Below are 53,987 nucleotides of genomic sequence, written 5' to 3'. Positions count from 1 at the left end.
CCGGCGCAGCGACCGGCCGCGCAGGCACTGGCCCACGGGCTGGAGCTCCTGGCGCACAGCAGCCGCGAGGAGCGCATGGTCATGGCGGGCACGGCGAACCTTGCCCGGTCCAACGTGGATTTCCCGCTCAGCATCGGACCTGTCCTGGAAGCCCTGGAGGAACAGGTGGTGATGCTGCGCCTGCTGAGCGAAATGGCGCAGGACCACCGTGGCGTGGCAGTCAGCATCGGGCGTGAGAACCCGTACGACGGCCTTGCCGAAGCTTCCGTGGTGGCCACCGGCTACGGTCCGGACAGCGCAGCGAAAATAGGCGTGCTGGGTCCCACCCGCATGGACTATCCCACCACCATGGCCGCCGTCAGGGCTGTTGCCCGCTACCTATCCCGGATTCTGGGGCCCTGAGCGGGGCGCCGGTTGCCCTGGCAGCCGGTCCGCGGAAGGACACCCCCACTGCATGCAGTCAACAAGGAAGAGATACGAACTTTGAGCAGCCACTACGACGTCCTTGGAGTCTCACCGGAGGCCACCGGAGAAGAAATCAAAAAGGCCTACCGCAAGCTGGCCCGCACCCTGCACCCGGACGTCAACCCGGGCGAGGAGGCCGCTGACCGCTTCAAGGCAGTGACCCATGCGTACGAAGTCCTCTCGGACCCCCAGAAGCGGCGCGTCTACGACACCACCGGCAACGAGAACGGCACGGACAACGGGTTCGGCGGCGGCAGCTACGCCGGGCAGGGCTTCGCATTCCAGGACATCTTCGACACCTTCTTCGGTGCCGGCGGCTCCACCGGTCCGGCATCACGCGTCCGGCGCGGCCAGGACGCCCTTATCAGCGTCCGGATCGACCTCCGTGACGCCGTCTTTGGCGTCAACAAGAAACTCGAGGTGGACACGGCGGTCACCTGCCCCACCTGCGAAGGCTCCTGCTGCCAGCCCGGCACTCATCCGGAGCGCTGCGACATCTGCGGCGGCAGCGGCCAGGTCCAACGGGCAGTCCGCTCCATCCTCGGCCAGGTCATGACGGCTGCCCCCTGCGGCAGCTGCGAAGGATTCGGCACCGTCATCAAGGATCCCTGCAACGAGTGCAGCGGCCAGGGCCGCATCCGGAGCCGCCGTTCACTGACCATCAAGGTTCCTGCCGGCGTCGCCACCGGAACCCGGATCCAGCTGTCCGGGCAGGGTGAGGCGGGACCCGCCGGTGGACCTTCCGGCGACCTCTACGTGGAGATCCGGGTCAACAACGATCCCACCTATGTCCGGGACGGGGACGACCTCCACGCCACCTTGAACATTCCCATGACGGCGGCCGCCCTTGGCACCGAGGTCAGCCTGGAAACCTTCGACGGCACGCAGGAAATCGACGTCAAGCCCGGCACCCAGTCCGGTGAAATCATTACGCTTCGCGGTTTGGGCGTCACCCACCTTCGCGGGTATGGCCGCGGCGACCTCAAGGTCCACCTGCAGGTGGAGACTCCCGCCAAGCTCGATGCCGCCCAGGAAGACCTGCTGCGGCAGTTGGCCAAGCTCCGGGGTGAGCAGATCACCGACGGCAAGCTGGCTGCGAGCGGCGGCATGTTCGCCAAGCTTCGGGACCGCCTCGGTAACCTGTAGCGGTGAGCAACCCCGTCTTCTTCACCGCCGCCGGGTCCCTCGATGGAATGTCGCCGGGCGGCCGCTTCGTCCTGGAGGGGGCCGAGGCCAGGCATGCCGTCGCCGTCAAACGGCTTGAACCGGGCGAAACCGTCGATATTGTCGACGGCGCCGGCACCAGGCTGACAGGGCGGGTCGCCGCTGCTGCGCCGGCGGCCCTCGAGGTGGAGTGCGCGTCCGTAACCGTCGAACAGCGGCCGGACGTCCGGCTGGTGCTCGTCCAGGCCCTGGCAAAGGGCGACCGGGACGAGCTGGCCATCGAAACCGCCACCGAGCTGGGGGTCGACGCCGTGATCCCATGGCAGTCCGAGCGGTCCATCGTGCGGTGGAAAGGTGACCGCGCAGCGAAAGCCCACGCCAAATGGCAGTCGGTGGTAACCGCCGCCGCCAAGCAGGCACGGCGGTCCTGGGTGCCGGAGGTCCGCCCCGCCGTCGACACCGCCGCGCTTTCCGCAGCCGTCGAGGCCGCGGACCTGGCGGTCATCCTGCACGAGGACGCCGTCCGTCCGCTGCGTACCGTTCTGGAGGGTTGGCAGGCCGGCGGCGGGGGAGCGGAACCCGGCGAGGTGCTCCTGATCGTAGGACCCGAGGGCGGGATCAGTCCCCGCGAAGTTACCCGGCTCTGCGACAAAGGCGCCGTGACCGCACTGCTGGGGCACCACGTCCTGCGGTCGTCCACGGCCGGGCCGGCCGCCGTCGTGCTGGCCAGCGACATCCTGGGCCGCTGGACGGCTACCGCACCTTGAAGGCGCGGGTGTCCTCGAACTGGTCCGGACCGCCCCCGGTTCCGGCCTGCGCCACCCGCAGCTCGTAGTCACCGGCCGGCATGGTCAGGGCCAGGGTGAACACCCCCGCCTGGCCCTGCTCGGGCGAGGCTGTTGTCTCCCCGGTGAGGAAGGGCTCCGTGCTGCCGCCGGTTCCGGACCGCAGGATTTGCCAGCGGAGCTTGCCGCCGGCGGTGGTGCTTCGTCCGGTGATCTTGACGCTGCCCCCGGGTACTTCCACGTTTTCCTGCGGATCGATAATCCAGACGGGCGCCACCAGGCCCGTGCTCCGGGTCATCAGTGCGCCGAGCGGGATGTGGTCGAACGCCATGTAGTCCGTATGCCCGTCCACCAGGATTCGGACCCGGATCTGCTGCCCGGAGTCGATCAGGCCGGAGCTGGCGGCGGCTGCTGTTGCGGTGTAGACCAACTGCTGGATGGCCCGGGCGGCCATATCCGCATCGAGGTTGCTGTTGAAGGCGTCCTTGGAGACGTCCACCGTAATGACGTCTTTACCCGAAATGGACGTGGCGAGCGTGCCGGGGTTCTGCCAGGGCGTGAAGAAATCGGGGTCGAGCGGCTTGTCCGACATCATGGAGCGCAGGGCCCGCGTCACGGGATTCTCCTGGTCCGGCACGTCCCGGAATTCGCGGTACAGGAAGACGTCGCTGCCGCTGCGGCCAATCCAATACACCGGTGCCTTGTTCGAGGACTGGGTGGTTTCCAGCGGCGCACTGGTGGACGGCGCCTGTGCCGTGCCGGTGGCGATGGGATTGGTGGCCAATGTGCCGGTGGGCGCCGGCCCGGCCTCGGCGATGCAGCCTGTCATGGCCGGGACAGCTGCCAGGACTCCGGCCAGCAGGAGACCGCGCACGCGGCGCACGGCGCGGCCGGCCCTCAGGGGCGCAGCGGATTCCGGCACGTTCGTCCTGTCCTTTCCTGGCATGGAGGGCCGATCCCCGGGCGGCCTGGTCTTCCAGCTGCAGCTGGATTTCCAGCATGGCACACCCTGCAGGCCCTGCCGGCCGCCAGCCCTTGCCTGCGCCCAACTGAAACGGGAACGATATGAGGCCGATATGAAGTTGATACCTAATGACGGAACTGGGTCATTCTTCGTCCATGCGGCCGGTTCCCGTATCCGGCGCCGGCGGCTGCTGGCGTAATATGGAAAGACAATCTGAACCGACCTTGAGGGGACCACAGGCCAGCAGGCCATCACTATGACTGAATCAGCGAACGGAAAGCGCCGGTCCACCGGAGAGGGCAGCAGCGGGGAGTTCCCCCACTCCCTCCCGGGCATCCGGACTGAGGTGGTCCTTTTCGACAACTCCGATCAGATGGTCCAGTCGCTCGGCAGCCACGATGAGGCGCTGCGGTACATCGAGGAGCAGTTTCCGGACGTCAACTTCCATGTCCGCGGCAACGAGCTTTCCATCAGCGGACCCATCCAGGACGTACCCCGGATCATGCGGCTGCTCCATGAAGTCCGCGGCCTCGTGGCGCGCGGCACCATCATCAGCCCGGCGGTGCTGCAGCAGCTGGTGGCCCTGCTGCGCACCCAGTCGTTGCAGAACCCTGTGGAGGTGCTCACCCACGACATCCTCTCCAGCCGCGGCAGGACAATCCGGCCGAAAACCCTGAACCAGAAAACCTACGTTGACGCCATCGACGACAACACGGTGATTTTCGGCATCGGGCCTGCCGGCACCGGGAAGACCTATCTGGCCATGGCCAAGGCGGTCCAGGCCCTGCAGCAAAAAGAGGTCACCCGCATCATCCTGACCCGTCCGGCAGTGGAAGCCGGAGAACGCCTGGGGTTCCTGCCCGGGACGCTGAGCGACAAGATCGATCCGTACCTGCGCCCGCTCTACGACGCCCTCCACGACATGATGGACCCGGAGTCCATCCCCCGCTTGATGGCGGCCGGAACCATCGAAGTGGCGCCCCTGGCCTATATGCGCGGGCGCACCCTCAACGACGCGTTCATCATCCTTGATGAAGCGCAGAACACCACGCCCGAACAGATGAAGATGTTCCTGACACGCCTGGGCTTCGGATCCAAGATGGTGGTTACCGGAGACGTCACACAGGTGGACCTTCCGTTCGGCACCCGGTCCGGGCTCCGAATCGTGGAGGACATCCTGCAGGGCATCGAGGGCGTCAACTTCTCGGTTTTGGATGCCGCCGACGTCGTCCGCCACCGCCTGGTTGGCGACATCGTCAACGCCTACAGCATCTGGGACGACGCCGAAAGGGCCCGCGCCAAACATTCAGCAGTAAAGGAAAAACGGGGGGAACGCGCTTGAGCATCGAGGTGAACAACGAGTCCGGGGTCCAGGTGGACGAAGCGGAACTCGTTGCATTGTCCCGGTACATCTTTGAACAGCTCTATATCCATCCGCAGGCGGAACTGTCCATCCTGCTGGTGGATGAGCCTGCGATGGAAAAGCTGCACCTTGAGCTGATGGACGAGCCAGGTTCCACAGATGTCCTGTCCGTGCCGATGGATGAACTCACCCCCGGAACACCTGACCGGCCCACGCCCCAGGGCATGCTGGGCGATATTGCCTTATGCCCGCAGGTGGCAAAAGTCCAGGCCAGGAACGCAGGCCACCTGCTCCAGGATGAGATGCTGCTGCTGACAACCCACGGCATCCTGCACCTGCTGGGCTACGACCATGCAGAACCCGAGGAGAAGGCCGAAATGTTCGGGCTCCAGCGGGAACTCCTGTCCGGCTTCACCGGCAAAGAAGCACCCGCCGAGACAACCCAGTGACGCCTCTGCTCCTGGTCGCGATGGCCCTGCTTTTCCTGGGTGTCGCGGCGGTGCTGACGGCCGCCGAAGCCGCTTTCAATTTCCTTCCGCGCCATGACGCGGAGGAAGCGCTCCTTCGGAGCCGGAGCACCGCGATGCGCCGCATCCTTGCCCAGCCGGTTGCCCACATCCGTGCGCTGCGGTTCTGGCGGATCTGGTTCGAAATGGCCTCCGCTGTGGCTGTTGCCGTCCTGCTCTACAGCTTGCTGGACAACATCTGGCTTGCCGGGCTGGCGGCCACGGGCATCATGGCGCTGCTCGGATTCGTCATCGTGGGCGTTTCGCCCCGCCAGCTCGGACGGCTGCACTCCGCCGCCGTGGTCCGGTTCACGGCCCCCACGATCCGGTTCCTGACTTGGATCCTGGGCCCCATCCCTGGCTGGCTCGTGGCCCTGGGCAGCTCGGCCGCGCCCGGCGCGCCCGGCGGTGATGAGGCGTTCTTCAGCGAGCAGGAGTTCCGTGAACTGGTGGAGCGCGCCAGCGAATCGGACATGATCGAGGACACCGAAGCCGAGATGATCCAGTCGGTGTTCGACTTCGGCGACACGCTGGTGCGCGCCGTCATGGTCCCCAGGACGGACATCGTCAGCATCGAGTCCGGATCGAGCCTGCACCAGGCCATGTCCCTGTTCCTCCGATCCGGCTACTCGAGGATCCCCGTGATCGGCGAGGACACGGACCATATCCTCGGCATCATCTACCTGAAGGACGTGGCCGCCGCCGTCCATGAACTCGCCCCGGACGCGGAACCGCCCCTGGTGGACTCGCTGGCCCGCGAGGTCCGGTACGTCCCCGAGTCCAAACCCGTGAGCGACCTGCTGCGCGAACTGCAGAAGGAATCCACCCATGTCGCCATCGTCATCGACGAATACGGCGGCACCGCCGGCCTGGTCACCCTCGAGGACCTGATCGAGGAAATCGTGGGTGAAATCGTGGACGAGTACGACACGGAAAGCGCCGAAGCCGTTGAGCTTGGAGACGGTTCCTACCGGGTCAGCGCACGGATGAGCATCGATGACCTGGGCGAGCTCTTCGACATCGAGCTTGACGACGACGAAGTGGACACCGTGGGCGGCCTCCTTGCCAAGGCGCTGGGCCGCGTCCCCATCGTGGGAAGCCACGTTGAAGTCCACGGGGTTTCACTTCGGGCAGACCGGCTGGAAGGCCGGCGTAACCGCGTCAGCCACATCATTGCGGCGCCGGTGCCAAGAGTAGACACTGACTTTGAAGACCTCCTCGAAGAGGCGGACACAACCCAGCAGGGAGTTCCACGTGAGCAAGAAAAATAAGGCAGCACCGGAAGACTTCGGCGGCTTCCACGCAGGATTCTCAGTCCTGGTGGGCCGGCCCAATGCCGGAAAATCCACCCTGACGAACGCCCTGGTGGGGAAGAAAGTGGCCATCACCTCCGCGAAGCCGCAAACCACCCGCCACACCATCCGCGGCATAGTGCACCGGGACGACGCCCAGCTGATCCTGGTGGACACCCCGGGCCTGCACCGCCCGCGTACCCTCCTTGGAAAGCGCCTGAACGACCTCGTCGCGGACACCCTCGCTGAGGTTGACGCCATTGGGTTCTGCCTGCCCGCCAATGAAAAGATCGGCCCCGGCGATAAATTTATCGCCGCCCAGCTGGCGGCGGTGGGCAGCAAGCCCGTCATCGCCATCGTCACAAAGGCGGACCTGGTGGACCGCCAGGCACTGACCGAGCAGCTCCTTGCCGTGGCGGAACTCGGCCGCGAAGTCCTGGGGGAGGAGGGCTGGAAGGACATCGTGCCGGTCTCCGCCACGGACGGTTTCCAGGTGGATACTGTCGCTGATGTCCTGATCAGCCACATGCCGCCGTCGCCTCCGCTGTATCCCGATGGCGAGCTCACGGACGAACCGGAAGCGGTGATGGTCGCCGAACTCATCCGGGAAGCCGCGCTCGAGGGCGTGCGGGACGAGTTGCCCCACTCCCTGGCCGTGGTGGTCGAAGAGATCGTTCCGCGGGAGGACCGGCCTGACGACAACCCGCTCCTGGATGTGCGCGTGAACCTGTATGTGGAGCGCCCTTCGCAGAAGGCCATCATCATCGGGAAGGGCGGCAGCAGGCTTCGCGAGGTGGGCACCAACGCGCGCAAGGGGATCGAGGCCCTGCTCGGCACGCGGATCTACCTTGACCTCCACGTCAAGGTGGCCAAGGACTGGCAGCGCGATCCGAAGCAACTGGTCAAACTCGGTTTCTGATCCGGCCTGTGCCGCCGCGGCCGGGCGGACGCCCGGCGTTTTCCCAGACTGGACCACTAAGATGGGCCGGATTTTAAATTTAGAGGAAGGTTCACCACGTGGTTCGAGGCCGCGATATACGCGACAACGAAGCTGATGCGCCAGCGGGAACAGGACCGGTATCCAGGCACGCGCACGATAGCGCCTTGGGGACCGCGCGGCATCTTGGCCCATTCCGCGGCATGCCCGTCTGGCTCAAGATCGTCACCGGTGTCCTGTCAGTGGCCATCATCGGCGGCCTCGCCTTCGCCGGTTTCTGGTACCTGCGCCTCCAGAACAACATTTCCAAGGCGCCCTTGAACGCCGGTGGAGGCAACAGCGAGACGGTCAGCGCGACGGGCAGGATGCAGATCCTCATCCTGGGCTCGGACACACGGGACGGCAAGAACGCCGAGTACGGCGAAGCCGACCTTTCCGCGGGGTACGGCAAATCGGACGTCATGATGCTGATGGACATTTCGGAAGACAACAAACGCGTCAGCGTCATCAGTTTCCCGCGCGACCTGCTGGTGGACATTCCCAAGTGCAAGGACGAGAAGACCGGCCAGGAATACCCTGCCCGGAGCGGCATCATGATCAACGAGGCCATGACGGAAGCCGGCATCGGCTGCGCTGTGGACACTGTCAACAAGATCACCGGCCTGGAAGTGGACCATTTCATGATGGCCGACTTCAACGCCGTGAAGGAACTGTCCAACGCTGTGGGCGGCGTGGAAGTCTGCATCAGCGACGCCGTGTACGACCCCGACTCCCGGCTGCGGCTGCCTGCTGGCACCTCGATGGTCCAGGGCGAGCAGGCACTTGCCTTCCTGCGCACCCGGCATGCCTTTGCCGACGGCGGCGACCTGGGCCGCATCAAGGCGCAGCAAGGCTTCCTCTCGTCGCTGACCCGGAAGATCAAGGACGACGGCACCCTGTCCGATCCTGGCAAGATGCTGAAGATCGCCGACGTCGTTACCCAGAACCTGACGGTGGATGAAGGCCTGGCTTCGGTGCCCACCCTGCTGACCATCGGCAACCGGCTCAAGGACATCGATATCAGCAAGGTGGCGTTCGTCGCCGTCCCCACCACCCCGGCGGACCTTGATCCGAACAGGCTCCAGATCGCCGAACCGGCCGGCTCCCAGCTCTTCGCTGCGCTCCGCCAGGACGTGGACCTGACCGACCCCACCGCGCCTGCCACGCCACCGCCCGGCGAAAGTGCACCGCCGTCAGCCGCTCCCGCCGAAACGGTTCCGGCGCCGCCACCATACGACAAGGCGCTGCAGCCGGTGACGGTGGCCAACGGCACCGGTGTCCCCGGCCGTGCCCAGGAAATCGTGCAGGCCCTGGTCTCCGGCGGGTTCACGCAGGCCGCCCAGTTCGAAAACGCAGCCGTGGAACAATCCGTCGTCTACTACGGTTCAGACTTCGCCGCCGTTGCCGCCGACGTCGCCGCAGTGCTGGGCATCCCGGCGGGCCAGCTGGTTCACGCCCCCGGTGTCTCAGGAGTGCAGGTCTACCTCGGCACGGACTTTACCTCGGGCACCACCTACGGGTCCGGGGCGGGGGCCGCGCTGCCCGACGATATCGTCAACCAGACGGCTGGCGACGCGACATGCCAGCAGGCCAACCCGTACCTGATCGTCCAGGAGTAAATCCTCCATATAACCGAAAGCGGGGCGCCACCCACCAGGGTGGCGCCCCGCTTTCGGTGAGGGCAGCGTCCCGGGAGACCTACCAGATGCTGACCCGCTCCGTAGGCGGCATCCACATGCCGTCCTGTTCAGTGACGTCGAACGCCTCGTGGAACGCGTCCAGGTTTTTCACAATGGCGTTCGTCCGGAACTCGTTGGGGGAGTGGGGGTCCGTGGCAAGCCGGCGGACGGCCTCTTCCTGCCGGATCACCTGGCGCCAACCGGCTGCCCAGGAGGCGAAGAAGCGCTGCGGGCCGGTGAGACCGTCCAGGACTTCCGGTTCCCTGCCGTCCAAACTGATCAGGTACGCCTTGTACGCGATGGCCAGGCCTGCCAGGTCGCCGATGTTCTCGCCCAGGGTGAGCCGCCCGTTCACGTGATGCCCGGGGGCGGCCGACGGCGACAAGGCATCGTACTGGGCCACCAGCTTGGCCGTGAGCTGTTCGAAGGCCTGCCGGTCCTCGTCCGTCCACCAGTTCCGAAGGGTGCCGCCGCCGTCGAACTGCGAACCCTGGTCATCGAAGCCGTGGCCGATCTCGTGGCCGATCACTGCGCCGATGCCTCCGTAATTGACGGCGTCATCGGCGTCGGCGGTGAAGAACGGCGGCTGCAGGATCGCGGCGGGGAAAACGATCTCGTTCATCATCGGGTGGTAGTAGGCGTTGACCGTCTGCGGGGTCATCAGCCACTTGTTGCGGTCCACCGGCTTGCCCACCTCATCAAGGTGGCGGTCGACGTCGGCGTTGTGCGCCCGCTCCACGTTGCCGAGCAGGTCGGCAGGATCGATCTTCACGGCGGAATAATCGATCCATTCGTCAGGGAAGCCGATCTTTGCCCGGAAGCCTTCGAGCTTCCGCAGTGCCTCGGCCTTGGTGGCCTCACCCATCCAGCCCACCCCCGTGATGCTGTGGCGGTAGGCCTCGATCAGGTTGGCGACCAGGGCCTGCATCCGGGCCTTGTGCGTTTCCGGGAAGTGCCGGGCCACATAGATCTGGCCCACGGCCTCGCCCAGGGCAGCCTCCACCACGGCCACTCCGCGCTTCCAACGGTCCTTGTTGCGGGGCGTGCCGCTGATGGTGGTGCCGTAGAACGCGAAATTCGCGTCAACGAAAGCGGACGACAAGTAGGGTGCAGCGGCATTGATCACGCGCATGGCGAGCCATTCCTGCCACACGGACAACGGTTCGGAGTCCAGGAGCCCGGCGGCACCTTCAAAGAAGGGCGGCGTGCTCACCACGATCTCCTGCCGCTTGTCTCCGTCGATGCCCGCCGCCTCAAACCAGGTGGCAAGGTGGGGGAACAGGGCTGACGCTTCATCCGCGCTCTTCAGGTTGTAGGTCTTCTGCGGATTCCGCAGCGTGACGTTATCCCAGTGGTGTGCCGCGAGCTTCGTTTCGAGCTCCACCACCCGTCCCGCCGCGGCTTCCGCGTCTGCCACGCCGGCAAGGCCGAACATGGTCTGCACATGCGACCGGTACGCGGACACCATGGGCGCGAATTTGTCTTCACGGTAGTAGGACTCGTCCGGAAGCCCCAGGCCGCCCTGGCCGGTGTACAGCAGGACGCGGTCCGGATTTCCCGCGTCGGGGGCCGGGTAGATATAAAAGAGGCCACCCACGTCGGAGCGGAACAGCCGCCCTGCCAGTGCAATGAGGTCGGCGGCGGAGGCCGTGGCGAAGACGTCCGCGAGCCGCTGCCGGATGGGTTCCATCCCCTTGGCCTCCACCGTTTCCTCATCCATGAAGCTGCTGTAGAGGCCACCAATTTTGCGCTCGATCCCGCTGGCCGAACCGGCCTTGGCCGCCGCTTCCTCGATGATGTCCCGGACGGCTATCTCGGAACCGTCCCGCAAGGCGGTGAATGTGCCCTCGAGCGGGCGGTCGTCGGGAATTTCGGTGGCCTTCAGCCAGGCGCCGTTGACGTGCTGGTACAGGTCATCCTGCGGCCGGACCGTGTGATCTATGGTGGAAAGGTCGATCCCCGAAATGGGCACTGAAACTCCTTTGCTGCAGGCTCCATATCCGGGCTCCAGCGCCGGAGAGGTCTGCATGGTGGACTTTACGGACGGTAGTGCCCTTTCATCTTACGCACGCGTGCTACGCTCAGAATGTGCGTGCAGAGCTCCTTCTCCTTAGCTGCCGCGGCGAGGCCCCAGACGCGATCTAGCGCAAGGCCATCCCTCGCTGCGGAGTTTGTGTTGCCCGGCCACCCTTTCAATGAAGATCTCCAGAAAAGGCCCCACGTAATGCGAAACGCACAAAAGCCCTCAGGAATGCCTGCCCACCGGTACACGCCGTTCCAGGACCTGATCAAAGTCGAACTGCCGGACCGCACCTGGCCGGACAAGGTCATCACGAAGGCTCCGCGCTGGTGCGCAGTTGACCTGCGCGACGGCAACCAGGCCCTGATCGACCCCATGAGCCCGGCACGCAAGATGAAGATGTTCGACCTGCTGGTCCGCATGGGCTACAAGGAAATCGAGGTCGGTTTCCCGTCCGCCTCCCAGACCGACTTCGACTTCGTCCGCCAGCTGATCGAGGGCAACCACATCCCGGACGACGTCACCATCCAGGTCCTGACGCAGGCCCGCGAACACCTGATCGAGCGGACGTACGAGTCCCTGGTCGGCGCCAAGCAGGCAATCGTCCACCTGTACAACTCCACCTCGGTCCTGCAGCGCCGCGTGGTGTTCAACCAGGACGAAGACGGCATCCTGGACATCGCGCTGCAGGGTGCGCGGCTGTGCAAGAAGTACGAGGAAACCCTGGGTGATACCCACGTCACCTACGAGTACTCGCCGGAGTCCTTCACGGGAACAGAGCTCGAGTACGCAGTGCGCGTCTGCAACGCCGTCGCTGACGTCTTCGAAGCCTCGGCGGACCGCCAGGTCATCATCAACCTGCCCGCCACCGTGGAAATGGCCACGCCCAACGTGTACGCGGATTCCATCGAGTGGATGAGCCGCCACCTGCATCCCCGCGAGGGCATCATCCTGTCCCTGCACCCGCACAACGACCGCGGCACCGGCGTGGCCGCCGCCGAACTGGGATACATGGCCGGCGCGGACCGTATCGAGGGCTGCCTCTTCGGCAACGGCGAGCGCACCGGCAACGTGGACCTGGTCACCCTGGGCCTGAACCTGCTCGTCCAGGGCATCGACCCGATGATCGACTTCTCCGACATCGACGACATCCGCCGCACCGTGGAGTATTGCAACCAGCTGCCCGTTCCGGAACGGTCCCCTTACGGTGGCGACCTCGTTTTCACGGCGTTCTCCGGCTCCCACCAGGACGCCATCAAGAAGGGCTTCGAGGCCCTGGAACGCGATGCAGCTGCCGCTGGAAAGGACGTGGCGGATTTCACCTGGCAGGTTCCGTACCTGCCCATCGACCCCAAGGACCTGGGCCGCAGCTACGAGGCCGTCATCCGCGTGAACTCCCAGTCCGGCAAGGGCGGCGTGGCCTACCTGCTCAAGAACGAGCACAGCCTGGACCTGCCGCGCCGCGCGCAGATCGAGTTCTCCGGCGTCATCCAGCGGCGCACCGATACCGTGGGCGGCGAGGTCAGCGGAGCCCAGCTGTGGCAGATCTTCCAGGACGAATACCTGCCCTCCGGCAAGGCTGACGGGCAGTGGGGCCGCTACGCGCTCGGTGCCGTCAAGACCGAAACGGACGACGACGGCGGCATGACCCTGCACGCCTCCCTCACCATCGACGGTGTGCAGGTCAGCCGCACCGGCACCGGAAACGGTCCCATCGCAGCGCTGCTGAGCATCCTGCACGAGGATGGCGTGGACGTCCGCGTCCTGGACTACAGCGAGCACGCACTCTCCGAGGGCGGCAACGCCCTGGCCGCCGCGTATGTCGAGGCGGCAGTGGGGGACCGGGTCCTGTGGGGCGTGGGCATCGATGCCAACACCAGCATGTCCGCTTTGAAGGCTGTCATCTCCGCCGTGAACCGCGCCATCCGGGACGCACAGGCCTGACACCTGCCAGCCGTGCCGCCGGGACATCCACCCGGCGGCACAGGTGTGCCCGGTGGGATGGGAAGCCAAGAGGATGGGAAGATAAAGCGTGGCCCAACACTCTTTCGCCTCCCGCGCGTACCGGGATGACGCCGTCGTGCTCCGCACGCACAAGCTGGGCGAGGCGGACCGCATCATCACCCTCTTGACCAAGCATCACGGCCAGGTCCGTGCGGTGGCCAAGGGCGTGCGGCGCACCAGCAGCCGGTTCGGGGCGAGGCTGGAACCGTTCATGGTGGCGGATCTCCAGCTGGTCTCGGGCCGCACCCTGGACATCGTCACCCAGGCCGTGGCCAAGGGAGCGTACGGCGGGAGCATCGCGGCCGATTACGGCCGGTACACGGTTGCCGCGGCCATGACCGAGACCGCGGAGAAGCTGACGGACGTGGACGGCGAGTCCGGCACCGCCCAGTACAACCTGCTGGTCGGCGCCCTGGCCGCCCTCAGCCGGGATGAACACGCACCGGGCCTGATCCTCGATTCCTACCTGCTGCGGGCGCTGACCACCGGCGGCTGGGCGCCCAGCTTCACCGAATGTGCCCGCTGCGGACTGCCTGGGCCCCACACCGCGTTCGCGGCCCCCCTGGGTGGGATGGTCTGCAGCGGTTGCAGGCCTCCCGGCTCACCGGCGCCGGCCCCCGAAACTGTCGTCCTGCTGGCAGCGCTGCTGACGGGCGACTGGGGCACGGCGGACGCATCCCTGCCATTGCACCGCAAGGAGGCCGCGGGTTTGGTCGCGGCCTACCTGCAGTGGCATCTCGAACGAGTCCTCAAATCCCTCAAACATGTGGAGCGAAGCTGACAGTGGCCCTGGGAAAAAAGAACAACGTATCCCGCAAGCGCACCCACCCGGTGGTGGCGCCGTACCCGCATCCTTCCGGGGCCGTGGCGCCGTCCATTCCGGCGGAATTCATCCCCCGCCACGTAGCCGTCGTCATGGACGGCAACGGCCGCTGGGCGAACCAGCGCGGACTGCCGCGCATCGAGGGCCACAAAGCCGGCGAACCAGCGCTGCTGGACGTCATGGCCGGCGCCATCGAACTGGGCATCGAATACGTCAGCGTTTACGCCTTCTCCACGGAGAACTGGCGGCGATCGCCCGAGGAAGTCCGCTTCCTGATGGGATTCAACAAGGATGTGCTGCGGCGCCAGCGGAACCAGCTGGACGAGTGGGGGGTGCGGGTCCGCTGGTCCGGGCGGCGGCCCAGGCTCTGGGGATCTGTCATCCGGGAACTCGAGGAGGCCGAGGAATACACTGCGGCCAACAGCACATGCACGTTGACCATGTGTGTTAATTACGGCGGCCGCGCGGAAATCACTGATGCGGTGTCCGCCATCGCGGCCGACGTCGCCGCCGGACGGTTGAAGCCTAACGCCATCACGGAACGGACCATCCAGAAGTACCTGGACGAGCCGGACCTTCCGGACGTGGACCTCTTCCTCCGCAGTTCCGGGGAGCAGCGGTTGTCCAACTTCATGCTCTGGCAGTCCGCCTACGCCGAGTTTGTCTTCATGGATACGCTGTGGCCCGACGTCGACCGGCGCACGCTGTGGGCAGCCGTGGAAGAGTATGCCCGGCGGGACCGCCGCTACGGGGGCGCAGTCGACGCCGCCCGGCCCGTGGACGCCGTAACCCGGGACCCGGCCTGAACACTCAAGGCCCGGGACGGCTCTCCGCGGGGTAACCGCTGAGCCACGCGGCGAGGTCGCGGTAGGCCTCCTCCCGCACGGCGCGGCGGGACAGCAGGACGTCGTGGATGGCACCCGGGTAGCGGAAGACAGCCACCCGGCGCCCCAGGCCCAGGGCACGCCGGGCTGTCTCTTCGACGTCGATGACCGCATCTGCCTTCATCATCTCCGCAGACCATTCGAGCTGGATGTGGGTACGGTCGGACAGCAGGATGAGCGCAGGCGCGCGGATATCCAGGCGCCGTTCCACCGCGGCATGCCCGGCGAGCACCGCCCGGGCCCACCCGGCCCTGATGGGAAACGAGGCCATGGGCCGCCACACCGGGTCCAGGTTCCATTCCCCGTGCGCTTCCCTGCTCACGCTTTGCCAGTAGCCGGGCATGTCCGGAAGCCGGAACGGGTAGTGCGGGTTGCTTTTCGAGAGCGGATCCACCAAGTACGTTGCGAGGCTGCGGAGGAAGCTGCTGCCCTGCAGTTCAAGCCACGGGGCATTCAGGATCAGGGTACCCAGGGCTTCCGGGTTCCGGTCAGCCCACAGCGCCGCGATGAGGCCGCCCAGCGAGTGCCCCAGCAGGTGCACGGTCGGCGTGACGCCGGGCCCTACGCTCCCTGCCACATCGTCCTTGACGGCCTGGATGGCTGCCGCCAGGTCTTCGTCGTACACGGCAAGGTCGCTGGTGTACCCGGGGGTCTGCCAGGAACGCAGGCTGCGGCCGAATTTGCGCAGGTCCACGGCGTAGAAGGGGAATCCCGCGCGGCTGAGGTATTCGGCCGCTTCCGTCTGCAGGAAGTAGTCGGCCCACCCGTGCACGTAGAGGACCACGTCCATGCGGGAAGGCCTTCCGGCGGGGGAGGGCCCCGGCGCCGGGACGGGGCACCGCACGAGGGTCGCGACGACCCCGCCCTCGTCATCGGGTGCCAGCGGCAGCGTTCGCTGCTGGAACGGGGGGCCAAGGATATCCGCTGTCCACTCGCCGCTGGGTTCCCCGACGGCGTGATGTTCCGCCGTCATGGATGCGGCCCGGGCGGGACTGGCGGAAGGGGAGCGCCGCCATAGGCGGACAGCCAGCGGGCCAGCCTGGCGTAAGCGTCCGCACGCACCGCGGCAGGTGAGAGGAAGACATCGTGCAGCGCGCCGTCGATCCGCTCAATCGTCACCGTCCGGCCGAGCGTGAGGGCCCGGGCGCTGATGGTGTTGACGTCAAGGACCGCGTCCGTGCGGCGCATCTCCTCGGACCAGAACAGGCCGTTCGCGCTGCCGCGGGAGAGCAGGACCAGGATGGGCACATCGATGTTCAGCCCGCGCGCCACCTTGGCGTGCCCGGCCAGCACCGCACTGAGCCAGCCGGCGCGGACGGGGAAGGCCATCGGCGGACGGTACCGTTCATCGAGGGGCCATTCGCCTTCAGCCGCGCTGCTGATCGTGCGCCAGTAGAAGCCGCGCTCGGGCAGCCGCAGTACGGCTTCGGGCCGGATCCGGGCCACCGGTCCCACCATGCCCGAGGCTGCCCGCCGCACCAGGCTGTTGCCGTGCATTTCCAGCCAGGGGCTGTTCAGGATCAGGTGTGACACGCTGCCGGGCCGCCTGCTGGCCCACAGCACGGCCACAAGGCCGCCGGTGGAATGACCCATCAGGGTCAACGGCCCCGCCGCGCCCTCCCGGCTGATAAGGCGGATGGCCTCTTCAATCTCCGCGTCATAGTCGGCCAGGTCCGATACATAGCCGCCCGGATACTCGGGCCGCAGGCTCCGGCCATGGTTGTGCATATCCAGCGCATAGAAGTCGTAGCCCGCCGTCCACCAGAAGCGTGCCAGGTCCACATTGAAGAAGTAGTCGCTCCAGCCGTGGAGGAAGAGGACGGCGCGGCGCGGCTCCCGGGACTGGCCGGCACCGTCCCCGGCCGGGCGGAACCGGACCAGCGTCGCAGTCCGTTCAACGCCGTCGGGGCCTGCCGCAGTGAAGGCATGGGATTCGAACTCCTCACCCAGGATGTCCTGCTGCCAGCCCATGGATTCATGCTAATGCGGACCGCATCCGCTCCGTGTGATTTTGGAACAGGCAGTCGGAGGCGGAAGACTGGAAGCATGCGCGTTTACCCCACTTTCTTCAGGCTGGCCTTTTCATGGATGGACGCCGAGCGCGCCCACAAAATCGGTTTCAAGGGCATCCGGTTCGCGCATGCCTCCGGCGCCGGCAAAATCCTGCAGAAAGTGACGGCTCCGGCGCCGTCGTTGCAGACCACGGCTTTTGGCGTGACCTTCCCGTCGCCGTTCGGGCTCGCCGCCGGCTTCGACAAGGAAGGCCTTGGCATCGAGGCCCTCTCCGAGTTGGGCTTCGGCCACGTGGAAGTGGGTACCATTACCGGGCAGGCCCAGCCCGGTAACGAAAAGCCGCGGCTCTTCCGGCTGGTGAAGGACCGCGCCGTGATCAACCGGATGGGCTTCAATAACGACGGTGCCGCCGCCGTCGCCCCCCGCCTGAAGGCCGCCCGTGCTGCGCTGCAGCGCAGGCACACAGGCGTCCGTCCCGTCATCGGCGTCAACATCGGCAAGACCAAGGCCGTGGAACTTGCCGACGCCGTGGACGACTACCTGGTCAGTGCCCGCAGCCTGGCTCCTGCCGCCGACTATCTCGTGGTCAATGTCAGCTCCCCGAACACGCCCGGACTGCGGCTGCTCCAGGACGTGGAAACCCTCCGCCCGTTGCTCACCGCGGTAGGGCAGGAGGCAGACCGGGCCGCGGGGCGCCATGTGCCCCTGCTGGTGAAGATTGCCCCGGACCTGAGCGACGAGGATATCGACGACGTCGCCCGCCTGGCGCTGGACCTCAAGCTGGATGGCATCATCGCCACCAACACCACCATTGCCCGGACCGGTCTCGGCAGCCCTGCGGGCGAGGTCGAAAAATGCGGGCCCGGCGGGCTTTCGGGCGCGCCCCTGAAGAAGCGGTCGCTGGAGGTGCTGCGGCGCCTGAAGCAGGCAACGGGGGATGCGTTGACGCTCGTGGCCGTGGGCGGCGTCGAAACGGCACAGGACGTCCAGGACAGGCTTGATGCCGGAGCAACACTCGTCCAGGGCTACACGGCATTCCTCTATGAAGGACCGTTCTGGGCGGCCCGCATCAACCGCGCTTTGGCGAAAAACCGTCGGGCGTAGGGACTTCTTAAAGCAGCAAACCCCGGCGGATGATTCCGCCGGGGTTTGCTGTTGCTGCAGCTGGTGCCGTTTGCTCAGGCCGGGTACTGGCCGCGCTTGACCTGGGGCTTGGGAAGGCGCAGTTTGCGGAACTGCAGGGAGCGCATGGAGCCGTACCAGACGGTGCCGCGTTCCACCTCGCCGAATTTTTCCGTGAGCCGCTTACGGAGTTTGCGGGACAGGATGAACACGTCCAGGAATACGGCCAGGAACATGACCCAGAATCCACCCAGGACGTAGATCATCAGGTCGCTCGAAGCAGGCACCACCAGGGATACCAGGACAAAAACCAGGGCTCCGAACATCAGGTATTCGCCGAGGCTGAAGCGGGCATCCACGTAATCGCGGGCGAACCGCTTCTGCGGGCCCTTATCCCGCAGGGGGAGGAACCTCTCGTCGCCGGTGTCCAGCGCCTGGCGCATTTTCTGCCGCTGGTCCTGGATCGCCTGGCGCTCGGCGGCCTTGGACGCCTTGCGGTCCTCCGGCACCAGCGGACGCTTTCGCGCCGCTTCCTGCGCCTTGCGGGTGGGGGTTGGGGCTCCCTTGCCAACAACGCTGCCAGGCTGCGCCGCAGCGTCTGCCGCCTGCCGGTCTACTGATTCCTGCGCCGAGGGCGCTTCCTTTTTACGTCCGAACACCAGAACAGAATACCCTTGCAGGCCGGCGCAGGCCGCCCTCCCGGTCGTGGGCTCCCAGGGGCCGGGATGTGACGGGGGTAATGTTTTCGCCATGACTTCATCACCCCAGGCTGCTGCCTTTAACCCGGCCGGTCCCGTCACCCCGGGCCGGGCAGGACAAAATGTCACGGAAGAACTCCGCGCGTCAATCGATCAGGCCTTTGACCGGACCCTGGCCCGGCTCAAGGAACTCGTCGCCATCCCGGGCATTGCCTGGCCAAGCTTCGAACGGGCGCCGCTGGAACGCAGCGCGGAAGCAGTCGCGGAACTGCTCCGCGCTGCTGGCCTTGAACCGGTGCAGGTCCTCGGTTGCATGAAGGACGACGGCACTCCAGGGGGTCCGGCCGTCGTGGCCCGCCGTCCAGCCGCCGAGGGCAAGCCCACCATCCTGCTCTACGCCCACCACGACGTCCAGCCGGCCGGAGACGAAACGCTTTGGAAGACGCAGCCATTCACCGCAGAGGAGAAGGACGGGCGCCTCTACGGGCGGGGTGCGGCGGATGACAAAGCGGGCATTATGGCCCACATTGCCGCCTACACCGCCGTTTCCGAGGTCCTCGGTGAGGCGCTGGGCCTCGGCGTCACCTTCTTCTTCGAAGGGGAGGAGGAAGCCGGATCACCCACATTCCGTCAGTTCCTCGAAGCCCACCGGGACCTGCTGCGGGCTGACGTCATCGTCGTCGCCGATTCAAGCAACTGGAAGGTGGGCGTTCCCGCGCTCACCACCAGCCTGCGGGGGCTCGTGGACGGCACCGTTGAAGTGCAGGTACTGGAACACGCGGTGCATTCCGGCATGTACGGCGGTCCTGTGCTGGACGCGCCCACGCTGCTGTCCCGCCTGATCGCGACGTTCCATGATGCCGACGGCAACGTTGCCATCGACGGCCTCGTCGCCACGGACCAGGCTGCAGTGGACCTCCCCGAAGCCGACTACCGCGCCGATGCATCCGTGCTCGACGGCGTCCGGCTCGCCGGATCGGGCAGCATCGCCTCGCGCCTGTGGACGAAGCCGGCCCTGTCGATCATCGGTATCGATGCCCCGGCGGTGGCCGTCGCATCCAATACGCTGCTGCCACGGGCCCGTGCAAAATTCAGCCTTCGGCTCGCCCCCGGCCAGGATCCCGCCGCCGCCATGGACGCGGTGCGCCGCCACGTCGAAGCCAACGCGCCGTTCGGCGCCAGGATCATCTTCACGCCGGGGGAGAGCGGCAACCCCTTCCAGACCGATACCTCCTCGCCGGCCGCACAGGTGGCCATGTGGGCCCTCGGCGAGGCCTGGGGTGTCCCGGCCGTCGAAACCGGCATCGGCGGTTCGATCCCCTTCATCGCGGACCTGCTGGAGCTCTATCCGGACGCGCAGATCCTGGTGACGGGCGTGGAGGATCCGGACTCCCGCGCCCACAGCGCCAACGAATCCCTCCACCTCGGCGACTTCCGGAAAGCCATCCTGGCCGAGGCGCTGATGCTCGTGCGGCTGAACAGCCAGGGATTACGGCGCCGGGGGGACTGAAAGCGGCGCGCGGGGAACAAGAGGCGGCCTTCCTTGGTTACGTTAGGAGTTAGAGCTACAAGGCTGTCCCGCGTAGCATGTAGCTATAGCCCGTACCCCAATCCGTAGGGGCTGGCACCGCCAAGGCGGAGCCGCCAGGACCCGTCCTAAGAAGGTAGGCCAATGAGCACCGCAACCAATGAGAACAGCACCGAAACCACCAGCGCTGCCGGCGAGCTGCCGGTTCACGAGGTCAACCTGACCGACGTCGCAGCAGGCAAGGTCCGCAGTCTTCTCGAGCAGGAAGGCCGTACGGATTTGCGCCTTCGGGTTGCAGTGCAGCCCGGCGGCTGCTCAGGACTGATCTACCAGCTTTACTTTGACGAGCGGCTCCTCGACGGAGATGCCGTCCGGGACTTCGACGGCGTCGAGGTTGTCGTGGATAAGATGAGCGTCCCGTACCTCAGCGGCGCAAGCATCGACTTCGAGGACACCATTTCGAAGCAGGGCTTCACCATCGACAACCCCAATGCCGGTGGCTCCTGCGCGTGTGGAGACTCCTTCCACTAAGCCGGTTGTGTCGCCCGGTGTCGGCGCCGTGCCCCCTGCCATGAACATTGGTTGGAGGCACGGCGCCGACATGTGGGCGAAACGCCCGGGGGAGCGGTAAGCTCTACACCGAGTAGTAAAACTTTTAGTGTGCCCGGGGCGCCGATGTGCGCCCGGACAACAGCAACAAGTAGGAAGGGCCGTCTGTGAGTTCGCAGAACCGAACCGGCAGCCGACGCAAAACGATCACAACGATCACTGGCTTGGCTATTGCCGGCGCGTTGGTTTTGACCGGATGTTCGCCAGAGGTAGAGAAGGGGTGGCTGCCCACTGAACGTGGCACCACCAGCAACACCGACCGCATCATGGACCTCTGGGTCAACTCATGGATTGCCGCCCTGGTTGTGGGCATCATTACTTGGGGCCTGATCGTTTGGTGCATTGTGGCCTACCGCCGCCGCAAGGGCACCGTCGGGTTCCCGCGGCAGACCAGCTTCAACCTCCCCCTGGAAGTCTTCTACCTCACCATCCCGCTGTTCATGGTCCTGGTGTTCTTCTACTTCACCGACCGCGACCAGCAAGCCATTGACGACCGCTCCCAGCCCGCCGACGTCGTCGTTGACGTCCGCGGCAAGCAGTGGGCGTGGGACTTCAACTACAAGGCCGGTGACGTCATCGAAGAAGACGTCCACGAGGCCGGCGTCCAGGCGCACCTGACCGGCAACACCATCGACAAGGAACAGCTCCCCACCCTGTACTTGCCGGTTAACAAGTCCGTCGACCTGGAGCTGAACGCACGCGACGTCATCCACTCCTTCTGGGTTCCCGCCTTCCTGCAGAAGCGCGACATGATCCCGGGCAAGACCAACTACATCCGGTTTACCCCCACTAAAGAGGGCACCTACGACGGCAAGTGCGCCGAACTCTGCGGCGAGTACCACTCCGAAATGCTGTTCCGCGTGAAGGTGGTGTCCGAGGCCGAATTCCAGGCCCGCATGGACGACCTGAAGGCCGCGGGCAACACGGGCCTCCTCGGTGTGGAGTACGACCGCAACCCGAACCTGAACGAAATTAAGTAAGGGGAGCGACGTGGCTACGTACACTCAATCCGCACCCACCGGAGTCCTGCCGGCTCCCGTGGTTCCCAAGTCCAAGGGACGCATCGTCGTCAACTGGATCACCTCCACCGACCACAAGACCATCGGGTACATGTACCTGATCGCGTCCTTTGTGTTCTTCTGCCTGGGCGGCGTGATGGCGCTGCTCATCCGTGCCGAACTTTTCGAGCCCGGCATGCAGATCCTGCAGACCAAGGAACAGTACAACCAGCTGTTCACCATGCACGGCACCGTGATGCTCCTGATGTTCGCAACCCCGCTGTTCGCCGGGTTCGCAAACGTCATCATGCCCCTGCAGATCGGTGCACCCGACGTCGCGTTCCCGCGCCTTAACGCCCTGGCGTTCTGGTTCTTCCTCTTCGGCTCCACCATCGCCGTCTCGGGCTTCATCACCCCGCAGGGTGCCGCCTCCTTCGGCTGGTTCGCCTACGCGCCGCTCTCCAACACCACCTTCAGCCCCGGCATCGGCGGGGACCTGTGGGTCTTCGGCCTGGCGTTGTCCGGCTTCGGCACCATCCTGGGTGCGGTCAACTTCATCACCACCATCATCTGCATGCGCGCCCCCGGCATGACCATGTGGCGCATGCCGATCTTCACCTGGAACACGCTGGTCACGGCCATCCTGGTCCTCATGGCGTTCCCGCCGCTGGCAGCAGCGCTGTTCGCCCTGGGTGCGGACCGCCGCTTCGGTGCCCACATCTTCGACCCGGAGAACGGCGGCGCCGTCCTGTGGCAGCACCTCTTCTGGTTCTTCGGCCACCCCGAGGTGTACATCATCGCCCTGCCGTTCTTCGGAATCGTCTCGGAGATCTTCCCGGTCTTCAGCCGCAAACCGATCTTCGGCTACAAGGGCCTTGTCTACGCCACCATCGCCATCGCCGCCCTGTCTGTCACCGTGTGGGCTCACCACATGTACGTCACCGGTTCGGTCCTGCTGCCGTTCTTCGCGTTCATGACCATGCTGATTGCGGTGCCCACCGGGGTGAAGTTCTTCAACTGGATCGGCACCATGTGGCGCGGCTCGCTGACGTTCGAAACGCCCATGCTGTGGAGCATCGGCTTCCTCATCACGTTCCTGTTCGGCGGCCTGACCGGCATCATCCTGGCCTCCCCGCCGCTGGACTTCCACGTCTCCGACTCCTACTTCGTGGTGGCCCACTTCCACTACGTGGTGTTCGGCACCGTGGTGTTTGCGATGTTCGCCGGGTTCTACTTCTGGTGGCCCAAGTTCACGGGCAAGATGCTGAACGAGCGCCTGGGCAAGATCCACTTCTGGCTCCTCTTCCTCGGTTTCCACGGCACCTTCCTCATCCAGCACTGGCTGGGTGTTGAGGGTATGCCCCGCCGCTACGCCGACTACCTGGTGGAGGACAACTTCACCTGGATGAACCAGTTCTCCACGGTTGCCTCCTTCGTCCTGGGTGCCTCGCTCATCCCGTTCTTCTGGAACGTGTACATCACCTGGCGCAACGCCCCGAAGGTTGAAGTGGATGATCCCTGGGGCTTCGGTGCCTCGCTGGAGTGGGCCACGTCCTGCCCGCCGCCGCGGCACAACTTCACGTCGCTGCCGCGCATCCGGTCCGAGCGTCCCGCCCTGGACCTGCACCACCCGGAGCTCCGCCAGGTCCACACCGCTGAGAATCCCGCTCCTGCAGCCCAGGTTCTGGGCAACGCCGACCAGAAGGACACCGCACAGTGAAAATCGAATCCTGGATCTTTGGCGCCGGAGTCTTCTTCTTCGTCCCCGTAGCCCTGGTATACGGCTTCCTGACCAACTGGGGCGAATGGGTCGGCATCCTGGGCATCCTCCTGGTCGGCGGCCTCGCCGGCATGATCGGCGGATACCTCGGTTTCACCGGCAAGCGCGTAGGACTCCGCCCCGAGGACCGCAGCGATGCTGAGATCCACGAGGGTGCCGGCGAGCAGGGCCACTTCAGCCCCTGGAGCTGGTGGCCGCTGGTCCTCGGCCTCGCCTGCGCAGGCGGATTCCTCGGCCTGGCAGTCGGCTGGTGGATCCTCTACATCGCCGCTGGCCTCGCCGTCGTGGCGCTCATCGGCTGGGTTTACGAGTACAGCCGCGGAGACCACGCCCACTAGGCAAGCAGTCTCATAAGAACGACGTCGGGCCCCACCTCAGGTGGGGCCCGACGTCGTTTGTGTTCCAAGCCAGCGACGCGGCTAGGTAGCGGTCAGCCTCGGCGGCCGCTATGCCGCCCCCTGAGACTCCAGGAGATTGGCAAGGGCCCGAAGGACATCGCGGGCCTCCTGATGGCTTGCAGGCCCATCCAGGGCGGTGTCGCTGATGCCCAGTTCCACCTCGCAGCCGTGGTGGAAGTCAGCCGTCATGACCTGGAGCAGCGACCGGGCATCCACGCCGCTGATGCCAGCCTTGGCGATGGTGACAGGCAAGCCGGTGTCGGTGACCGCCCGGACGAACACGGCAGCGGGCCGGGCGTGCAGCCCGACAGAGGCCGTAACCACGGCCTTGTGTGTTGGCAAAGGGGACTCCTTCGTCGCGACGGCCCCATCCGTCGGTACTGATTTTTTTCCTGACCAAATATATCGGCCCATCACAGTCGCCACCCAACCAGTGCCGTGGCCGGACAGAGCTGGTCTAGACCTGACCTAAAATGGAAGGGGAAATTCGACGGCAGGGAGAGACCATGGCGGCGGGCGCTAAGGCCATCAAGGGCGAGATTGACCGCACCAGCGGAACGTCCATCTATATCCAGCTCCGGGAAATCCTGCGGGCCTACATTGCTGAGTCGTGCCCTCCCGGCAGTGCGCTCCCGTCCGAACGCGACCTCGCCGAGCGCTTTGGGCTTGCCAGGATGACCGTTCGGCAGGCAATTGACGCGCTGGTGGGCGAAGAGGTCATCGAGCGTGTGGTGGGACTGGGCACGTTCGTCCGCCGGCCCAAAGTGGACCTGCAGGTCAAACTGACCTCGTACAGCGAGGAGATGCAGCGCCGTGGCATGGTCCCGGCGGCAAAGGTGCTGAGTTTCGAACAGATCGGCGCCAGCGCGTTCCTTGCGCGAGAGCTTCAACTCGACGAGGGAACTCCGTTGGTCCGCTTCCGCCGGCTGCTCCTGGCGGACGGGGAACCCATGAGCGTGGATGAAAATTTCATTCCCGCGCACCGTGTTCCCGGACTCCTGGATGGCGAGCCTCCCACATCCCTGTACAACGTGCTCAGCGAGCAGTTCGGGCTGGTGATGGAGTGGGGCGAGGACATGATCGAGGCCACGGCCGCTTCGCCCTCCACTGCCCGGCTCCTCAATGTCGAGGTGGGGTCTCCGCTGCTGAAGATCCAGCGGCACGCGTTCGTGGCGCGGGCGATGGTGGACTACTCCGTGTCCTACTACCGGGCGGACCGGTACAAGCTCTGGGTGCCGCTGCAGCGGCCGGGGGCGCGGCGGGCCCGCAACCACTAGGGCGGGCGCTTCCCAACCCGTCACAGCCCGCAGGGGGCTGTGACGGGTTGCTGCAGCTGGGAAACAGAAGAGGCCCGGTCCATATGGACCGGGCCTCTTCTGTATGTGGAACCTAGTGGGACAGGCTCTTGGCTCCCTCGGGAGCTTCGACCGCTGCGTGGCCGTGGCCGTGTGCGGCCTCAAGCTCGGCAGGGGTTGCCGGGGCAACCCGGTCCTCGAAGAACCACTTGGAGAGGAGCGCGCGGCGCTTCTCCTTCCGGGTCACCACGCCGTGTTCATTCGGAATCGCCGGAATGACTTCCGGTGACTCGAAGCCCACCAGCTTGTAGCGCTTGTACTCATCCAGCGGTGCGTGGACCTCGATGAATTCACCGTGGGGCAGACGCACGATGCGGCCCGTCTCACGTCCGTGCAGTGCGATTTCACGGTCCTTGCGCTGGAGTGCCAGGGCAACGCGCTTGGTGACGATGAACGCAATGATCGGCCCGATGAAGAACAGTGCACGCAGCCAGTACGTGACGTCGTTCAGGGAAACACCGAAGTGGGTTGCAATGAGGTCGGATCCAGCTGCTGCCCACATCACGCAGTACCAGACGAAGCCGGCCATGCCGATCGCGGTGCGGGTGGGGGCGTTGCGGGGACGGTCAAGCACGTGGTGCTCACGGTCGTCCTTGGTGACCCAGCGTTCGATCCACGGGTACATGAACATCACGGTGAACAGGATGCCCGCGGGGACTAGGGCCGGCAGCAGGACGTTGAACGAGAAGATGAAGCCGAACCAGTTCTGCTCAACCTGCCAGTCACCGAATGTGCCCGGCATCAGGCGCAGGGCGCCGTCGACGAATCCGATGTACCAGTCAGGCTGGGTACCGGCGGAAACGGGGGAGGGATCGTAGGGTCCGTAGTTCCAGATCGGGTTGATGGTGAAGAATCCGGCCATCAAGGCCAGGACACCGAAGACGATGAAGAAGAACCCACCGGCCTTGGCGGCGTAAACCGGACCCAGGGGGTAGCCCACAACGTTGTTGTCGTTGCGGCCCGGGCCGGGGTACTGGGTGTGCTTGTGAATGACCACCATGAACAGGTGCAGCACGATCATGAGCAGGATCAGGGCCGGCACCAGCAGGATGTGCAGCATGTACAGGCGACCGATAACTGCCGTGCCCGGGAACTCGCCGCCGAACAGGAAGAACGAGATGTAGGTACCGATAACCGGAATGGACTTGATGACGCCGTCGATGATGCGCAGGCCGTTGCCGGAGAGCAGGTCATCAGGGAGCGAGTAGCCAGTGAAGCCGGCTGCCATGGCCAGGATGAGCAGCACGCCGCCAACAACCCAGTTCATTTCGCGCGGCCGGCGGAATGCGCCGGTAAAGAACACGCGGAGCATATGCACGGCGATGGAGGCCACGAAAAGCAGTGCTGCCCAGTGGTGGACCTGGCGCATGAACAAGCCGCCGCGGATATCGAAGGAGATGTTCAGCGAGGAACTGTAGGCCACCGACATCTCGACGCCCTTGAGGGGCACGTAGGAACCCTCGTAGTGCGTCTCCGCCATGGACGGATCAAAGAAGAACGTCAGGAAGGTACCCGAGAGCAGCAGGATGACGAACGAGTAGAGAGCCACCTCACCGAACATGAAGGACCAGTGGTCCGGGAAGACCTTGCGGCCGAACTCCCGAAGGATTCCAGAGCCGCCAACACGTGAGTCGACGAAGTCGGTAAACCGGCCTGTCTTGGTTTTGGCGACGAAAGCGGGCTCAGCTGTTGATGCTGCGCTCATGCATATCACGCTCCCAGTAACTTGGTCCTACGGGTTCTTTGAAGTCGCTGGTAGCGACCAGGTAGCCCTCGTCGTCAACCGCGATGGGCAGCTGGGGGAGAGGCCGGCTGGCGGGGCCGAAGATCACCTTGCACTCCTGCGTGAGGTCAAAGGTGGACTGGTGGCACGGGCACAGCAGGTGGTGCGTCTGCTGCTCGTACAGTGCAACAGGGCAGCCGACGTGGGTGCAGATCTTGGAGTAGGCAACGATGCCGTTGTAACCCCAGTCCTCGCGGCCCTCGGAGGGGTTCAGTGAGGCTGGGTCCAGACGCATGAGCAGCACAACGGCCTTGGCCTTTTCGTTGAGCTTGCCCTCGTGGAGTTCGTTCAGCCCTTCCGGAATGACATGGAATGCCGAACCGATGGTGACGTCCGCAGCCTTGATGGGGGTGCCATCGGGGTCGCGGGCGAGGCGCTTGAGCTTGCCGTCCTGCGGAGCCCACATGGTGTGGGCCAGTTTGTCGTCAGGACGCGGTCCCAGGTCGCCGAAAATTGCGACAGCGGGCCACGGAGCGAGTGCCACAGCGCCCAGCAGGGAGTTGCGGATCAGTGGGCGGCGCTTGATGCCGGTCTCCTCGACGATGTCGTCGACGATGCGGACAGCAGCCTTCCGGTCCTCTTCGTAGCGGATCGCGTGGCGTTCCTCGGAGACCTCGTGATCGGGCATCAGGGCCTTGGCCCAGTGAACGATGCCGGTGCCGATGCCGAGCATCGCGAACGCGGTGCCAAGGCCAAGCAGCATGTTCTGGAGCCGGATGGTGCCGATGGTGGATTCATCGCCACCCAGATCGATGGCGAAGTACGCCACCAGGAAGATCAGGGTTCCAACAACAGAGATGCCAAAAAGTAAGGCGACCTGCCGTTCTGCCCGCTTTGCGGCCTTCGGGTCCGTGTCAGCCAGGCGCAAACGGTGCGGAGGAAGCCCAGGGTCCTGGAACTTCTCCACCTCATTCTGACCAGCCGTAGCTACGGTGCCCGAGTGGTTCGGACTGCCGTCACTATGGTTGCCCATAATTCGCCTCATCCTTCTCTCGTCCCGGCGGTTGCCGGGTTAGTTTCTAATATCAACCTGCTGATTGCAGCAGTAATTCTTTGGCCTTGGCCGGACGTCAGGACGTACGGGAGGTCAGCCAGATGGTGAACGCGATGATCACGCCAAGGCCAGCAACCCACACAAACAGGCCTTCTGCAACCGGACCCAAGGACCCGAGTTCTGCGCCGCCGGGGGAGCCGGTGGTTTCGATCTGCTTCAGGAAGGTGATGATGTCGCGCTTGTCTTCGGGAGTGATGTTCGAGTCACTGAATACCGGCATGTTCTGCGGGCCGGTGACCATGGCCTCGTAGATGTGCTTGCCGGAAACGTCAGCCAGGGCGGGAGCAAACTTACCCCTGGTCAGCGCGCCACCTGCTGCTGCCGCGTTGTGGCACATGGCGCAGTTGACGCGGAAGAGCTCACCACCCTCTGCGGCGTTGCCGCCTTCGTCAAGCAGGTGCTCCTCAGGAACTGCCGGGCCGGCTCCCAGGGAGGCAACGTATGCTGACAACTGCTGGGTCTGCTCATCGTTGAACTGGACAGGCTTCTTGAGCGCCTGGGGGCCGTTCATCTGCATCGGCATGCGGCCGGTCCCCACCTGGAAGTCAACTGCAGCGGCCCCTACGCCCACCAGGGAGGGACCATCCTGGGTTCCACTAGCACCGAAGCCGTGGCACGTGGCGCAGTTGGCGTCAAACAGCTTGCCGCCTTCTTCGACGTCGTTCGCGCTGTAGGTGGTGGTGGAAGCCTTGGCCTCGTTGACTGTGGTGGCGACGGCGTACAGCCCACCCGTGAGGAGGAGCCCCATCAGGAGCAGCGCTATTGCTGCAAGTGGGTGACGCCGCTTTTGTGAGAGTGCCTTCACGTGGTGGTTCCTTTAGTCGTTCCTGCGCCGGCTCCGGGAGCCGCTACCTGAAATTCTGCCTCTTGTAGAAAAAGAATCAAAGCTGGCTACTTGAGTACGTAGATGACCAGGAAAAGGCCGATCCACACAACGTCCACGAAGTGCCAGTAGTAAGAGGTGACGATCGCCGACGTTGCTTCGAAGTGCCCGAACTTCTTCGCGGCAAAAGCCCGGCCCATGATGAGCAGGAAGGCGATGAGCCCGCCGATCACGTGGAGGCCGTGGAAGCCGGTGGTCATGTAGAAGGCAGAGCCATAGGCGTTGGAGGAGAGCGAGACGTGCTCGGAAACGAGCATGGCGTACTCGGTGGCCTGGCCGGCGACGAAGAACGCACCCATAAGGAACGTCAGGAGGAACCATTCGTTCATTCCCCAGCGGGAGAACTGGAATGCACCCCCGGTCCGGCGCGGCTGGAGCCGCTCAGCGGCGAAGACGCCCATCTGGCAAGTGAAGGAACTGGCCACGAGGACGATCGTGTTGGCGAGCGCGAAGGGGAAGTTGAGCTTGGCTGTCTCGTCCGCCCACATTTGCGCGCTGGTGGAGCGCAGGGTGAAGTACATGGCGAAGAGACCGGCGAAGAACATCAACTCGCTGGACAGCCACACGACGGTTCCAACGGAAACCATATTTGGGCGGTTCAGCGTGGGGTGCGCCGGGGTACTGGGGGCATGGGTCGCAGATGTCACATAGACATTATGTCTGTAAAAGTCCGTGCTGCCCAACGCAAACCGCCTTTTCGAGGGACTTTTTCTACAAAGACGCGAATTCGCTGCGAAAAGTTCCCGCGCCCGTTCACATTGGTCAGCCCGCAGCTTCCCTCGATAGCATCAGGAGGTGACTTCACAGGCTTCCGCAGCGTCCGCCAACTCGTGGCCCCGGCTCATCTCGTCCTTGATCAGCGGCAGGGACCTTACGGCGGACAACACGTCCTGGGCGATGGACACCATCATGTCCGGGGAGGCCTCTCCGGCGCAGATCGCGGGTTTCCTGGTTGCCCTCAGTGCCAAGGGTGAAACCGTCGAGGAGCTTTCGGGACTCGTGGATGCCATGCTGGCGCACGCCAACCGGGTGACGATTACCGGCGAAAAGCTGGACATCGTCGGCACCGGTGGTGACCAACTTAACACGGTTAACATTTCCACCATGGCGGCCCTGGTGGCTGCCGGTGCCGGTGCCAAGGTGGTCAAGCACGGCAACCGGGCGGCGTCGTCGACGTCGGGATCCGCGGACGTGCTGGAGGCGCTCGGGGTCCGCCTCGACCTGTCCATCGAGCAGGTGGCGCGCAATGCCGAAGAGGCAGGAATTACGTTCTGCTTCGCCCAGGTGTTCCACCCGTCCTTCCGCCACACCGCGGTGCCGAGGCGGGAGCTGGCGATTCCCACGGCGTTCAACTTCCTGGGCCCGCTCACCAACCCGGCACGGGTGCAGGCTTCCGCCGTCGGGGTTGCCCATGCCCGGATGGCGCCGCTGGTTGCGGGGGTGCTTGCCCGGCGGGGGAGCCGGGGGCTTGTGTTCCGCGGAAATGACGGACTCGACGAGCTCACCACCACCGGTCCGTCCACGGTGTGGGAAATCCGCGACGGCGCGGTGAACGAACTGACGTTTTCGCCGCAGGATCTTGGGATCAGCCTGGCGACAGTGGAGCAGCTGCGCGGCGGGGACGCGCAGGCGAATGCGGCTGTGGTGCGGGAAGTCCTGGCCGGCAAGGAAGGTCCCGCCCGTGATGCAGTGCTGCTCAATGCGGCGGCGGGGCTCGTGGCCTTCGACCGTCGCGCGGAGGGGCCGTTCCTGGACCGGATGCAAAAGGCCTACGCCAGGGCCGCAGAATCCATCGATTCCGGTGCCGCCGCTACAGTGCTTGACAAGTGGGTGGCCCTCACCAGGGCCTAGGCTCCTACTGCTCGAAGCCGAGCGAGAACGCCGCGTCCAGGTCGTGCTGCGAGTAGGCGCGGAACGCGATGTGCGTGGTGGTATGAACCACGGCAGGAACCTTTGAGAGCTTGTCGGCGATGACATCTGCCAGGTCCTCATGCTGCCGGACCCGCGCAACGGCGATCAGGTCCCATTCGCCCGTGACCGAATAGACCTCGCTGATTCCCTCAATCGCCGAGATCTCCTCCGCCGTCTCGGGAATACGGGCAGCGTCGGTCTTGATCAGAACGAATGCGGTGATCACGTTGAACCCCTCCGGATCAGTTGCGCCGCGGCAGGGCCCGGCAGGCTTGTCAGTGCTGCCAGCCTATTACATCCGCGGGCGGCGCCTGTCCGGCTGGTCCAGGGTTATTTTTTCCGGCGGCGGATGCCCGCGAGGATCAGACGGTAGCCCACGAGGAGAACGCCAAGGCTCAGCAGCGCCACAATAACGAAGGGGAGTACCACCCTCTGGCCTGTGACGGCCCGTAGCAGCATGCCGCCAACCAGGCTCCCAAGCCACACCGCCAGGCCGCTGCGCACCGACAGGGGATCCCGCCATGCCCGGGCCGCCAGCCATCCAGCTGCCGCCCCTGCCAGGAACGGCCACGCCGTCAGCAGTACGCCGGAGACCACATCTCCGCGCTGGTGCGCGTCACGGCCGATGGCGGCGAAGACCAGAATCAGCAGCAGATCCGTTACAGCGGTTCCCGCCGCCAGGCTGGCCAAGGAAGGCTTGGCTGGCTTCACATTCCGGAAACTCATGGTTTCGACCTTAGCGTCCCGTTCCCGCGCGGGGCGATCCGGATTAGGCTCAAGCCGGAAGGGAGCAAACAATGCCGGGTCGTGTCGGAACCTGCCTCTGGTTCGAGAACCAGGCGGAAGAAGCCGCAAAGTTCTACGTCAGCGTCTTCGATGATTCGAAAATCATCAACGTCTCACGTTTTGGCGAGGGAGGTCCGGGGGCAACGGGTGAGGCAATCGCCGTCGACTTTGAACTGGAAGGGCGTCCGTTCACGGCATTGAACGGGGCCCGGGGGTCCAGCTTCACCGAAGCCGTGTCCTTCGTGGTGGACTGCGAGGACCAGGTGGCCGTGGACCGGTACTGGACGGCGCTGACGGATGGCGGCTCGGAAAGCATGTGCGGCTGGCTGAAGGACCGGTACGGGGTGTCCTGGCAGGTGGTGCCGTCCGTCCTTCCATCGCTGATCGCTGGACCGGACCCAGAGGGCTCACAGCGGGCTATGCAGGCCATGCTGGGTATGCGGAAACTGGACATCGCCGAACTTCAAAAGGCCTACGCGGGCTGAAGAATGACGGTTCCCACGCGCCGCGCTTGCTGCAGGCGGTGCCGGCAGGGGAGGGGCATGGAAGTCCGGCCACCTTTGGAGGTTGTGTGAACAAGCCGCTTTGGATCTGCTGCCTGGTGGGTGCTGCAGTGGGCATTACCCTGGGGCTGGCAGTCTTCGACAGCCCGGTTGTGGGCTTCGCGGTGGGCCTGGGACTTGGGGCCATGGTGGGTGCCGGAATAGGTACCAGGCAGGAGTAGCGGCTGGCAGTTTCCGGTTTCTTTGAAGGAAGCAGCGATTCGATGCTGCTTTCCATGAAGCGCTGAGTCCGCCGGTCACCAGGCGGTCCACGAGAGCGGTGGATTAGAACTACTTGACATAATGTAGATTATCGGCGCTTTCGGGAGCCGGGCGAAAGGGGGCCTGAAGCCTCTGAGCTTCAGTCCATCCGGAGCCGTCGGTCCGAGCAATTCCGCAGGTCAGCGGCACCCACCATTGTCTTAATGTGGGGCCTCGTTAAGAATGGGTCAATGACGGTCTATGTGCGATCACTCGAAACTGCGGTCCCTAAAACCATGCTGGTCCAGTCTGAAGCCCGTGACGTATTTGCCGCCCAGCCAGGCCTCACGAGGTTGGGTTCGCGGCTGGTCAGCACCTGCTTTGACTCGGCCGCCATCGATACGCGGTTCACAGCCGTCGAGGAACTGACCAACGACTTCCGCTCAGACGACCCGCAGTTCTACGACCCATCGTCGGGCCTTCTGCTCAACCCGAGCACCAAGGTCCGTAACGAGATCTTCGCCCGTGAGGCCACCAAGCTGTTCGTGGAAGCCGCCCGGGCAGCCCTGGACTCCGCCCCTGAACTCGATTTACTTGACATAACTCACCTCGTGACCGTCTCCTGCACGGGTTTCTTCAATCCTGGCCCGGACTACAAGATCGTCCGTGAGCTTGGCCTGGATCCGGCAGTCCAGCGCTACCATCTTGGATTCATGGGCTGCTATGCCGCCTTTCCAGCACTTCGCGCTGCGAAACTCTTCTGCGAGGCTGACCCGAACGCCGTGGTCCTGGTGGTGTGCGCCGAACTGTGCTCCCTGCACGTCCGGACGTCGAACGACCCCGACACCATCATGGGTTCGGCACTGTTTGCTGACGGTGCAGCCGCCGCTGTGGTCACCGCCCGGCCGGACGCGGCGGAAAACGCACTCCTGCAAGTGGACCACTTTGAGACGGTCCTCACGCCGGTTGGCGAGGACTCCATGGCCTGGAACATCGGCGACAACGGGTTCGAGATGGTCCTCGGAAACTACGTCCCGCACATTATTGACGACCACATCGTGGCAGCACTGCAACCACTCCTGGCGCGTGAGCCTGAACTGGCAGCACTCCCCTACACGTCCATCCAGCACTGGGGAATCCATCCGGGCGGGCGGAGCATCCTGGACAAGGTCCAGTCCCGGCTCGGCCTGACGGACCCACAGCTGGTGCCCGCGCGCGAAGTCCTGCGGAACTACGGCAACATGAGCAGCGCCACTGTGCTCTTCGTCCTCAGACACATCCTTGAGCAGGACGGACAGCCACAGGACGGTGCCGGCGGCGGCCGTATCTGCTCCATGGCATTCGGGCCCGGCCTCACGGTGGAGACGGCCCTGTTCACGAAATTGCGGCAGGCACCTGCGGACGCCACCGCATTGCAGGGCGTTCGGACCGCGGAGATCCGGCAACCGCTGGAAGCGGAAGCCCCGGTGGCCTGACCGGCGTGGATTTCCTGATGCGGGAGCGCGACACCACGGCAGTGGAGCTCATGGACCTGCCTGACTGCGACCCCCGCCGGCTGGACAACACCTACCGCCAGTTCGGCGTCGTCAACCGGGTCCTCAGCGGCTGGCAGCGGCTCTACCGGCGGGAGCTCCGTCCCTTGCTGGCGGCACAACCGATCCGGCTCCTGGACATTGGCTCGGGCGGCGGCGACCTTGCCGTCCTCCTGGCACGCTGGGCCCGGCGCGACGGGCTCACCCTCACCATCACAGGAATTGATCCCGACCCCCGCGCAGCTTCCTTCGCTCAGAAGAGGCCCTCCGTGCAGGGCGTCGAATTCCGGCAGGCGCACAGTGCGGACGAGGTTGCCGGGGGCCGGACGTATGACGTGGTGATCTCCAACCATGTCCTCCACCACCTCCCGGCAGAGGAGTTCCAGGTCTTGCTGGCACACTCGGAGGTGCTCGCCGGGAAAAAGGTCCTGCACAACGACCTCCGCCGAAGCCCCGCAGCCTTCACCCTGTTCGGCGTAGCGGCCCTCCCCTTTGCCGGCTCCTACATCCGCGTGGACGGGCTGACCTCGATCCGCCGAAGCTACACTCCTGCTGAACTTTCCGCCCTCGCTCCCCCGGGCTGGACCGTGGAACGCAGCGCGGCCTTCCACCAGGTCCTCGCCTACCGCCAGGGCTGACCATGGCGGTGGATGTTGTGGTGGTGGGCGGCGGCCCGGTGGGCCTGTACCTTGCGGCGGCGCTTCTCCAGCAGGGCATCAGCGTCCGGGTGCTTGAGCGGCGGCAGTCGCGGGACCTCCACACGCGCGCCATCGGCATCCATCCGCCGGCGCTCTCTGCCCTGGATGAGGTCGATGTGGCCTCCGCCCTGGTGCGGGAAGGCGTACCGATCCGGACGGGGATGGCGGTCAGCCGGGGAAGGACGTTGGGCGTCATGGCGTTCGACGGCGTCTCGGACACCTTCCCGTTCGTGCTGGCACTGCCCCAGTTCCGGACCGAGCAACTGCTGGAGGAACGCCTCCGTGCCCTGGATAGCGACGCGCTGGTGCGGGGCGTGGAAGCCACGGCGGTGAACGACGACGGCGGCCGCGTCACGATAGAGGTCCAGCGGGCTCCGGGTACCCCGGCAGGAGCCACGTCATTCAGCGCTTCCATGGTAGTGGCTGCAGACGGCGCACGGTCCAGGTTCCGGGACCTCCTGGGCGTTCCGGTACAGAGGAAGACGTATCCGGACCACTACCTGATGGGGGATTTCGCCGATCCCGGCCGGCACGGGGACATGGCGGTCCTCTTCCTGGAGCGCGGCGGGATTGTCGAGTCGTTTCCCCTCCCGGGCGGCGTCCGGCGCTGGGTGGTGCGCCTGGGCCGGCCAGCAGGAGATGCAGGGGCGCCGCACCTTGTCAGAATGGTGGGGCAGCGCACCGGCATCCTACCCGACGCCGGCACCAACAGCATGTTCAGCGCGTTCAGCGTCCGATCCACCCTGGCGCTTCAAACAGTAGTGGGACGGACCGTGCTGCTCGGCGACGCCGCCCATGAAATCAGTCCCATCGGAGGCCAGGGCATGAATCTGGGCTGGCTCGACGCCCAGGCCCTGGTTCCGCTCCTCTGTGAAGCCGTCGCAGGAGGGCGTACCGATACCGGCTTCAAGCAGTTCGAGGCGGACCGGCGCCGGGCTGCGCTGCTGGCCCGCCGACAGTCAGAGATCAACATGCTGCTGGGGCGCCCGCTGCCGCCGCCCCTGCTGCACCTGCGGAATTCGGCCATCAGGGCCGCAGCGTCAACGTCGGCCGTGAATGCGTGGGTGGCTCGGCGGTTCACCATGCAGGAGGAACGGCTGCACCCCGGCGGCTCCGTCCAGGCTCACCGGAAGCAGCAGTCATAACTGTCCCGGCTGACGATCAAGCCGTCGCTGACTTCGAACACGGACGACGTCCTTGCCCGGATGGTTTCCCCTGCATCCCAATACCGGAGGTCCATCAGCACCGTGGCGGACCAGTCCGCTTCCACGGCTACCCGGCCCTCCTCGCAGGTGGTGCGGCGGACGGCGAACTTCTGGTCCCGCACAACTGTGGCGCTCTGGTCTGTGCCGGCCAGGACCTGAGCCATGGCATCGACAGTAGCAAGCCGCCCGCTTTCCCGGTCCCCAGTAGGCTTTCGTTATGACCCCAAGCACGCCCGGGACCGCCATGAACGACGAACAGATCCGTGAACTTGTGGAGCGTATCCTCTCGGCCGGCATGATGCCGCCCATCGTCCAGGCGGGCCATCCGGCCCTGCGCCAGCGCGCGGCCACCTACAACGGGCAGCTGCCCGCGGAGCAGCTGGCCCGGCTGATCGAGCTCATGCGCCAGGTCATGCACGAGGCGCCGGGGGTGGGGCTGGCAGCGCCCCAGCTTGGCATACCCCTTCAAATTGCGGTCCTCGAAGACCTGTACGACGTCGACCCGGAGGCGGCCGCCCTGCGCAACCGGAGCCCGCTGGAGTTCCTGGCGATCCTCAATCCCCGCTATACGCCGCAGGGCAGCGGAACCGCCGCTTTCTATGAAGGGTGCCTCTCCCTGAACGGGCTCCAGGCCGTGGTGGCCCGCCCGGACAACGTGCTCCTTGACTATGAAACGCCCGACGGCGCGGCAGCGCAGCGCCAGTTCGCCGGCTGGCAGGCCAGGATCGTGCAGCACGAAACCGACCACCTCAACGGAATCCTCTACATCGACAGGGCCCAGCTGCGGTCCTTGAGCAGCAACAGCGAATACGCGGCACACTGGGCTGCGCCCGGAATCAGCAGGGCCCGGGAGGGCCTCGGCTTTGACGACCGGCCGGCTGGCATCAGCATCAGTTGACGGTCCCGGCCGGATGGACCGGCCGCCTAAGATGGTGCAATGCCCCCTGCATCGGACCTTCCCCTGCTGTGCCCGGTCTGCGCGGCTCCGTTGACCTTTGCCGCCGCCCAGCCGCCGAAACCAGGAAGGCTCGCTTGCGCGTCACGGCACAGTTTCGATGCCGCCCGGCAGGGTTACTTCAACCTGCTGGTCGGAAAGGGCACCGCCTTCGAGGCTGATTCCGCCGCGATGGTGGATGCCCGCTTCAACTTCCTTGGCCGGGGCCACTACCGGCCGCTGGCGCAAGCCGTGGCGGCCGCCGTCGTGCCCGTCCTGTCCGACGACCGGGCAGCCGTGCTGGACTCGGGCACCGGAACAGGGCACTACCTGCGCGAGCTGCTGGACACCGCCGCCGCTCAGGGCCGGACAGTGGCTGCCGCAGGGCTGGACATTTCCAAATTCGCCCTGCGCCGCGCCGCCCGGCTCAACCCCGAAGCCGTCAACCTGGTCTGGGATATCTGGCAGCCGCTGCCGTTGGCGGCCAACTCTGTTGACGCCGTCACGGTAATCTTTGCGCCCCGCAACGCTGCCGAGTTCGCGCGTGTGCTCCGGCCCGGCGGGCGCCTGGTGGTGGTCACCCCGCGCGAGGGCCACCTTGCCGGCATCGCAGCTCTGGCAGGCATGCTCGCCATCGAGGAAGGCAAGGACGCCCGGCTGGCTGCCGCCATGGCGCGGCACTTCGAGGTGGAGGAAAGCTCCGACGTCGACATTCCGCTTGCACTCAACCACCAGGAAGCAGCGGACCTGGCATTCATGGGACCGGCAGGCCATCACACAAGCCGGGATGCCATCGCCGTCCGCCTTGACGGCAACCACGAGCCCTTCCAGGCCGAGGCGAAGTTCCGGCTGATGGTCTTCCGGCCCAGGCTGCCCGCCGGCACGTAACGACTTGGCCACTATCGCCTCTGCCGTCTGCATGACCCAGCCCACAGGCCGGGGCCCCGGACTAGGATAAGAAGACAGGTACCGAAGGGCCCGCGACGGCGCCCGGGTCCAAGGGGGCGGCAGTGTTCGAATGGTTGGGGGAAAACTGGTGGGCCCTGTGGCTCACGGCTTTCCTGGCATTTGCAGTGGTCGAGATGATCACGCTTGACCTGTTTTTCATCATGCTCGGCGGCGGTGCCCTGGCTGCCCTGGTAGCCGACTTTGCCGGTGCTGACGGCTGGCTGCAGATCGTGGTTTTCTGCGTGGTGTCCCTGCTCATGATCGCTTTCGTCCGTCCGGTGGCGCTGTCCCACTTGAAGAAGGGCCCCGCAGAGCAGCGTTCCAACGTCGACCGGCTGATCGGCGAGCAGGCAGTGGTGATGGAGGCCGTGACGTCGGACGGCGGCCTGGTAAAAATCGGCGGCGACATCTGGAGCGCGCGTTCTGAGGCCGGCGTTCTTCACGCCGGACAAAAAGTGGTGGTGGCTGCGATCGACGGCGCCACGGCTGTAGTTTCGGTGCCACCCGCCAGCGGCACGTCCTGACACAGCAATATCAATTGGGGAACAAGGGAGACGCATGGAAAACGCAGGAGGAACGGCTTTGGCCGTCGTGCTGGTAGTCCTGATCGTGTTTGTGATCATCGTCCTGGTGCGGGCGGTCCGGATCATTCCGCAGGCCCGGGCCGGCGTGGTGGAGCGGCTCGGCAAATACCAGCGCACGCTGAATCCGGGGCTGACCATCCTCATCCCCTTCGTGGACCGGCTCCTTCCGCTGCTGGACCTCCGCGAGCAGGTGGTGTCGTTCCCGCCCCAGCCGGTGATCACCGAGGACAACCTGGTGGTCTCGATCGACACGGTCGTCTACTTCCAGGTCACCGACCCCCGTGCCGCCACCTACGAAATCGCCAACTACATCCAGGCGGTGGAGCAGCTCACCACCACCACGCTCCGTAACGTGGTGGGCGGATTGAACCTCGAAGAGGCGCTCACGTCGCGTGACCAGATCAACGGCCAGCTCCGCGGCGTCCTGGACGAGGCCACCGGCCGCTGGGGGATCCGCGTCTCGCGCGTTGAACTCAAGGCGATCGATCCGCCCCACTCCATCCAGGACTCGATGGAAAAGCAGATGCGCGCCGAGCGTGACCGACGCGCAGCCATCCTGACGGCCGAGGGTACCAAGCAGTCTGCCATCCTGACGGCAGAGGGCCAGCGGCAGGCTTCCATCCTTGCCGCGGAAGGTGACGCCAAGGCCGCTATCCTTCGCGCCGACGGTGAGGCCCAGGCCATCCAGAAGGTCTTCGATGCCATCCACCGCGGCAACCCGGACCAGAAACTGCTGGCCTACCAGTACCTGCAGACCCTGCCGAAGCTCGCGGAAGGCACCTCCAACAAGCTGTGGATCATCCCAAGTGAGGTCGGCGAAGCCCTCAAGGGAATCGGGAACGCGCTGGGCGGAACCAATCCGGATCCGGGGGCAGCGGGCGGCCTTTTCGACGAAGTGGGAGCGAAGTCCACCGAACCATAAGCAGTACGGCCGACGGGAAGGGACCTGCCCTGCGCGGGTCCCTTCCCTGTTTTGGTTCCCGCGGCATGACCCACGTATAATTGGGTATTTGTCCGGCAGGAGCAGTCCGCTGGAACAACCAAGCTTCGCAATGCGTTGAATCCTATGATGCAGCGCAGAGCAAACAGTAGCCCGGTGGTGCTTCATCGCCATCGGCAGGCGCGGGGTCCTGCCCCGCGAACCGAGAAGAGGGAGAAATCATGAGCGATCGCAGCCTGCGGGGTATGCGCCTTGGTGCGCAGAGCATGGAGACCGAGTCCGGGGTTGAGCCGGCTCCGCGCCAGCGCGTCGAGTACCGTTGCGAGGACGGCGAACAGGTTTTCGTTACCTTCTCCTCCGAAGCCGAGATTCCGCCGGTATGGGTTTCCAAGACCGGCAAGGAAGCCCTTTTGGTTGACGGCGAACGCCCGGACACCAGCAACGACAAGGCTGTCCGGACCCACTGGGACATGCTGCTGGAACGCCGTTCCCTGCCCGAGCTTGAGCAGATCCTTGAGGACCGCTTGACCATCCTCCGTGAACGCCGTGGAGAACGCCGCTCCGCTTAGGACCATCAAAAAGGGGGCCGTTCCCGCACTGCTGTGCGGGAACTGCCCCTTTTTTGTTGCCGTACGGCGCGCGGCCTACGGCTGGGCTGAAGCCTTTTTCCGGGTGAGCGCGTTCCACCGGGCAGCGAGCCCCCACTTGGTCACGTTGACCATGGCCTCGAGAACGATATTGCCGCTCATCTTCGATGCGCCGAGTTCACGCTCCACAAAGGTGATGGGACGTTCCTCGATGCGCAGGCCCATCCGGGACACCCGCCAGGCCAGGTCCACCTGGAAGCCGTAGCCCACGGAGTCCACCTGGTCCAGGTTAAGTTTCTCCAGGGTGGTCCGGCGGAACGCACGGTAACCGCCGGTCACATCCTTGATCTTCAGGCCCAGCATGAGGCGCGCATACGTGCTGCCCACGCGGGAAATCGCCTGGCGGTACAGCGGCCAGTTCACCACGCGTCCGCCGGGCACCCAGCGCGAACCCATGGCCAGGTCCGCGCCGTGATCGATGGCTTCCAGGAGCTGGGGCAGCTGCTCCGGCTGGTGGGAGCCGTCCGCGTCCATTTCCACGAGCACGTCGTAGCCGGCATCCAGGCCCCACTTAAAACCCGCGATGTATGCGGCGCCCAGGCCCTCCTTGCCCTTCCGGTGCAGGACATGGACCTGGGAGTCTTCGGCAGCGATAGCGTCCGCAAGCTGGCCGGTGCCGTCAGGGCTGTTGTCATCCACCACCAGGACGTCCGACGCCGGAACAGCCGAGCGGAGCCGCTGAAGGGTTTTGGGCAGCGATTCCAGTTCGTTGTAGGTGGGAATGATCGTTAGGACGCGCACAAAGGGCCTTTCCTGGGAGGAGCGGTCGGTGTGCACCTGGCGGCCTGGCTAGCCGCCGGCAGGCGCAGCTACCCATTATAGGGCTGTGGGGTGCAGGCTCAGGAACGCAGTGCCTGGCTGGAGAACAATTCGACGCCGTCCCGCACCGTCTGCAGGCATACCGGGTCGTTGCCGGTATCCAGGGCGGGAAGCAGAGGAGTCCGGGCGCGGGGGTCGGTGCTCCAGGACTGGACGCGCCCGTCGGCCACCTGGACCATCAGCTCCTCCACCTCCCAGACGGCGAAACTGGCGGGGGCACCCGGCACGAGCTGGCCCGCCATGGGGTTGTGATATCTGGCCGCCCGCCAGCCGGCACGGGTGTGCCCCAGGAACGCGGCGCGGGCAGAAATCCGCTCCTCGGGGTTGTGGTGCTCCAGGCACGCCCGGACACTGGACCACGGCCGCAGCGGGGTCACCGGACTGTCGCTGCCGAAGCAGACAGGGACGCCGGCAGCGTACAGGGTGGCGAAGGGATTCATGGCAGCACTCCGCTCCCCCAGGCGCTGCTGGTACAGCCCCCCGGCACCGCCCCAAGCGGCATCGAACGCGGGCTGGGCGCTGACTGTCACCGAGTAGCGGGACAGCTTTTCGGTTGCAGCGGCGTCGACCATCTCAACGTGCTCGAAGCGGTGGCCCGCCGCCCGTACGCGCTGCTCCCCCACCTGCCCCGCGGCGAGGTCCAGGGCGGACAGTGCAATGTCCAGGCCGGCGTCCCCGATGATGTGGAAGCCGCCCGGGACGCCCAGCAGGGAACAGGCGGCGAGATGCGCTGCGGCCTCATCCACACCCAGGTAAAGCGAGCCCCGTTCTTCCGGGGCGTCACTGTAGCCGGACCGCAAGGCGGCAGTCCGCGACCCGACCGATCCATCGATGTTCAGGTCGCCGGCCAGTCCGCGGAGTCCAAAGCCAAATCCGTCCAGCACGCTGCGGGCGTGGTCTTCCGAGGACACAAGTTCGCCCCAGTAAGCGAGGACCTCCGGGACGGAGGGGGCCTCGGGCCCGGTGCTGTTCCACGATGCTGCCAGGCGCAGGTCGTCGGCCCCGCCGATATGCGGAGCGCCCATCTCCGCCACAGCAACATAGCCGTTGGCGGCCGCCTCGGACAGGGCACGGGCCTGCCGCCGGCGGAGGTCGGCCGCCGGAAGCCGGCGGGCAGCCTGCCTCGCCGCAGTATGGGCGGCACGCCTGACCCGGGGACCGCCGTCGAACCCGTCCTGGTCCTGCAGGCCAGCGGACCGGGCCAGCGACGCCGAAACCAGGGCCGAGTGCACGTCCACCCGGGAGAGGTAGACGGGCCTGCCGGCTGACGCCCGTTCCAGTTCCTCAGCGGTGGGCAGGGCGGCGTCCGCCCAGGTGCTCTCATCCCAGCCGTGGCCCAGGACCGGTCCGTCGCCGGGCGCTGCTGCCACTGCATCCAGCAGCTCCCGCGCGGAGGAGATTCCGCCCAGCTGCAGGGATTCCAGCGCGATCCCTGTCTCGGTCAGGTGCATGTGCGAATCGACGAATCCGGGAGCGACGAGTGCGCCCCGCAGGTCGATGATGTCCATGGAACTGTCGGCTATGGAGGAGGCGGCCTGCTCCGAGCCCACCCACGCCACGGTGCCACCGTCCACGAGCATGGCGGTGGCGAAGGGGTCGGCAGCGCTGTAGACGGAACCGTTGCGGTAGAGGACAACTGGCGGACGGGACGGGTTTGCGGGACCGGGCTGGGTCATATCGGGGCAGGGCTCCTGGAAATTGCGTGCCGGCGGCTGGGCCGGGGGGAAGTTAGAGGACGGAGGAATAGGCCACGACGCCGCGGCGGATCAGGGTGATGGCCTCGGCGCACAGCCGGGCGAGGCGGGGCTCAAGGCCGGGGATCTTGGCCAGCTGGTCCAGCAGGTCCACCACCTGTTTCACCCAGCGGACAAAGTCGCCCGCCGCTAGGTCCGTCCCGCTCAGGACATCCTGGAGATGCCGGCCCCGTGCCCACTTGTAGATGGGCCACACCAGTCCAAGTTCCGGTTCGCCGGTCAGCGGAAGCTTGTTCTCCTCTTCCACGTCCTCCAGCGCCGACCACTCCCGCACCACGATGTCCACCGCGGTCTCAAGGGAAACGCTGGGCATCCGGGGCCGGAGGCCGCGGTCTTCCCGTTTGGCCTGGTACACCAGGGCACTGGCAAGGGCTGCGACTTCCACCGCGTCAAGATCGTCGAAGGCGCCCAGCCGCAGGGACTGGGAGATCAACAGGTCCTTCTCGCCGTAGATCCGGCGCAGGCGCTGGCCGTCAGGGCTGATGAGCAGCCGCCCCTCCCCGGCGTCCTCCAGGTAACCGTAGGCGGAGAGGACATCGCAGACACGGTCGAAGGTCTTGGCAATGGTGTTGGTGCGGCCCTGGATCTGCCTGACCAGTCCATCCGTTTCCCGCCGGAGCTTCCACCAGCGCTCCGACCACCGGGCGTGGTCCTCACGCTCGCTGCACCCGTGGCACGGGTGTGCGCGCAGGGCCCGCCGCAGGTCCGCGATGCGTTTCTCCTGGTTGGGCATGGCGCTGGCGCGGCCGAAATCGTTGTTGCGGTTGTGCCCCGGCGCTGGCGGGCGGTTTTCCCGCAGCGCGTTCCGGGCGGAAGACGCCAGGTCCCGGCGCGACTTTGGCACCTTGGCGTTGAACGACTTCGGAATCCGGATCCGGGTAACGGGCGAAATGGGGCCTTCCAGATCGTCGGTGCTGATCCGGCGCAGCTGGTTGTCCAGTGTGAGGACGGCGGGCCGGGGCTCGCGGCTGCTGTGGTCGGAACTCAAGACGACGGCCGGGCCGGGCGCCCTGCCGCCGGGGACGTTGACCACGTCGCCTGGGAGGAGGCGGGCCAGCGAGTCGTCGCTGAGCGACTTCCTGGCCCGGGATTTCGCCCGGGAGGTAACGTTTTCCGCATCCGACAGTTCCCGGCGCAGCCGTGCGTATTCGGTGAAGTCGCCCAGGTGGCAGGTCATGGACTTGGCGTAGCCGGCCAGGGATTCCTCGCGGCTGCGCACCTGCCTGGCCAGGCCCACCACGGACCGGTCAGCTTGGAACTGGGCGAACGAGGATTCCAGGATCTCGCGCGCCCGCGCGCGGCCAAACTGTGCCAGGAGGTTGATGCTCATGTTGTAGGTTGGCCGGAAGCTCGAGTTCAGCGGGTAGGTGCGGCGGGATGCCAGGCCCGCCACGGCCGTCGGATCCGTGCCCGGCTGCCACAGCACCACCGCGTGGCCTTCGACGTCGATGCCGCGCCGGCCGGCACGGCCGGTCAGCTGGGTGTACTCGCCGGCCGTGATATCCACGTGGGCTTCGCCGTTGAACTTGTCCAGCTTCTCCAGCACCACCGACCGGGCCGGCATGTTGACGCCCAGGGCCAGGGTCTCGGTGGCAAAGACAGCCTTGACCAGGCCATCGGCGAAGAGTTTCTCCACCACTTCCTTGAACGTGGGCAGCATTCCGGCGTGGTGCGCGGCGAACCCGCGGAGCAGGCCGTCCCGCCAGGTCCAAAAGCCCAGTACGTCCAGGTCATCCGGGGGAATATCGTAGCCGGCCTCGTCCACCCGCTGGGCGATGATCCGCTGTTCCTTTTCGGTGGTCAGCCACAGCCCCGAGCCGACGCACTGGGCCACCGCGGCGTCACAGCCGGCACGGGAGAAGATGAACGTGATGGCCGGCAGCAGGTCCATTTTGTCCAGGCTGGCGATCACCTGGGGCCTGCTGGCCCTGCGCACGCCGTTCGGTTCGGCTCCCCGGACAGGGCGGTCGTTGCCGCGGCGGCCGCGCTGGCCCGGGCCTGGCCTGTTCCGGAAGCCTTGCTGGCCCTCGCTGCGGGCAATGGCCAGGAGGTCCGGATTCACATCGAACCCCCGGCCTGTGCCGGTGTTTTGCACCTTTGCCTGCACGGGATCGTCTGCATCCACCGGCGGGGCAATCTCGTCGAAGGTGGTTTCGCCGGCGAACAGGTCCATGATCTGGCGGCCCACCATGACGTGCTGCCACAGGGGAACAGGCCGGTGCTCGGACACAATGATGTCGGTATCGCCGCGGACAGTGTCCAGCCAGGCACCGAACTCCTCAGCGTTGGAGACTGTGGCGCTGAGGGACACCACCTGGACCTCGCTGGGAAGGTGGATGATCACTTCCTCCCACACGGCACCGCGGAAGCGGTCGGCAAGGTAATGCACTTCGTCCATCACCACGTAGCCCAGGTCGTCCAGGGTGGCGGAATCGGCATACAGCATGTTCCGCAGGACCTCGGTGGTCATCACCACCACGGGGGCATCGCCGTTGATGCTGGTATCCCCCGTCAGCAGGCCCACCTTTTCGGCACCGTACTTGTCGGCCAGCTCAGTGAACTTCTGGTTGCTCAGCGCCTTGATGGGGGTGGTGTAGAAAGCTTTGAGGCCCCGTTGCAGGGCGAGGTAGATGGCGAACTCGCCCACGATGGTCTTGCCTGCGCCCGTGGGTGCAGCCACCAGGACACCCCTGCCGTCCTGGAGGGACCGGCAGGCCTGCTTCTGGAAGTCGTCCAGCTCAAAGTCCAGCGTGCGGATGAACGCTCCGAGGTCCGAGGAGGCTTCGGCCCTGCGCTCGGCGCTGGCCCTGTACCGTTCCGCCGGTGAGAGCTCGTCATCGCCGGGAGCCGTGGAGGAAGGTCCGCTGGAAGATGGGCCTGAAGCATACGGCCCGGTGTTGGTGGACATACACCAAGCCTAATGGGAGCTCAGAGGTTCTTCAGCTCACTGCTCGGGGTGGCGATGTCCGCCGTGGCCTCTGTTTCCGCCGCCCTCTTGGCCTGGCGGCGGGCACGGCGCTTGTCGTTCATGAGGCAGATGCCAATGGCCGCGAAGAAAAGTACAAGCAGCGGGCCCGCCAGCATAAACATGGAGATGGCGTCAGCCCCGGGGGCTGCAATTGCGGCGAGGACGAAGACCAGGAAGACCGTTATGCGCCACGCCTTGAGGATGGTGCGGCCGGTGATAACACCAGCCATGTTGATGCCTACCAGCACCACTGGAACCAGGAATGCAATACCCAGTACCAGAACCATCCGGGTGACGAACTCGATGTACGTTCGCGCGTCGATCACGCTCGACGAGCCGTCCGGCGTGAATTGGGTCAGTGCCCGGACCACCTGCGGCACCACGAGCCAGCCCGCCCAGATTCCGGCGAGGAACAACGGAACAGCTGCCGCCATGTAGCCCAGCGTGTACCGGCGCTCCTTGGAAGTAAGCCCCGGGGTGATGAAGGCCCACAGCTGGTAGATCCAGATGGGGCTGGAAATAACCGCCCCGATGAGGAGCGACATCTGCAGCTTGAAGTCGAACGGGGAGGCAATGGTCCCGAAGTTGATTGCCGAGAGTCCCCCGGTCTGCTGGGAGATGCGGTTGACCGGGTCGGCCAGCGCCTTCAACAGCGGATCGTAAAGTATCCAGCCCCCAATGCCGCCAAGGACCACGCCAATGGCCGACTTGATCAGCCGGTTCTTGAGTTCCTTGAGGTGGTCCCAGAGCGACATCCGCCCCTCAGGGTTGGCTTTACGGGCCCGCGACAGTGCCACTGGGGGTCAGGCGCGGTTCGACGGCGGGACGTCCGTGCCGTCTGTCGGCTCACCGGGCTTCGCCTTGGGGTGGTTCACGATGGTGCCTTCCACCGGGCCGGAGGCGTCGGTGGTGTCGGTTTTGCCGTCGTTCTTCATTTCCTTGACCTCGGACTTGATGATCCGCATGGACTGGCCGAGGCTGCGTGCCATGGCCGGAAGTTTGGGCGCGGCAAAGAGAAGCAACGCGACGACGATGATAATGACGATTGGCCAGGGGCCATCAAAGAGTCTTCCCATGGGAAATCCTTTCCTCTAAATACATCCTACTTCTATGTGAAGTCGAGATCCCCGAGCGCCTGCGGCTGGCCCCGGTCCGCTTTGCGCTGAACCCTCCGGCGGCGGCGATCTTCCCGCCGCGCTGACGTGGATGCCTCGTAATCATGTCGCATGACGGCAGGCGAGGCAAAAACCGCGGATCCGGGCATGGTGGCCGGCCCTGCTGCCGGCTCCTCCTGCTCCTGAAACGGGCCCAGCTGCCCCAGCTTTTCCCCCGCCGCCCCCAGGTCCTTGACCGTCGCCATGAACTGGCGGAAGAGGCGGATGCCCAGCAGGACATAGAACAGCAGGGAGAGCGCGACCAGCGCCACCCACAAAAGGATCCAGGACCACCAAGGCATGCTGAGAAGTCTATCCGCCGTACCGGGCCAGCGACGCCGCCAGCCACGCCCGCGCCGCTGATGCCAGATCCTCCGGTGCCAGGATCCGCGCTGCACCGCCGTGCTGGGCCACGAACATCGGGAGCCACGCCGTGTTGCCGAACCGGATCTCGGCAACCAGGCCGCCGTCGGGAAGCTCTGCCGTCCGCTCGGCGTAGTAGTCGTCTGACAGCCCCCTCCCCTGCCGGGTGAGCTGGACGGTGACCGTGGTGTCGTCGTCGTTCGGGGTGAAGAGTTTGGCGGGGACTCCCGCAGCAGGCGTGATGCCCTCCGCCACGGGCCGTCCATTGGGACGGACATCCTGGACGCGGTCCAGGCGGAAGTTCCGAAAACCGTCCACCAGGTGGCAGTACGCCTCGAAGTACCAGGTGTTGTCGAGGGAGTAGAGCCTGAGCGGATCCACGTCACGTTCGGTGACCTTGTCGCGTTGCGGGGACAGGTACGTCAGATGCAGCTGGGCTCCTGATTCGATGGCCTGCCGGACGGTGGCGTTGGTGGCGGCATCGGCAGGTTCCATCTGCGGTCCGGCGAGGGACGCCGCCCGCAGGCCCTCCTCGCCCGCAGCAGCCAGCAGCTTGAGGGTAACGGACTCAAGGGCGCCGCCCTCGGCGATGCCCGGAAGTCCGTTGAGGGTTTCGAGGCCGGTCAGGAGCGCGCAAGCCTCTTCCACCGTGAACCGGACCGGCCGCTTGAGGTCCAGGTCCTGGGTGATGAAGATATGGTCGTTCTCCCACTGGATGTCCAGCAGGTCATCCGGATACCCTTCCGGAAGCCCCGAGCAGATGAGGATACGCAGGTCGTCTTCGAGCTCCTTCCGGCTCACGCCGAAGTGGCGCGCCACGTCCTGGATATGCAGGCCCTGGTTGTGCACCAGGAACGGAACCAGTTGGAGCATCCGCTTGAGCTGGTCCTCGGAGGTCCGGGGACGCGCCTGCCGTGCACGGGCCGGCGGGAAGGAGTAGTCCGGCGCCGGCGAGTCGCTGAAGGCGGCGGCAGTGCGCAGCCTCCTTCGGACCGCTTCCACCAGCTCTTCCGGGGCGGCAGCGACGGCGTCGGGTCCGTAGGATGAGAGTTCCTCGGCGAGGATCTCGGGGTCTCGGTAGTGCAGGCTGATCCGGTCATAGCCGGCGGCGGGACCTGCGCCATCAGTAGGAGGGGAAACCGGCAGGGCGCGGCGCCGCAGGGCGAGCAGGCGGCCCTCCCTCACCTGTACGACGGCGGTGCGGAGCGGCAGTTCGGGGAGGCGGTCCAGTTCGGCACGGATGTTGAAGTCGGCAGGGGGCGAGTACTGGTCGTTGTCCAGGGCGGCCACGGCACTGGTGAAGCGGGACAGGCGGAAGTGTCGCGTGGCCTGGCGTGCCCGGTCGTGGCCCACCAGGTACCACTGCCCGAACCTGCTGCCGAGGCCCCACGGCTCCACAGTCCGCTCTTCCTCCTTGCCGGTGCTGCTCGCAAGGTACCGGAAGGTAACCGGGTGCCGTGCATGCATGGCAGCAACGAGGTCGTCGAAGGCCTGCCCGGCGGGCTTGATGCGCGGCTGCAGGCCGGCGGGCAGTTCCACGTCAGCCATCCGGCCTGACGCCTGGAGCTTGCGGAGGGCGCTTTGCGCAGCTGTGCCCAGGGCGGCTCGCTCCCACAGTTGTGAAGCCAGGAGGAGCACGGTCCATTCTTCCGGGTCCAGCTGGACGTCCGGCAGGCGGTTGGATTCCTTACCGATGCGGTAGCGGGTGGTGGCGGGATCGTCCCCGCTCCAGCCAAGGTCCGTCAGTGTTTCCACCTCGAAGCCGAACTGGCGCAGGTCGTTCTTGTCCCGCTCGAACATCCTGCCAAAGGCAACATCATTGCCAGAGGTGTCGTGGTAGACCTTTTCCCGCAGTTCGCTGCGGCGCAGGCCATACCGGGTGTTCAGGAGCGCGATCAGCAGATTGAGGAGTCGTTCAGTGCGGGATGCGGACACTCTGGCTACGTTACTAAATTCCGGGCGGAACGCAGAAAGCGCGGCAACTGCCGGGAACTGAACGTCCCGGCGGTTGCCGCGCTTTCAAGGGGCGGAACCGTTCGATGCCGCCTGTCAGCAGCTGTAGGGTCAGCGGACGCCGACGAGGTCCACAACGAAGATGAGAGCCTCGTTGGGCTTGATGGCGCCCCCTGCTCCACGGGAGCCGTAGGCCAGCTCGGAGGGGATCTCCAGCCGGCGGCGGCCGCCCACCTTCATGCCCAGCAGGCCCTGGTCCCAGCCCTGGATGACCTGGCCAACGCCCACACGGAAGTCCAGCGGCGCGCCGCGGCCCCACGAGGCGTCGAATTCTTCGCCGGTGGACCAGGCCACTCCGACGTAGTGGGTGGAGACGGTGTCGCCTGCCTTTGCTTCGCGGCCGTCACCTTCGATGAGGTCCTTGATGACGAGTTCGGTGGGAACATCGCCTTCCGGGAAATCGATCTCGGGCTTCTGGCGGTCGAATTCCCGCTGTCCGAATGACATGGTTGCTCCTTTGTGGGTGCTAATGGTTGGTACCGCAAGCCGGCTGGTTGCGGCCTCTTTGTAAGTCTTGCTACTTGGCGCCGAGGATGTCCACTACGAAGACAAGATCGCCCTTTGCCTCGCCCTGGCCCGCGTCGCCGTAGGCCAGGTCCTTCGGGATGACCAGCAGCACGCGGGAGCCGACAGTCTTGCCGGCCAGGCCCTGCGTCCAACCCTTGATGACACCGGTCAGCGGGAAGCTTGCCGGTTCGCCGCGGTCGAAGCTGGAATCGAACTTGGTGCCGCCGGCCAGGGTCACGCCCACGTAGTTGACGGTCAAGGTGTCGCTTTCCTTGACCACGGCGCCGTTGCCCTTGATGAGGTCCTGCGACACCAGCGCGGTGGGCGCGGCTACGCCTTCGACGTTGATCTCCGGTACGCCGTCCTTCTCGGTCACGGTGGGCAGTCCCGCGGGAGGGGTGACGGTCTCGCCTTCCGGCTTCTCAAGCGCCGGCGTCACATCGGTGGCCGAGAGGACCTTGATCACGAGGAGCTGGGTGGGCTGGGCTTCCGCACCGGCGGTGGCAGCCTGTCCCGGAACTGCCAGCGCAAGGCTTGAGCCCACCTTGGTGCCTACAAAGGCGTTGTAGATGACGGGGCTGCCTGTTTTCAGTTCCTCGTTGAGTTCCAGGGGTTCCGGATCGTTGGGGAAAGTATCTTCGAGGGTGGCGCCGTCGGTGCCGTTGAGGGCAAGGATGGAGATGTTGGCGATCTGGTCGGCCTTCACCGTTTCCCCACTGCCTTCGCTGACCACCTTGATGGTGGGTTCGGCCACCTCGAGCGGCTTGGTGAACTCCACGCCTGGGGCCTTCTTGTCACCGTTGTCGGTCAGTTTAAGGGTGTCGAACTTTGCAGTCTCGCCAGCGGATTGGCTGGTGGGTTCCGGCTCTGCGGGGTTTGAGCCGCCGCAGGCGGTGAGCAGCAGCAGGCCGGGAAGAAGGATTGCTAGTAGTCGGCGCACGTAAGAGAACTTTCGTCGGGGCAGGATGGATGCGATGCTCCGCGTTGCAGCGGCCGTGATCGCGGCAGGCCTTGGTAAAGGGCCTTATCCAGAATAGACCCTGAAGCTGGGTGTCAGCCCATAGAGTCAAGAAGCGCGTCCACGCGCTCGTCGACGCTCCTGAACGGGTCCTTGCAGAGGATGGTCTGGTGGGCACGGTCGTTGAGCTTCAGGTGTACCCAGTCCACGGTGTAGTCGCGGCCCAGTTCCTGGGCCCGCCGGACGAAGTCGCCGCGCAGCTTGGCCCTGGTGGTCTGCGGCGGGGCGTCCACGGCGTCCTTGATGACGGTGTCGTCCACGATCCGCCGCACCGCACCGCGGGACTGCAGCAGGTAGTACAGGCCGCGGCCGCGGGAAATGTCGTGGTAGGTCAGGTCAAGCTGCGCAATCCGGGGCGCATCCAGGCCCAGCCCGTGACGTTCGCGGTAGTTGTCCATCAGCTTTTTCTTGATCGCCCAGTCAATTTCGGTCTCGATACCGCGGGAATCTCCGCTTTCGATGGCCTTGAGCGTGCGCTCCCACAGATCAAGGATCAACGGGACATGCGGGTTGTGGGCACCGTTTTCCTTCACGAAGGCGGTGACCTTGGTCAGGTATTCCTGCTGGATTTCGAGGGCGGTGAGCTGGCGGCCATTGGCCAGCCGGACCAGGGCCCTGCCACTGAGGTCGTGCGAGATCTCGCGGATGCTGCGGATGGGGTTCTCCATCCTCATGTCCCGCATGATCACACCGGCCTCGATCATCCGCAGGACGAGGTCCACCGTGCCCACTTTCATCAGGGCAGTAGCCTCGGACATGTTCGAATCGCCCACGATGACGTGCAGCCGGCGGTAGAACTCGGCGTCGGCGTGCGGTTCGTCGCGCGTGTTGATAATGGGGCGCGAGCGGGTGGTGGCCGAGGAGACGCCCTCCCAGATGTGGTCCGCGCGCTGGGAGAACGCGTACGTCGCCCCGTGCGGCGTTTTCAAAATCTTGCCCGCACCGGCAATGAGCTGGCGGGTGACCAGAAACGGAATCAGGATCTCGGCCAGCCGGGAGAATTCACCGCGGCGCGGGATGAGGTAGTTTTCGTGGCTGCCGTAGGAGTTGCCGGCGGAGTCCGTGTTGTTCTTGAACAGGTAGACGGTGCCGTTGAAGCCCTCCGCGGCCAGCCGCGCCTGGGCCTCATCCACGAGGTCGTCCAGGATTAGCTCGCCCGCCCGGTCGTGCGCGATCAGTTGGGCAAGGTCGTCGCATTCGGCGGTGGCATACTCGGGGTGGGAACCCACGTCCAAGTAAAGCCTGGAACCGTTGGTGAGGAACACATTGGACGAGCGGCCCCAGCTGACCACCTTGCGGAAGAGGTACCGGGCCACCTCCTCCGGGGCAAGAGGCCTGGAATCGGGGCTCGAATAGGAGATCCCAAACTCGGTTTCAATACCGAAGATTCTCTTGTCCATGTTTCCTCCTAGGCCAGCAGTGCAGTGATGTCCGCGTCGTTCAGCCGGCGGAAGGCGCGCCGGGAGCCGCGTGTACTCTCGGACAGCCTGTCCAGGACTGCAACTTCCAGCGCCCTGGCCGGCATCGCCTTGGCTGATTCATCCGAATCGGCTGCCGGCGCCAGCCCGGACAGGGCCAGCCGGACTGCCTCGTAGAAGCTGAGCGTGCTGCGCCAGCCGCCTTCAATGGCTGAAGAAACTTTCTCCGCCTGGCCACCCATGACCACGAAGCTGTGTTCGTCGGCGATCGAACCGTCGAAGGTCAGCCGGTAGAGGTGGTCCTCCTCCTGGGTGGGGCCAACCTCGGCCACAGCGAGTTCCACCTCGAAAGGTTTCTGCTCCGCGGTGAAGACGGCGCCCAGGCTCTGTGCGTAGACGCTGGCAAGGCCGCGCGCGGTGACGTCCTCGCGGTCGTATGAGTATCCGCGGACGTCCGCGTACCGGACGCCGGCCTGCCGGAGGCTTTCAAATTCGTTGTATTTCCCGACGGCGGCGAACGCGATCTTGTCGTAGATCTCGCCGATTTTGTGCAGTGACGGTGACGGGTTTTCCGCCACGAGCGCTATCCCGTCGGCGCAGCTGATGACCACCACGGACCTGCCTCGGGCGATACCTTTCCGTGCGAAATCCGCACGGTCCTTCATCAGCTGCTCGGGCGAAACATAAAACTGCTGCGTCATCTCAGGCCTCCCGTCCGGCAATGGTGCGGGCTTCGATGACGTTGCGTGCCGCGGCGGCGAGTTCAGCCTCGGGAATCCGGCGGGCGCCGGAGCTGTCCACCGTATAGACCACGGGCCACAGCTGGCGGACGGTGTCGGGGCCGCCGGTGGCCGAATCGTCGTCGGCGGCGTCGTACAGGGACTCCACCGCGACGGCAAGCGCTTCTGCCGCCGTGAGGTTGGGCCGCCACAGTTTCTTCAGGGCTCCGCGTGCGAAGACCGAACCGGACCCCACGCTGTGGTGTTCGTGCTCCTCGTACCGGCCACCGGTCACGTCATAGGAGAAAAGCCTTCCCACACCGGCGCTGGTGTCGAATCCGGCGAACAGGGGGACGACGGCCAGGCCCTGCAGGGCGAGCGGCAGGTTGCCGCGGATCATGGCCCCCAGGCGGTTGGCCTTGCCCTCGAGGCTGAGGAGCGTGCCTTCGATTTTTTCGTAATGCTCAAGTTCAACCTGGAACAACCGCGTCAGATCTATGGCAATGCCGGCAGTCCCCGCGATGCCCAGAACCGAGAACCGGTCCGCGGGGAACACCTTTTCGATGTGCCTGCTGGCGATGACATTCCCCATGGTGGCTCGCCGGTCCCCCGCCATCAGCACGCCGCCGTCGTAGCTCATGGCGACGATCGTGGTGGCGTGCGGAACCTGCAGCGGGGCGGCTGCTGACGCAGCAACCTGGGGAGACCGGCTAAAGGGCAAAAGCTCCGGCCGGTCCCGCTGCAGATGTTCGGTAAAGGACGAGGTTGCGTTGGCGGCTACCTGGTTGGCGGTTGATTCCTGCACTCATGAACTCCTTGAACGTAGTACTAAAGTCGGTACAGATTCCGTCCGTCCGGGGCTTCCGCCACCTGTCCGGTCCGGGTTACTGGCCGCCTTTTTGGACGAATGCCCGGACGAATTCTTCGGCGTTGGATTCCAGAACGCCATCGATCTCGTCCAGAAGGTCGTCCACGCCCTCCGTGGATGCCGAAGCTTGGGCTTCCGGCGGTGCGGGTGGCGCCTCAGGAATGTCCTCGTCGACTTGGCTGTCGCGTGTTAGCGGCTGCTGCTGCTCCTGGCCTGCCATCGTTATCCCTCCCTTTGTTGGTCATTGGATCCGGCGGATCCTCCGATATCCCAATCCTGCCACGCTGGGGGCCGTCCGGCGCGGTTTACGCC

Annotated in this window: 55 protein-coding genes and 1 pseudogene (1 of these 56 cut by a window edge); 29 read left to right on the top strand and 27 right to left on the bottom strand. The window is 65.5% G+C overall.

Annotated elements, in window-relative coordinates; genetic code table 11:
* The 3 genes and pseudogenes from AC5RTT_RS03295 to AC5RTT_RS03285 all read left to right on the top strand — a co-directional run.
* Nucleotides 1-402 (top strand): annotated as a pseudogene (locus tag AC5RTT_RS03295) (HrcA family transcriptional regulator); the annotation flags it as partial.
* Between the two features lie 81 nt (nucleotides 403-483).
* Complete coding sequence (dnaJ, locus tag AC5RTT_RS03290; RefSeq protein ID WP_494009226.1) at nucleotides 484-1,611, top strand: molecular chaperone DnaJ; 1,128 nt, start codon at nucleotides 484-486, stop codon at nucleotides 1,609-1,611.
* A 2-nt stretch (nucleotides 1,612-1,613) separates the two neighbouring features.
* Nucleotides 1,614-2,396, top strand: a complete 783-nt coding sequence (locus AC5RTT_RS03285; protein ID WP_494143987.1) for a 16S rRNA (uracil(1498)-N(3))-methyltransferase — start codon at nucleotides 1,614-1,616, stop codon at nucleotides 2,394-2,396.
* On the opposite strand, the gene AC5RTT_RS03280 is transcribed toward AC5RTT_RS03285, so the two are convergent.
* Entirely contained in the window at nucleotides 2,383-3,336 is a 954-nt protein-coding gene (locus AC5RTT_RS03280; RefSeq protein WP_494143986.1) for a GerMN domain-containing protein, read from the bottom strand. The two genes, AC5RTT_RS03285 and AC5RTT_RS03280, sit on opposite strands and share 14 nt — an antisense overlap.
* Before the next feature lie 298 nt (nucleotides 3,337-3,634).
* Between AC5RTT_RS03280 and AC5RTT_RS03275 the strand changes: the two genes are divergently transcribed.
* From AC5RTT_RS03275 to AC5RTT_RS03255, 5 genes are all read left to right on the top strand, one after another.
* On the top strand, nucleotides 3,635-4,720 hold the full coding sequence (locus tag AC5RTT_RS03275; protein ID WP_494143985.1) for a PhoH family protein: 1,086 nt from the start codon (nucleotides 3,635-3,637) through the stop codon (nucleotides 4,718-4,720).
* Nucleotides 4,717-5,190 carry an rRNA maturation RNase YbeY gene (gene ybeY / locus AC5RTT_RS03270; protein ID WP_494143984.1) on the top strand — a complete coding sequence of 158 codons (474 nt, stop codon included), beginning with the start codon at nucleotides 4,717-4,719 and terminating at the stop codon, nucleotides 5,188-5,190. The genes AC5RTT_RS03275 and ybeY overlap by 4 nt, the downstream gene beginning before the upstream one ends.
* Entirely contained in the window at nucleotides 5,187-6,518 is a 1,332-nt protein-coding gene (locus AC5RTT_RS03265; protein ID WP_494143983.1) for a hemolysin family protein, read from the top strand. Before ybeY ends, AC5RTT_RS03265 begins: the two co-directional genes overlap by 4 nt.
* On the top strand, nucleotides 6,502-7,458 hold the full coding sequence (gene era, locus AC5RTT_RS03260) for a GTPase Era (RefSeq protein ID WP_494143982.1): 957 nt from the start codon (nucleotides 6,502-6,504) through the stop codon (nucleotides 7,456-7,458). Before AC5RTT_RS03265 ends, era begins: the two co-directional genes overlap by 17 nt.
* A 221-nt stretch (nucleotides 7,459-7,679) precedes the next feature.
* Nucleotides 7,680-9,134, top strand: a complete 1,455-nt coding sequence (locus tag AC5RTT_RS03255; RefSeq protein WP_494143981.1) for an LCP family protein — start codon at nucleotides 7,680-7,682, stop codon at nucleotides 9,132-9,134.
* Nucleotides 9,135-9,213: 79 nt separating this feature from the next.
* Here the strand turns inward: AC5RTT_RS03255 and AC5RTT_RS03250 are convergent, their stop codons facing one another.
* The gene (locus AC5RTT_RS03250) at nucleotides 9,214-11,166 is read right to left on the bottom strand and encodes a M13 family metallopeptidase (protein WP_494143980.1); all 1,953 of its coding nucleotides are present in this window, start codon (nucleotides 11,164-11,166) and stop codon (nucleotides 9,214-9,216) included.
* Nucleotides 11,167-11,418: 252 nt separating this feature from the next.
* Between AC5RTT_RS03250 and leuA the strand changes: the two genes are divergently transcribed.
* The 3 genes from leuA to AC5RTT_RS03235 all read left to right on the top strand — a co-directional run bounded on the left by leuA (nucleotide 11,419) and on the right by AC5RTT_RS03235 (nucleotide 14,847).
* Nucleotides 11,419-13,158, top strand: a complete 1,740-nt coding sequence (gene leuA, locus AC5RTT_RS03245) for a 2-isopropylmalate synthase (protein ID WP_494009217.1) — start codon at nucleotides 11,419-11,421, stop codon at nucleotides 13,156-13,158.
* Between the two features lie 88 nt (nucleotides 13,159-13,246).
* Complete coding sequence (recO, locus tag AC5RTT_RS03240; protein WP_494143979.1) at nucleotides 13,247-13,999, top strand: DNA repair protein RecO; 753 nt, start codon at nucleotides 13,247-13,249, stop codon at nucleotides 13,997-13,999.
* A 2-nt stretch (nucleotides 14,000-14,001) separates the two neighbouring features.
* A complete protein-coding gene (locus AC5RTT_RS03235; protein ID WP_494143978.1) occupies nucleotides 14,002-14,847 on the top strand; it encodes an isoprenyl transferase in 846 nt (281 codons plus the stop codon).
* A 4-nt stretch (nucleotides 14,848-14,851) separates the two neighbouring features.
* Here AC5RTT_RS03235 and AC5RTT_RS03230 read toward each other — a convergent pair whose 3' ends face one another.
* Both AC5RTT_RS03230 and AC5RTT_RS03225 read right to left on the bottom strand, forming a co-directional pair.
* Nucleotides 14,852-15,898 carry an alpha/beta hydrolase gene (locus AC5RTT_RS03230; protein ID WP_494143977.1) on the bottom strand — a complete coding sequence of 349 codons (1,047 nt, stop codon included), beginning with the start codon at nucleotides 15,896-15,898 and terminating at the stop codon, nucleotides 14,852-14,854.
* Complete coding sequence (locus tag AC5RTT_RS03225; protein WP_494143976.1) at nucleotides 15,895-16,896, bottom strand: alpha/beta hydrolase; 1,002 nt, start codon at nucleotides 16,894-16,896, stop codon at nucleotides 15,895-15,897. The genes AC5RTT_RS03230 and AC5RTT_RS03225 overlap by 4 nt, the downstream gene beginning before the upstream one ends.
* Before the next feature lie 75 nt (nucleotides 16,897-16,971).
* Here AC5RTT_RS03225 and AC5RTT_RS03220 point away from each other — a divergent pair, with 75 nt between their 5' ends.
* Entirely contained in the window at nucleotides 16,972-18,042 is a 1,071-nt protein-coding gene (locus AC5RTT_RS03220; protein ID WP_494143975.1) for a quinone-dependent dihydroorotate dehydrogenase, read from the top strand.
* 74 nt (nucleotides 18,043-18,116) lie between these two features.
* On the opposite strand, the gene AC5RTT_RS03215 is transcribed toward AC5RTT_RS03220, so the two are convergent.
* The gene (locus AC5RTT_RS03215; protein WP_494009212.1) at nucleotides 18,117-18,719 is read right to left on the bottom strand and encodes a DUF3043 domain-containing protein; all 603 of its coding nucleotides are present in this window, start codon (nucleotides 18,717-18,719) and stop codon (nucleotides 18,117-18,119) included.
* 91 nt (nucleotides 18,720-18,810) lie between these two features.
* On the opposite strand from AC5RTT_RS03215, the gene AC5RTT_RS03210 reads away from it, so the two are divergent.
* The 5 genes from AC5RTT_RS03210 (at nucleotide 18,811) to AC5RTT_RS03190 (ending at nucleotide 24,011) form a co-directional block, all read left to right on the top strand.
* Nucleotides 18,811-20,268 (top strand): dipeptidase, encoded by a 1,458-nt coding sequence (locus tag AC5RTT_RS03210; RefSeq protein WP_494143974.1) that lies wholly within the window; start codon nucleotides 18,811-18,813, stop codon nucleotides 20,266-20,268.
* A gap of 162 nt (nucleotides 20,269-20,430) precedes the next feature.
* Nucleotides 20,431-20,817 (top strand): HesB/IscA family protein, encoded by a 387-nt coding sequence (locus tag AC5RTT_RS03205; protein ID WP_009359026.1) that lies wholly within the window; start codon nucleotides 20,431-20,433, stop codon nucleotides 20,815-20,817.
* A gap of 185 nt (nucleotides 20,818-21,002) precedes the next feature.
* Nucleotides 21,003-21,875, top strand: coding sequence for an aa3-type cytochrome oxidase subunit II (gene ctaC / locus AC5RTT_RS03200; protein WP_494009210.1), 873 nt, complete (start codon nucleotides 21,003-21,005; stop codon nucleotides 21,873-21,875).
* A 10-nt stretch (nucleotides 21,876-21,885) separates the two neighbouring features.
* Nucleotides 21,886-23,613, top strand: a complete 1,728-nt coding sequence (ctaD, locus tag AC5RTT_RS03195; protein ID WP_494009209.1) for an aa3-type cytochrome oxidase subunit I — start codon at nucleotides 21,886-21,888, stop codon at nucleotides 23,611-23,613.
* Nucleotides 23,610-24,011: a cytochrome c oxidase subunit 4 gene (locus AC5RTT_RS03190; RefSeq protein ID WP_133347118.1), complete on the top strand. Its 402-nt coding sequence runs from the start codon at nucleotides 23,610-23,612 to the stop codon at nucleotides 24,009-24,011. Before ctaD ends, AC5RTT_RS03190 begins: the two co-directional genes overlap by 4 nt.
* Before the next feature lie 108 nt (nucleotides 24,012-24,119).
* Here the strand turns inward: AC5RTT_RS03190 and AC5RTT_RS03185 are convergent, their stop codons facing one another.
* Complete coding sequence (locus AC5RTT_RS03185) at nucleotides 24,120-24,413, bottom strand: HPr family phosphocarrier protein (RefSeq protein WP_494009208.1); 294 nt, start codon at nucleotides 24,411-24,413, stop codon at nucleotides 24,120-24,122.
* 164 nt (nucleotides 24,414-24,577) lie between these two features.
* On the opposite strand from AC5RTT_RS03185, the gene AC5RTT_RS03180 reads away from it, so the two are divergent.
* Nucleotides 24,578-25,348 (top strand): GntR family transcriptional regulator, encoded by a 771-nt coding sequence (locus AC5RTT_RS03180; RefSeq protein ID WP_494009207.1) that lies wholly within the window; start codon nucleotides 24,578-24,580, stop codon nucleotides 25,346-25,348.
* Nucleotides 25,349-25,460: 112 nt separating this feature from the next.
* Here AC5RTT_RS03180 and qcrB read toward each other — a convergent pair whose 3' ends face one another.
* From qcrB to ctaE, 4 genes are all read right to left on the bottom strand, one after another.
* Complete coding sequence (gene qcrB / locus AC5RTT_RS03175; RefSeq protein ID WP_494009206.1) at nucleotides 25,461-27,131, bottom strand: cytochrome bc1 complex cytochrome b subunit; 1,671 nt, start codon at nucleotides 27,129-27,131, stop codon at nucleotides 25,461-25,463.
* On the bottom strand, nucleotides 27,109-28,182 hold the full coding sequence (gene qcrA / locus AC5RTT_RS03170) for a cytochrome bc1 complex Rieske iron-sulfur subunit (protein WP_494009205.1): 1,074 nt from the start codon (nucleotides 28,180-28,182) through the stop codon (nucleotides 27,109-27,111). The genes qcrB and qcrA overlap by 23 nt, the downstream gene beginning before the upstream one ends.
* 97 nt (nucleotides 28,183-28,279) lie before the next feature.
* A complete protein-coding gene (qcrC, locus tag AC5RTT_RS03165; protein ID WP_494009204.1) occupies nucleotides 28,280-29,068 on the bottom strand; it encodes a cytochrome bc1 complex diheme cytochrome c subunit in 789 nt (262 codons plus the stop codon).
* A gap of 86 nt (nucleotides 29,069-29,154) precedes the next feature.
* Nucleotides 29,155-29,829 (bottom strand): aa3-type cytochrome oxidase subunit III, encoded by a 675-nt coding sequence (gene ctaE / locus AC5RTT_RS03160; protein ID WP_268743683.1) that lies wholly within the window; start codon nucleotides 29,827-29,829, stop codon nucleotides 29,155-29,157.
* Nucleotides 29,830-29,941: 112 nt separating this feature from the next.
* On the opposite strand from ctaE, the gene trpD reads away from it, so the two are divergent.
* Entirely contained in the window at nucleotides 29,942-30,997 is a 1,056-nt protein-coding gene (gene trpD / locus AC5RTT_RS03155) for an anthranilate phosphoribosyltransferase (RefSeq protein WP_494143973.1), read from the top strand.
* Between the two features lie 4 nt (nucleotides 30,998-31,001).
* Here the strand turns inward: trpD and AC5RTT_RS03150 are convergent, their stop codons facing one another.
* On the bottom strand, nucleotides 31,002-31,283 hold the full coding sequence (locus tag AC5RTT_RS03150) for an Lrp/AsnC family transcriptional regulator (RefSeq protein ID WP_494009202.1): 282 nt from the start codon (nucleotides 31,281-31,283) through the stop codon (nucleotides 31,002-31,004).
* Nucleotides 31,284-31,387: 104 nt separating this feature from the next.
* Entirely contained in the window at nucleotides 31,388-31,783 is a 396-nt protein-coding gene (locus AC5RTT_RS03145) for a DUF3054 domain-containing protein (RefSeq protein ID WP_494143972.1), read from the bottom strand.
* 71 nt (nucleotides 31,784-31,854) lie between these two features.
* On the opposite strand from AC5RTT_RS03145, the gene AC5RTT_RS03140 reads away from it, so the two are divergent.
* From AC5RTT_RS03140 to AC5RTT_RS03120, 5 genes are all read left to right on the top strand, one after another.
* Nucleotides 31,855-32,328, top strand: a complete 474-nt coding sequence (locus AC5RTT_RS03140) for a VOC family protein (RefSeq protein WP_494143971.1) — start codon at nucleotides 31,855-31,857, stop codon at nucleotides 32,326-32,328.
* Nucleotides 32,329-32,414: 86 nt separating this feature from the next.
* Entirely contained in the window at nucleotides 32,415-32,567 is a 153-nt protein-coding gene (locus tag AC5RTT_RS03135) for a hypothetical protein (RefSeq protein ID WP_494143970.1), read from the top strand.
* 270 nt (nucleotides 32,568-32,837) lie between these two features.
* A complete protein-coding gene (locus AC5RTT_RS03130; protein WP_494143969.1) occupies nucleotides 32,838-34,061 on the top strand; it encodes a type III polyketide synthase in 1,224 nt (407 codons plus the stop codon).
* Between the two features lie 17 nt (nucleotides 34,062-34,078).
* Nucleotides 34,079-34,756: a class I SAM-dependent methyltransferase gene (locus AC5RTT_RS03125; RefSeq protein ID WP_494143989.1), complete on the top strand. Its 678-nt coding sequence runs from the start codon at nucleotides 34,079-34,081 to the stop codon at nucleotides 34,754-34,756.
* 2 nt (nucleotides 34,757-34,758) lie between these two features.
* Entirely contained in the window at nucleotides 34,759-35,961 is a 1,203-nt protein-coding gene (locus AC5RTT_RS03120; protein WP_494143968.1) for an FAD-dependent oxidoreductase, read from the top strand.
* Here AC5RTT_RS03120 and AC5RTT_RS03115 read toward each other — a convergent pair.
* On the bottom strand, nucleotides 35,940-36,185 hold the full coding sequence (locus AC5RTT_RS03115) for a nuclear transport factor 2 family protein (protein WP_494143967.1): 246 nt from the start codon (nucleotides 36,183-36,185) through the stop codon (nucleotides 35,940-35,942). The two genes, AC5RTT_RS03120 and AC5RTT_RS03115, sit on opposite strands and share 22 nt — an antisense overlap.
* A gap of 53 nt (nucleotides 36,186-36,238) precedes the next feature.
* Here AC5RTT_RS03115 and AC5RTT_RS03110 point away from each other — a divergent pair, with 53 nt between their 5' ends.
* The 5 genes from AC5RTT_RS03110 (at nucleotide 36,239) to AC5RTT_RS03090 (ending at nucleotide 39,996) form a co-directional block, all read left to right on the top strand.
* A complete protein-coding gene (locus tag AC5RTT_RS03110) occupies nucleotides 36,239-36,919 on the top strand; it encodes a peptide deformylase (protein WP_494143966.1) in 681 nt (226 codons plus the stop codon).
* A 39-nt stretch (nucleotides 36,920-36,958) separates the two neighbouring features.
* A complete protein-coding gene (locus tag AC5RTT_RS03105) occupies nucleotides 36,959-37,843 on the top strand; it encodes a putative RNA methyltransferase (protein WP_494143965.1) in 885 nt (294 codons plus the stop codon).
* Between the two features lie 122 nt (nucleotides 37,844-37,965).
* A complete protein-coding gene (locus AC5RTT_RS03100) occupies nucleotides 37,966-38,427 on the top strand; it encodes an NfeD family protein (protein ID WP_494053616.1) in 462 nt (153 codons plus the stop codon).
* Between the two features lie 34 nt (nucleotides 38,428-38,461).
* Entirely contained in the window at nucleotides 38,462-39,409 is a 948-nt protein-coding gene (locus AC5RTT_RS03095; protein ID WP_494053617.1) for an SPFH domain-containing protein, read from the top strand.
* Nucleotides 39,410-39,648: 239 nt separating this feature from the next.
* Complete coding sequence (locus AC5RTT_RS03090; protein ID WP_013600997.1) at nucleotides 39,649-39,996, top strand: RNA polymerase-binding protein RbpA; 348 nt, start codon at nucleotides 39,649-39,651, stop codon at nucleotides 39,994-39,996.
* 75 nt (nucleotides 39,997-40,071) lie between these two features.
* Here the strand turns inward: AC5RTT_RS03090 and AC5RTT_RS03085 are convergent, their stop codons facing one another.
* The 14 genes from AC5RTT_RS03085 to dop form a co-directional block, all read right to left on the bottom strand.
* Nucleotides 40,072-40,815 (bottom strand): polyprenol monophosphomannose synthase, encoded by a 744-nt coding sequence (locus tag AC5RTT_RS03085; protein WP_494009189.1) that lies wholly within the window; start codon nucleotides 40,813-40,815, stop codon nucleotides 40,072-40,074.
* A 98-nt stretch (nucleotides 40,816-40,913) separates the two neighbouring features.
* Entirely contained in the window at nucleotides 40,914-42,569 is a 1,656-nt protein-coding gene (locus AC5RTT_RS03080; RefSeq protein WP_494143964.1) for an amidohydrolase, read from the bottom strand.
* 52 nt (nucleotides 42,570-42,621) lie between these two features.
* A complete protein-coding gene (locus AC5RTT_RS03075; RefSeq protein WP_494143963.1) occupies nucleotides 42,622-45,555 on the bottom strand; it encodes a DEAD/DEAH box helicase in 2,934 nt (977 codons plus the stop codon).
* A 20-nt stretch (nucleotides 45,556-45,575) separates the two neighbouring features.
* On the bottom strand, nucleotides 45,576-46,370 hold the full coding sequence (tatC, locus tag AC5RTT_RS03070; RefSeq protein WP_494143962.1) for a twin-arginine translocase subunit TatC: 795 nt from the start codon (nucleotides 46,368-46,370) through the stop codon (nucleotides 45,576-45,578).
* A gap of 48 nt (nucleotides 46,371-46,418) precedes the next feature.
* Complete coding sequence (gene tatA, locus AC5RTT_RS03065; protein ID WP_009358592.1) at nucleotides 46,419-46,691, bottom strand: Sec-independent protein translocase subunit TatA; 273 nt, start codon at nucleotides 46,689-46,691, stop codon at nucleotides 46,419-46,421.
* Nucleotides 46,692-46,723: 32 nt separating this feature from the next.
* A complete protein-coding gene (locus AC5RTT_RS03060; RefSeq protein ID WP_494143961.1) occupies nucleotides 46,724-47,071 on the bottom strand; it encodes a hypothetical protein in 348 nt (115 codons plus the stop codon).
* A 10-nt stretch (nucleotides 47,072-47,081) separates the two neighbouring features.
* Complete coding sequence (locus AC5RTT_RS03055; protein ID WP_494143960.1) at nucleotides 47,082-49,067, bottom strand: helix-turn-helix transcriptional regulator; 1,986 nt, start codon at nucleotides 49,065-49,067, stop codon at nucleotides 47,082-47,084.
* Nucleotides 49,068-49,196: 129 nt separating this feature from the next.
* Nucleotides 49,197-49,592: an FKBP-type peptidyl-prolyl cis-trans isomerase gene (locus tag AC5RTT_RS03050; protein WP_009358590.1), complete on the bottom strand. Its 396-nt coding sequence runs from the start codon at nucleotides 49,590-49,592 to the stop codon at nucleotides 49,197-49,199.
* Nucleotides 49,593-49,662: 70 nt separating this feature from the next.
* Nucleotides 49,663-50,592, bottom strand: coding sequence for an FKBP-type peptidyl-prolyl cis-trans isomerase (locus AC5RTT_RS03045; protein WP_494009182.1), 930 nt, complete (start codon nucleotides 50,590-50,592; stop codon nucleotides 49,663-49,665).
* Between the two features lie 113 nt (nucleotides 50,593-50,705).
* Complete coding sequence (gene pafA / locus AC5RTT_RS03040; protein ID WP_407709467.1) at nucleotides 50,706-52,070, bottom strand: Pup--protein ligase; 1,365 nt, start codon at nucleotides 52,068-52,070, stop codon at nucleotides 50,706-50,708.
* A gap of 8 nt (nucleotides 52,071-52,078) precedes the next feature.
* Entirely contained in the window at nucleotides 52,079-52,789 is a 711-nt protein-coding gene (prcA, locus tag AC5RTT_RS03035; protein ID WP_494143959.1) for a proteasome subunit alpha, read from the bottom strand.
* A 1-nt stretch (nucleotide 52,790) separates the two neighbouring features.
* On the bottom strand, nucleotides 52,791-53,612 hold the full coding sequence (prcB, locus tag AC5RTT_RS03030; RefSeq protein WP_494143958.1) for a proteasome subunit beta: 822 nt from the start codon (nucleotides 53,610-53,612) through the stop codon (nucleotides 52,791-52,793).
* A gap of 79 nt (nucleotides 53,613-53,691) precedes the next feature.
* Entirely contained in the window at nucleotides 53,692-53,895 is a 204-nt protein-coding gene (locus AC5RTT_RS03025) for a ubiquitin-like protein Pup (RefSeq protein ID WP_494009178.1), read from the bottom strand.
* An 85-nt stretch (nucleotides 53,896-53,980) separates the two neighbouring features.
* Nucleotides 53,981-53,987, bottom strand: partial view of a depupylase/deamidase Dop gene (gene dop, locus AC5RTT_RS03020; RefSeq protein ID WP_494143957.1) — the 3' portion only. Its footprint extends 1,667 nt past the window's final position; only the last 7 of its 1,674 coding nucleotides appear in the window; its start codon lies beyond the right edge, outside the window — the gene reads right to left on this strand; its stop codon occupies nucleotides 53,981-53,983.

Source organism: Arthrobacter sp. Y3221157 (genome assembly GCF_059089865.1).
Note: the sequence above shows the minus strand (reverse complement) of the source record. Positions and strands in the feature narration are given on the sequence as shown.

Excerpts from the sequence above, each read along its gene's own strand:
- pafA (WP_407709467.1), bottom strand. The coding sequence starts at position 52,070 with ATGGACAAGAGAATCTTCGGTATTGAAACCGAGTTTGGGATCTCCTAT.
- AC5RTT_RS03225 (WP_494143976.1), bottom strand. The coding sequence starts at position 16,896 with ATGGGCTGGCAGCAGGACATCCTGGGTGAGGAGTTCGAATCCCATGCC.
- AC5RTT_RS03220 (WP_494143975.1), top strand. The coding sequence starts at position 16,972 with ATGCGCGTTTACCCCACTTTCTTCAGGCTGGCCTTTTCATGGATGGAC.
- AC5RTT_RS03205 (WP_009359026.1), top strand. The coding sequence starts at position 20,431 with ATGAGCACCGCAACCAATGAGAACAGCACCGAAACCACCAGCGCTGCC.
- AC5RTT_RS03095 (WP_494053617.1), top strand. The coding sequence starts at position 38,462 with ATGGAAAACGCAGGAGGAACGGCTTTGGCCGTCGTGCTGGTAGTCCTG.
- AC5RTT_RS03080 (WP_494143964.1), bottom strand. The coding sequence starts at position 42,569 with ATGACCCAGCCCGGTCCCGCAAACCCGTCCCGTCCGCCAGTTGTCCTC.
- AC5RTT_RS03120 (WP_494143968.1), top strand. The coding sequence starts at position 34,759 with ATGGCGGTGGATGTTGTGGTGGTGGGCGGCGGCCCGGTGGGCCTGTAC.
- AC5RTT_RS03090 (WP_013600997.1), top strand. The coding sequence starts at position 39,649 with ATGAGCGATCGCAGCCTGCGGGGTATGCGCCTTGGTGCGCAGAGCATG.
- AC5RTT_RS03060 (WP_494143961.1), bottom strand. The coding sequence starts at position 47,071 with ATGCCTTGGTGGTCCTGGATCCTTTTGTGGGTGGCGCTGGTCGCGCTC.
- qcrB (WP_494009206.1), bottom strand. The coding sequence starts at position 27,131 with ATGAGCGCAGCATCAACAGCTGAGCCCGCTTTCGTCGCCAAAACCAAG.
- AC5RTT_RS03180 (WP_494009207.1), top strand. The coding sequence starts at position 24,578 with ATGGCGGCGGGCGCTAAGGCCATCAAGGGCGAGATTGACCGCACCAGC.
- tatC (WP_494143962.1), bottom strand. The coding sequence starts at position 46,370 with ATGTCGCTCTGGGACCACCTCAAGGAACTCAAGAACCGGCTGATCAAG.
- AC5RTT_RS03255 (WP_494143981.1), top strand. The coding sequence starts at position 7,680 with ATGCCCGTCTGGCTCAAGATCGTCACCGGTGTCCTGTCAGTGGCCATC.
- AC5RTT_RS03210 (WP_494143974.1), top strand. The coding sequence starts at position 18,811 with ATGACTTCATCACCCCAGGCTGCTGCCTTTAACCCGGCCGGTCCCGTC.
- AC5RTT_RS03130 (WP_494143969.1), top strand. The coding sequence starts at position 32,838 with ATGACGGTCTATGTGCGATCACTCGAAACTGCGGTCCCTAAAACCATG.
- AC5RTT_RS03145 (WP_494143972.1), bottom strand. The coding sequence starts at position 31,783 with ATGAGTTTCCGGAATGTGAAGCCAGCCAAGCCTTCCTTGGCCAGCCTG.
- AC5RTT_RS03075 (WP_494143963.1), bottom strand. The coding sequence starts at position 45,555 with ATGTCCACCAACACCGGGCCGTATGCTTCAGGCCCATCTTCCAGCGGA.
- AC5RTT_RS03025 (WP_494009178.1), bottom strand. The coding sequence starts at position 53,895 with ATGGCAGGCCAGGAGCAGCAGCAGCCGCTAACACGCGACAGCCAAGTC.
- AC5RTT_RS03140 (WP_494143971.1), top strand. The coding sequence starts at position 31,855 with ATGCCGGGTCGTGTCGGAACCTGCCTCTGGTTCGAGAACCAGGCGGAA.
- AC5RTT_RS03275 (WP_494143985.1), top strand. The coding sequence starts at position 3,635 with ATGACTGAATCAGCGAACGGAAAGCGCCGGTCCACCGGAGAGGGCAGC.
- AC5RTT_RS03125 (WP_494143989.1), top strand. The coding sequence starts at position 34,079 with ATGCGGGAGCGCGACACCACGGCAGTGGAGCTCATGGACCTGCCTGAC.
- tatA (WP_009358592.1), bottom strand. The coding sequence starts at position 46,691 with ATGGGAAGACTCTTTGATGGCCCCTGGCCAATCGTCATTATCATCGTC.
- AC5RTT_RS03050 (WP_009358590.1), bottom strand. The coding sequence starts at position 49,592 with ATGTCATTCGGACAGCGGGAATTCGACCGCCAGAAGCCCGAGATCGAT.
- AC5RTT_RS03230 (WP_494143977.1), bottom strand. The coding sequence starts at position 15,898 with ATGACGGCGGAACATCACGCCGTCGGGGAACCCAGCGGCGAGTGGACA.
- AC5RTT_RS03110 (WP_494143966.1), top strand. The coding sequence starts at position 36,239 with ATGACCCCAAGCACGCCCGGGACCGCCATGAACGACGAACAGATCCGT.
- leuA (WP_494009217.1), top strand. The coding sequence starts at position 11,419 with ATGCGAAACGCACAAAAGCCCTCAGGAATGCCTGCCCACCGGTACACG.
- prcA (WP_494143959.1), bottom strand. The coding sequence starts at position 52,789 with ATGACGCAGCAGTTTTATGTTTCGCCCGAGCAGCTGATGAAGGACCGT.
- AC5RTT_RS03105 (WP_494143965.1), top strand. The coding sequence starts at position 36,959 with ATGCCCCCTGCATCGGACCTTCCCCTGCTGTGCCCGGTCTGCGCGGCT.
- qcrA (WP_494009205.1), bottom strand. The coding sequence starts at position 28,182 with ATGGGCAACCATAGTGACGGCAGTCCGAACCACTCGGGCACCGTAGCT.
- AC5RTT_RS03115 (WP_494143967.1), bottom strand. The coding sequence starts at position 36,185 with ATGGCTCAGGTCCTGGCCGGCACAGACCAGAGCGCCACAGTTGTGCGG.